This window comes from Yersinia massiliensis CCUG 53443, assembly GCF_000312485.1.
Lineage (GTDB): Bacteria > Pseudomonadota > Gammaproteobacteria > Enterobacterales > Enterobacteriaceae > Yersinia > Yersinia massiliensis.
The window spans coordinates 119,030-176,700 of the sequence record NZ_HE997649.1; the positions used below are offsets into that span (position 1 = coordinate 119,030).

The window sequence follows — 57,671 nt, forward strand, 5'->3', positions numbered from 1 at the left end:
TGGGCGAACACGCCGCTCACGCCGGAGCCGAGGAATAAAACGATGTTGGGAAAATTAACACTTGATGCGGTTCCGCTACACGAACCAATCATTATGGTTACCGTTGCTGCAATCGTTCTGGGTGGGTTAGCACTTGTCGCTGCCCTGACCTATTTCGGCAAATGGAAATGGTTATGGAGCGAATGGCTCACGTCAGTTGACCATAAAAAAATCGGTATCATGTATATTCTGGTCGCCATGGTCATGCTTTTGCGTGGTTTTGCCGACGCCATCATGATGCGTAGCCAGCAAGCACTTGCTTCTGCTGGCGAGGCTGGGTTCTTACCACCTCACCATTATGATCAGATTTTCACCGCTCACGGCGTCATCATGATTTTCTTCATGGCGATGCCTTTTGTTGTGGGCTTAATGAACGTGGTTGTACCGCTACAAATCGGTGCTCGCGACGTTGCCTTCCCGTTCCTGAACTCACTCAGTTTCTGGTTCTTCGTAGTCGGAGTGGTGTTAATTAACATATCTCTGGGAGTCGGTGAGTTTGCACAAACTGGTTGGTTAGCTTATCCGCCGCTATCGGGTATCGAGTACAACCCAGGTGTCGGGGTCGATTACTGGATCTGGAGTCTACAGATCTCCGGTTTAGGGACCTTGCTGACCGGTGTTAACTTCTTCGCTACTATTTTGAAGATGCGCGCGCCAGGTATGTCTATGATGAAGATGCCTGTCTTCACATGGGCGGCACTTTGTACCAACATTTTGATTATCGTTTCTTTCCCGATTCTGACAGTCACCGTCGCGTTACTGACACTGGATCGTTACCTTGGCACCCATTTCTTCACTAATGATATGGGTGGCAACATGATGATGTACATCAACCTGATTTGGGCCTGGGGCCATCCGGAAGTGTACATTTTGGTTCTGCCGGTGTTCGGGGTGTTCTCTGAAGTTACCGCAACCTTCTCAAGAAAACGTCTGTTTGGTTACACCTCATTAGTTTGGGCAACCATCGCGATTACCGTATTGTCGTTTATCGTTTGGCTGCACCACTTCTTTACCATGGGGTCCGGTGCTAACGTTAACGCCTTCTTCGGTATCGCCACGATGATCATTTCCATCCCGACAGGGGTGAAAATATTCAACTGGCTGTTCACTATGTACCAAGGCCGTATTCAGTTTAACTCAGCAATGCTGTGGACTGTTGGTTTCATCATCACCTTCTCTATCGGTGGGATGACTGGTGTTCTGCTTGCTGTTCCGGGTGCAAACTTTGTTCTGCATAACAGCTTGTTCCTGATTGCCCACTTCCATAACGTTATTATCGGTGGTGTGGTCTTCGGTTGCTTCGCTGGCCTGACTTACTGGTGGCCTAAGTCCTTCGGCTTTACGCTGAATGAGAAATGGGGCATCCGTGCGTTCTGGTTCTGGATCATTGGTTTCTTCGTTGCCTTCATGCCGCTGTACGTACTGGGCTTTATGGGGATGACCCGTCGTTTAAGCCAAGACATCAATCCAGAGTTCCATCCGATGTTAATGGTGGCCGCTGGTGGTGCAGCACTGATTGCGTGCGGTATTTTGTGTCAAGTTATTCAGGTCTTCGTCAGTATCCGTGACCGTGAACAGAACCGCGACCTGACCGGTGACCCATGGGGTGGCCGTACGTTGGAGTGGTCTACCTCTTCCCCACCACCGTTCTATAACTTCGCAGTAGTACCTGAAGTGACTGACCGTGATGAGTTCTGGGACATGAAAGAGAAAGGCGAAGCGTACAAACGTCCGGCGAAATATGAAGAAATCCACATGCCGAAGAATACTGGCGCAGGTGTGATTATTGCTGGCTTCAGCTTGATCTTTGGCTTTGCCATGATCTGGTATATCTGGTGGCTGGCCATTGTTGGCTTCGTCGGCATGATTGTGACCTGGATTGTGAAAAGCTTCGACGAGGATGTTGATTACTATGTGCCAGTTGCAGAAATTGAGCGCATTGAAGATCTTCATCATGAACAAATCAGCAAAGCAGGCGTGAATCATGTCAACTGAGACTCTGACTAACCATAACGTCGCCCATGTCGAGCATGGGCATCACGATGCAGGAGCCACCAAAGTATTCGGCTTCTGGATCTACCTGATGAGCGACTGTATTTTGTTTGCGACCTTGTTCGCAACCTATGCAGTACTGGTAAACGGAACAGCTGGCGGTCCTTCTGGACGGGATATCTTCGATTTAAACTTTGTTCTGGTCGAAACTTTCCTGTTGCTGTTCAGTAGTATCACTTACGGCATCGCTATGCTGGGCATGAATAAGGGCCACAAAAACCAAGTGAATACTTGGTTGGGTCTGACATTCTTGTTCGGTCTGGGCTTTGTGGCGATGGAGATCTATGAATTCCATCATCTGATTGCCGAAGGTTACGGCCCAGATCGCAGTGCGTTCTTGTCTAGTTTCTTCGCATTGGTCGCCACCCACGGTATTCACGTTACCGCAGGCTTGGTTTGGATCATCATTATGATGATCCAAGTAGCAAAACGCGGCCTGAATGAAACGAACCGTACCCGTCTGATGTGCCTAAGCTTGTTCTGGCATTTCTTGGATGTGGTCTGGATCTGCGTATTCACCGTTGTCTATCTGTTAGGAGCCATGTAATGAGCCATCCAACATCTAGCCATTCAACAACGTCTCACGGTGGAGCCAGCCACGGTAGTTTGAAGTCATATATTATTGGCTTCATCCTATCGGTCATTCTGACCGTTATTCCATTCGCTATGGTCATGAGCGGGACTGCCTCTCATACCACTATTCTGGCCACTGTTGTCGGTTTAGCCGTTGTGCAGATTATCGTGCACTTAGTGTACTTCCTGCATATGAATGGATCATCCGAAGAGCGTTGGAATCTGGTGGCGTTCCTGTTCACCGCTATGATTATTGCAATCGTTGTTGTGGGCTCACTCTGGATTATGTACAACCTCAACATCAATATGATGGTTGACTAAAGAGCTGCATGTGATGATTAAGCAATACCTGCAAGTAACTAAACCAGGAATTATCTTCGGCAATTTAATTTCTGTCGTTGGGGGATTTCTTCTTGCGTCCAAGGGCGTGATTGATTACCCCCTATTTCTCGCCACCCTGTTCGGTGTCTCGTTAGTTGTCGCCTCCGGGTGTGTGTTTAACAACTATATCGACCGTGATATCGACCGTATCATGGAGAGAACGAAGAATCGCGTCCTGGTAAAAGGGCTTATCGATCCGAAAGTGAGCCTGATTTATGCTTCAGTATTGGGTATTGCTGGCATGCTGCTGCTTTATGTCGCCGCAAATGCATTAGCGATGATGCTGGCAGTCATTGGTTTCGTTATCTATGTCGGGGTTTATAGCCTCTACATGAAACGTAAATCAGTCTACGGGACGTTGATTGGCAGTTTATCGGGTGCTGCACCGCCCGTCATTGGCTACTGCGCTGTGACGGGTCAGTTCGATATGGGTGCATTGATCCTGTTGCTGATCTTTAGCCTGTGGCAAATGCCGCATTCTTATGCCATTGCGATCTTCCGCTTTAAGGATTATCAGGCTGCCAACATTCCAGTATTGCCCGTCATAAAAGGAATATCGGTCACCAAAAACCATATCACCCTTTATATTCTGGCATTTATGGTGGCAACCCTGATGCTGACACTGAGTGGCTATGCCGGCTATAAATACCTAGTCGTTGCTGCAGCAGTCAGTGTTTGGTGGCTAGGCATGGCATTACGCGGTTATAAAGCAACCAATGACATCGTATGGGCGAGAAAACTCTTTGTATTCTCTATCATTGCCATTACGTCATTGAGCGTCATGATGTCAGTTGATTTTAATGTTCCTTCCTCGGCAGGATTACTGACTTACGTCGGATAATATTGATCCGATAAAAGAAGCATACCGAAGAACGTGAAGTGGCCTGCAGGTCTATAGCTTGCAGGCCACTTTTTTATTTCCGCCCTTCCCTATCTATCTTCATATCTTTGAACCTTTATTGGCCATTTCAGTTTTGTTGGTCCCATAACAATTACCCCTCTTTTCCTCATCATCTGTGCTTACCCAAGCCATACATCACTTATATTCTGCTTAAAATATCGCCTGTAATACATTCTATTGATCAATCGATTTACCCGTTGCCCATAACATCATTACAATGGCGCAGATTGTTTTTTTGAGGTGGTAATGAACGATAACAAAATGACCCCGTTAGAGCTTCGGGCGACTTGGGGGCTGGGAACGGTATTTTCACTGCGCATGCTCGGCATGTTTATGGTTTTACCTGTTCTAACCACCTATGGTATGGCGCTTTCCGGAGCCAGCGAGGCACTGATTGGTCTCGCTATTGGTATTTATGGCTTGGCTCAAGCAATTTTCCAGATTCCATTCGGATTAGTCTCTGATCGCATTGGCCGCAAGCCTCTCATCGTCGGTGGTTTGCTCATATTTGCCCTCGGTAGTGTTATTGCCGCGTTGAGTGATTCCATTTGGGGCATTATTCTTGGCCGGGCATTACAAGGTTCCGGTGCAATCGCAGCAGCAGTTATGGCTCTGCTGTCAGATCTGACACGAGAGCAAAACCGTACAAAAGCCATGGCATTTATCGGTGTCAGTTTTGGCGTCACTTTTGCCATCGCAATGGTGCTCGGGCCTATCGTTACCCATGCCTTTGGCCTACAGGCGCTGTTCTGGGCGATTGCACTGCTGGCGCTGTTAGGCATTGTGATTACGCTAGCTGTTGTGCCAAATGCTGATAGGCATGTGCTCAACCGTGAATCTAGTATCGTTAAGGGCAGCGTCACCAAAGTTCTTAATAACAGCCGGCTACTTAAACTTAACTTTGGCATCATGTGCTTGCATATCTTATTGATGTCGAGTTTTGTGGCATTACCCCAGATTATGGCGAGTGCAGGATTAGCACCAGCCCAGCACTGGATTGTCTATTTGGTTACCATGTTGGTTTCATTCGCCGCCGTAGTACCCTTCATTATTTATGCTGAAGTTAAACGCCGAATGAAGCAGGTCTTTATGGGCTGTGTGGCTGTGCTATTTGCCGCAGAAGTCGTGCTGTGGTCAGCGGGACAGCAATTGTGGGTGATCATCGCGGGTGTACAGCTATTCTTTATTGCATTCAATGTGATGGAAGCTATATTGCCATCACTGATTAGCAAAGAGTCCCCTGCTGGCTACAAAGGAACGGCTATGGGTATTTACTCCACCAGCCAGTTTATTGGTGTCGCTATCGGTGGCAGTTTGGGTGGTCTGGTCTTCGGAATGGGGGGGGCAAGCATGGTATTTGCCGCCGGTGCAGTCATCGCCTTGGTCTGGTTTGCTATCAGTACTACGATGCAGGAACCACCTTATGTCAGTAGCCTGCGAATCACACTGTCAGAATTAGCGGTGAAAGACTCAGCATTGGAAGAGAGGATTAAAGCTCAGCCAGGTGTGACAGAAGCCGTTGTTGTGACTGCAGAACGCAGTGCCTACGTGAAAGTGGATACCAAAAAAACCAATCGCAGCCAGCTCGAACAGTTAGTTAACGCGATATAAGCCTAAATCAGGTACATAGCTGTTGTACCTGATTTAGCTGATCATTAATCCCCGCTAAAATTAGTCGCGGAAATTATTGAACTGGAAGGGTTGACCAAGATCAGCGCCGCGAATCAGTGCCATCACACCCTGTAAATCATCACGTGCTTTACCGGTCACTCGCACCTGCTCACCTTGAATCTGAGCCTGAACTTTAAGTTTGCTGTCTTTAATCAGCTTCACGAGTTTCTTGGCCTGCGCACTCTCAATCCCTTGTTTCAGTTTTGCTTCCACGCTGTAGGTTTTGCCACTGCGATCCATCTCTTCTGGGATCTCAAGGGCTGCACCTTCAATACCACGTTTACTCAATTGAGCACGCAAAATATCTAATAGCTGTTCCACCTGAAAATCAGATTCACTGGCTACTTTGATGCTTTCGTTCTTCTCATTTAACTCAAAACTTGCTGGGACATTCCGGAAATCCCAGCGGTTCGCCAGATCACGGGTGGCGTTTTCAACAGCGTTACGCACTTCCTGCATATCAATTTCAGATACAATGTCGAAAGATGGCATATTCGCTCCTCCTGATAAGATGAATGGCGAGCATGATAACCGCTTTATCTCCCACAAACAAAGCCAAGCCGCTGACAATTGTTCTACTGACTCTCTGTAGCAACAGCTCCTGTGTTTGGTGGCTAAAAAGTCTATAATCAAAGCATAAGTTATAAAAAGAAAAACGGTATTTTCCGCTTATACCAAGGAGGCCTCATGAAAATTACTGTGCTTGGTTGCGGAGCGTTAGGGCAATTATGGCTTTCTGCGCTTTATCAGCAAGGCCATGATGTACAAGGCTGGCTTCGCGTCCCACAGCCATATTGTTCAGTCAATGTCATCACGTTAAGCGGTGAAGCATTCAATCAGAATCTACCGACGAACGACCCTGAGCATTTATCGAAAAGTGAATTACTGCTGGTGTGCTTAAAAGCATGGCAGGTGTCTAGTGCCGTCACGGCATTGCTGCCGAAGCTCAACCCTGAATGTCAGATCTTACTGTTACATAACGGGATGGGAACACAACAAGAGCTTCCCCATGATGAACATATTTTTCTGCATGGCGTGACCACTCATGCTGCGCGTCGAGATGGCAATACGATTGTCCATGTCGCCAGTGGTATTACTCATATTGGCCCGATGTCACCCATCACGATGGATATCAGCCATCTGGCCGATGTTCTGCATCAGGCGCTACCTGACGTTGCTTGGCATAATGATATTTCAGCCGCTTGTTGGCAAAAATTGGCGGTTAATTGTGTCATCAACCCCTTAACCGGCCTCTATAACTGTCGTAATGGCGATTTACAGCGCTATCCTGAGCTAATCGAGCGTTTATGCGCTGAAGTCGCCAGCGTGATGGAAATGGAGGGCTACCATACGTCAACAGAGAGCCTGCTAAGTTATGTCAATGACGTCATCCAAAACACCGCAGATAACATCTCTTCACTATTACAGGATTTGCGCTGCCAAAGGCACACTGAGATAGACTATATTACCGGCTATTTACTGCGCCGCGCGCGCAGCCATGGCATGTCACTGCCTGAAAATACTCGGCTATATGACTTAATTAAACGTAAGGAAAATGAGTATGAGCGTATCGGCGCTGGTTTGCCTGGCTCCTGGTAGTGAAGAAACTGAAGCAGTCACCACCATTGATGTTCTGGTGCGCGCTGGTATAGAAGTCACAACAGCGAGTGTTGCTAGCGATGGCGCATTAGAAATTGTCTGCTCACGCGGCGTGCGATTATTGGCCGATACGCGTTTGGTGGACGTCGCCGATCAGAAGTTTGATGTTGTCGTTCTTCCTGGAGGGATCAAAGGCGCTGAGTGTTTTCGTGATAGCCCATTATTGGTCGCTACAGTGCGCCAAACTCACAATGAGGGCCGTTTAGTCGCGGCAATTTGCGCGGCCCCTGCATTAGTGCTTGAACATCACAATTTGTTTCCCGTCGGCAACATGACAGGTTACCCAGCACTCAAAGATAAAATTGATGCCACTAAATGGATGGACCAACGCGTGGTTTATGATAGGCGTGTCAATTTAGTCACCAGCCAAGGACCAGGAACCTCTATCGATTTCGCTTTGAAAATTGTTTTCTTGCTACTCGGAAGAGAAAAAGCTGAAGAGATCGCTTGGCAGCTAGTGTTACCACCGGGGATCTATAACTATCGGGAATAATACTAGACAAGCGAGTGAAGGATCGATCGCAACTAGCAGCGGACACTGCGCAAACCCTGAATGGTGAAGCGCAGTAGCCGCAAATATCACAATCTAAGGGCGATACACTTTTACATTGGTATACCCTTGTTCACGCAGATAAAGCGCCTGCAAACGGCTCATCACACCACGATCGCAATACAACAAGTATGTTTTACTTTGATCCAGATCGGCGAATTGCGAACCTAACTTATAGAATGGCAACGTTTTTACCGTCACTTGTTCCAGTTGCAACGGTTTCTCTTCTTGCTCATCTGGTGCACGGATATCCAGCAATACATCACTTTCCGCCAACTCAGCAACTGTTTCGACTTCCACCACTTGCTCGCGGCTTTGCTCCGCAATTTCACGGATATCGACGTTTTTAGCTTCGCTGACGACGCGATCTAAAATGGCGAAATCGAAATGAGATTCTTCTTCCTCAATCTTCGCCTTAACCGCTTTCACTGTTGGGCTCTTTGAAATCACACCACAAAATTCCGGCATCGTTTTCGCGAAATCTTCAGTCCCAATTTTTCGAGCTAGGTTGATAATGTGCTCTTTATCATGAGAAATCAGCGGACGTAGAATCAGCGTATCTGAGGCATTATCAATTAAACGTAGATTGGTTAGCGTCTGACTGGATACCTGCCCCAGCGCTTCGCCAGTGACCAATGCCTGAACACCGTAACGTTCTGCAACCTGAGATGCTGCTCGCACCATCATCCGTTTCAAAACCACACCCATCTGCCCGTCTTCGACTTTTTCCAGAATCTCGCCCACTACCGGCTCGAAATCTATCGCCACAAAACGCACTCGATGGGAGCTACCAAAGCGATTCCACAGGTAGTGTGCGACTTGCTTTACCCCAATCTCATGGGCTGAGCCACCGAGATTAAAGAAGCAATAGTGTACACGGCAACCACGGCGCATCAGCATATAGCTAGACACACCAGAGTCGAAACCACCTGAAATTAAAGATAAAACATCTTCCTGCGTACCAATAGGGAAACCGCCCAAACCTTCATGACGCGCTTTGATCAGCGTCAATTTGTCTTGATCGATTTCTAAATGTACCGTGACTTGAGGATGAGTCAGTTTTACTTTTGCGCTTTCAATATGTTGATTTAAACCACCACCAACATATCGCTCTGCATCACCAGACGTAAACTCATGTTTGCCACGACGTTTCACTCGCACACAGAAGGTTTTCCCGATCAGAGTCTCACGATAGGCTTCTAGCGTTTGCTCAAAAATATCGTGCATATCGGTGTAGCTACGATCTTCAACTTCGAGGATATGGTGAATCCCCGGTACGCGAGTCAGTGCATCACAGATTTGCGGACCCAGTTGATCATCTTTAGTGCGAATTTCAATATGATCCCAATGACGAACAACCGCTAGGCTATCATCCTCAAGATTTTTCAGTACGTTGCGGATATTTGTGGTGAGAATTTTAATGAAGCGCAATCGCACCGATTGACTCTTGATGGTAATTTCTGGGAACAATTTAATGATAAACTTCATGGCGGTTTTAGTTGTCTGGTTATGGAGTGATGGCGTTGCTATTGGTAGCAACAGTCGATAGACGTTAGCAAAAACATGCAAGCCGTGGAGTATATCACTATATGATGGGTCACTGCGTACTAAAAACCAGACTTAAACGCCACGATTTCCCCCGCATTATCCGCTAGAATAGCCAGTAATCCGTTTTTCGCCTGATAGCGCTCCTCAGCCAGCAGGAAAACGTTACGTGCCTTCAAGGCTACGTTTCATAAAAATATTGAGTTGAATAAAAACTATGCCGAAAAAAGCCATCGCACCAGAAACCAAAGCAGCCAGTTTTGAAACCTCACTCAGCGAACTGGAACAAATTGTGACTCGTTTGGAGTCCGGGGAGCTTCCACTAGAAGAGGCTCTCAATGAATTTGAACGGGGTGTGCAGTTGGCTCGTCTTGGGCAACAGACCTTATTGCAAGCCGAACAGCGCGTACAAGTGCTGCTCAGCGATGACGTCGATGCACCATTAACACCTTTCACACCCGATGCTGAGTAAGCCTTATGTCTAACATCCAATCATCCGTTGATTTTAGCCAGCAACTTGCCGTTCATCAGCAGCGAGTCAATCAGGCATTACTCAATTTTATCGCCCCTCTCCCTTTTAGCGATAGCGACTTGGTCGAGGCGATGCGTTACGGTGCCGTGCTTGGTGGTAAACGTCTGCGTCCTTATTTAGTCTATGCCACAGGCCAAATGTTTGGTCTATCGCTCACCAATCTTGATGCCCCCGCAGCGGCGATTGAATGCATCCACGCCTACTCATTAATTCATGATGATTTGCCCGCGATGGATGACGATGATTTACGCCGTGGGCAACCGACTTGTCACGTAAAGTTTGGCGAGGCCAACGCTATTTTGGCGGGTGATGCATTGCAAACACTGGCCTTTTCAATTTTGGCTGAAGCGCCAATGCCCGATGTGACAGATAAAGATCGCCTCGCGATGATTGCTGAACTCGCTCGAGCCAGTGGTGTTGCAGGGATGTGTGGTGGTCAGGCGCTGGATTTGGAAGCAGAAGCTCGCCAGATTTCACTGGAAGATCTTGAGCAAATTCACCGCCATAAAACAGGGGCATTGATCCGAGCAGCCGTTCGTCTTGGCGCACATGCTGCGGGTGCTCGTGGGCGTGCTGCACTGCCATTACTTGATCGTTACGCCGAAGCGATTGGCTTAGCCTTCCAAGTTCAAGACGATATTTTAGATGTTATCGGTGATACAGCTACAATTGGTAAACGTCAGGGTTCAGATCAGCAGCTTGGGAAAAGTACTTATCCCGCCCTTTTGGGGCTAGAATGTGCCAGAACCAAAGCCATGGATCTTTATCAGGAAGCGGTCAGCGCCCTGAATGCCCTTTCAGCACAATCCTATAACATAGCGCCCTTGCAAGCATTAGCCTGCTTCATTATCCAGCGCGATAACTAGAAATAAACCGGCAGTGCGTGAATGCCAACTTAACTTTTGATATGAGCATCGAATGAGCCTTGATATAGCCAAATACCCGACATTGGCACTTGCGCAGAACCCAGAAGAACTGCGCATGTTGCCAAAAGATAGTCTGCCGAAGTTGTGTGATGAACTACGGCAATATTTGCTCGCATCTGTCAGCCGTTCCAGTGGGCATTTTGCTTCTGGGCTGGGAGTAGTGGAGCTTACTGTCGCGTTACATTACGTCTACCACACACCATTTGATCATTTGGTGTGGGACGTCGGCCATCAGGCTTATCCCCATAAAATATTGACGGGTCGCCGTGAACAGATAGGGACAATTCGCCAGAAAGATGGATTGCATCCGTTCCCTTGGCGCGGTGAAAGTGAATATGACGTGCTTTCTGTTGGCCATTCGTCAACCTCAATCAGCGCTGGCTTAGGCATGGCAGTTGCCGCAGAGCGAGAAGGTAAAGGGCGTCGTACCGTATGTGTTATTGGCGATGGTGCGATTACTGCCGGTATGGCTTTTGAAGCCATGAATCATGCGGGTGATATTCACTCAGATATGCTGGTTATTCTCAACGATAACGAAATGTCTATCTCAGAGAACGTGGGTGGCCTGAACAACCATTTAGCCCAGCTATTGTCTGGGAAACTTTACGCCAGTCTGCGCGAAGGGGGTAAAAAAGCATTCTCTGGCTTGCCACCCATTAAAGATCTCCTAAAGCGTACCGAAGAACATCTGAAAGGCATGGTCGTCCCAAGTACCTTATTTGAAGAACTGGGTTTTAATTATATTGGCCCAGTAGATGGCCATGATGTACAAGCGCTGACGCAGACGCTAAAGAATATGCGTGATCTGAAAGGCCCGCAGCTTCTTCATATCATGACCAAAAAAGGCAAAGGCTACGCACCGGCAGAAAAAGATCCAATTGGCTGGCATGCGGTACCCAAATTTGATCCCGCCTCGGGGACATTACCCAAAAGTCAGGGCGTTCTACCAACTTATTCCAAAATATTTGGTGAATGGCTATGCGAAACTGCAGCCAAAGATAGTCAGTTAATGGCCGTGACCCCCGCAATGCGCGAAGGCTCTGGCATGGTCCGTTTTTCTCGTGAATACCCGCAGCAATATTTTGATGTGGCGATAGCTGAACAGCATGCCGTGACCTTCGCTGCAGGTCTGGCGATTGGCGGCTACAAGCCTATTGTCGCTATCTATTCGACATTCCTTCAGCGGGCATATGATCAATTGATTCATGATGTTGCCATTCAGAACCTTCCTGTTCTGTTTGCTATTGACCGTGGCGGTTTAGTGGGCGCTGATGGGCAAACCCATCAAGGCGCATTTGATCTCTCCTTTATGCGCTGCATACCGAACATGGTTATCATGGCACCAAGTGATGAAAACGAATGTCGCCAAATGCTGCACACGGGCTATCACCACAATGGCCCCGCCGCAGTACGCTACCCGCGCGGGAACGGGACAGGAGCGACACTCGAACCATTAGCCATTCTGCCAATTGGTAAAGGTATCGTTCGACGTGAAGGAGAGAGAATTGCGCTTCTGTGCTTCGGTACTCTACTGGATCAAGCGCAACGTGTGGCCGATAACTTGAATGCTACCTTAGTGGATATGCGTTTTGTAAAACCGCTGGATGAAGAGTTAGTACTAGAGATGGCTGCCAGCCATGAATGTTTGGTAACGATAGAAGAGAACGCCATTATGGGCGGTGCAGGCAGTGGCGTAAACGAGCTGTTGATGGCGAAACGGCAGTTGGTGCCTGTTCTGAATATCGGTTTACCCGATCACTTCATTCCGCAAGGCGAACAAGATGAAATGCGCGCCGAATTTGGTCTGGATGCCGCAGGTATAGAGCGCCAAATTGATCTTTGGCTCGCCTGATTAATATTTAAGGCATAGCCCGCAGGTTATGCCTTTATCCGCTATTTATCTGAACCTTAGCCATCAGCCATCAGCCATCAGCCATTGAACTTACAGCTATTCGACTATCAGCCATTCAAAATAAGTTTATTGGCCAGTAATGTCCGATGACAAAAATAATCGCGGCAGCAATTACCCCGGCAATAATGTCATCAATCATTATCCCCATACCGCCATGAACATTGCGATCAAACCAGCGAATCGGCCAAGGCTTCCAAATATCAAAAATGCGGAATGCGATAAAACCGGCAGCAACCCATTGCCAATCATTCACTGGCAGTGCCATCAAGGTAATCCACATGCCGACAAATTCATCCCAGACAATACTGCCGTGGTCATGAACTTTCATGTCTTTGGCGGTGCGATGACAGATATAAACGCCAATACAGATACTGAACATCACCAACAAGGAGTAAAGCTGCCAAGGTAGCTGAATCAGTAACAGCCAGAATGGGATGGCCGCAATAGACCCCATAGTACCCGGTGCCCATGGCGACAAACCACTGCCAAAGCCAGTTGCCAACAAGTGCCAAGGGTTAGATAGCCGCAAGCGGCCTTTGGCTTCATCCATGGGATTTGCCCGTTGAGAAGTGATCAAAACCGCGAAAATCCAGATCAACCACTTTTCCTTCACGGAAGAACTTCACCCCTTCCGCCTGCGGCCCGATCTGACCAATGCAAGTATAGCTTGCCCCCGTATTACTGAGTGCAACATCTAATGCACCACGGTTTATTTCGGGCACGGTAAAGCACAGTTCATAATCCTCACCACCACTTAATGCCCAGCGTAGCGCCTGTTCAGCATCGACGTGGTTTTTTAGCGCTTCAGAATATGGCAAAGCATCAAGTTCAATGCGTGCGCCACAATGACTCGCCTTCAAGACATGTTGTAAGTCAGAAATTAAACCATCAGAAATGTCGATCGCAGAGCTAGCCAGTGACCTTAACGCTTGCCCTTGTAATACACGAGGTTGTGGGCGTAAATGACGGTGAATTAACGCCTCCCGATCGCTTTCATCGTCGACACGTAATGTATTTTGTAAGATAGCCAGACCTGCCGCACTATCACCCAAAGTACCCGTCACGTAAATCCAATCACCAATTCGCGCACCTGCGCGAGTCAACGCCCGCCCTTCCGGTATCAAGCCCTGAATAGTCAGCGTCAAGCTCAGTGGTCCACGAGTGGTATCGCCCCCGATCAATTGCATACCGTAATAATTGAGCTGATCAAATAGGCTATCACTGAATGCCTGTAACCAGTCTTCGTTGACATTAGGAAGCGTTAGAGCAAGGGATAACCAGGCAGGATCGGCACCCATTGCAGCTAAATCGCTCAGGTTTACCGCTAGAGATTTATAACCCAAATCGGCGGGATCGATATCCGCAAGAAAGTGAACGCCAGACACCAGTGTATCCGTACTGATGGCTAACAACTGTTTTTCTGCCACCGTAAGAAGTGCGCAGTCGTCTCCAATACCCAACTCTACATCCCGGCGATTACTTCTAAACCGGTCAAAGTAGCGGGCAATGAGATCAAATTCACCACATGCCATAATACAATTCCAAAAATGTTAACCGATATATGATTAAGGCCGGAACCCGGCCTTAATCATACCCTTCATCATTGGACCTGTGGCGACACCGATACCCGAAACACCGGTCGATATCAGCTTATCGGGGTTAACTCAATAGCTGCCTAGCTAAGACTCCAATGACTGTGGGTAGGTAATGATGATGAGATTACTTTTTGTTGCGTACTGTCGGAGCAACCTTATCTAGCACGCCATTGACGAATTTGTGACTATCTTCCGCACCGAAAGTTTTCGCTAATTCGATCGCTTCATTGATTGCCACTTTATAAGGGACATCATGACGTTTGCTCAGTTCAAACAGTGCAATACGCAGAACCGCTCTTTCAACCTGGCCTAATTCTTCGAGTTGGCGGGAAAGGACAGGTGCCATCAGCGCATCCAGAGAGGCGGCGTTAACAGCAACCCCAGACAGCAATTCGCGAAAATAGGCGATGTCTACATCTTTGACATCCTGCTCAGACAGGAACTGTAATTCAACATCAGCGATGTCGTTTTTAGACAACTGCCAAGAGTAAAGCGCTTGAACAGCGCACTCACGAGCGCGGCGACGAGCAGCAGGTTTCACGGAATTCCCCTTAAACTTAACTAAATTCAGCCTTTAATAGCTTTGATTACATTAATCATTTCAAGCGCGGTCAGGGCAGCTTCTGCACCTTTATTACCCGCTTTAGTACCAGCACGCTCAATTGCCTGCTCAATACTTTCAGTAGTCAGCACACCAAATGCGATTGGAATGTCGGTGTTCAAGGCCACGGTAGACAAACCTGAACTTGCGCCACCAGCCACATACTCAAAGTGCGCAGTGCCCCCACGGATAACCGTACCCAAACCAATAACAGCATCGTAACGATTTGTTTTCGCTAACACATTGGCAACCAGCGGCAACTCATAAGCACCCGGTACCCAAACAACAGTGATGTTGTCATCAGAGACTTGACCAATGCGTTTCAGGGCATCAATTGCTCCGTCCAACAGGCTGTCGTTGATAAAGTTGTTAAAACGCGCAATCGCAATCGCCACGCGGGCAGTAGGAGTAGCAACAACACCTTCGATAACGTTCATAGCTTTCCTCAATATGGGTTCGTACCCCGCAGGGGGGCGGATTCTATCATATTCTTTCACGCCCCGCCCCTGCGCATTTGTAAAACGCGGGCAAGAGAGTAATTAGCAGAGGGATGCTCTGCTAGAAAATTCAATTAATACTTCGGTTTCAAGCGCAAACGCAGATCTGGCCCCACCTGCCTCACATCGCTAAATACAAACTCAGGTGCTTGCGCTAGATTCGTTAACCCTGCGAGTTCGCATAAGCCTCGGGCATCACTGCCGAGCAGTTTAGGCGCGATATACACAATCAATTCATCAACCACACCAGCTTGTAGCAAAGCTCCCGCCAGCTGTGGTCCGGCCTCGACCCAAACTGAATTAATTTGGCGCTTGCCTAGTTGCATCATCAACAAAACTAAATCTACACCGTTACCATGGCGAGGGAGTAACAATTGCTCGACATTAGTAGGCCATAGCTGCTCATCATCCTCAACACGGGCCAGCCAGCATGGGCCTTCTTGCTGTATCACTTTATGCTGCGGCGTCACACGGTTTTGACTATCGAGTATTATACGTACGGGTTGGCGCAACGTATCTCGAGGATACAAATCTTGGGTTTCAATATCCAACTCATCCCAGCGTACCGTGAGGGATGGGTCATCTGCCAAGACAGTGGCGCTCGTACTCAGAATCGCCGCGCTCTCAGCCCGAAACCGCTGAACATCCTGACGGGCCTGTGGCGATGTAATCCACTGACTTTCGCCAGAGGCCATCGCCGTTCGACCATCCAAGGAGGCAGCCATTTTTAATTGCAAATAGGGAAAACCGGTACGCATCCGTTTGAGAAAGCCAAGATTAACGGCCTCAGCCTGCGCCAACATGAGGCCATGATCGACAGCAATACCCGCTTGTTTCAATTTATATAACCCACGCCCAGCAACCTGTGGATTGGGGTCCTGCATGGCGGCAACGACACGTACAATGCCAGCGTTAATCAATGCATCGGCACAAGGTGGCGTGCGGCCTTGGTGACTACAGGGTTCAAGCGTGACATAGGCGGTGGCACCTCGCGCTTTTTCACCCGCCATACGTAATGCATGCACCTCAGCATGAGGTTCTCCGGCCCGTAAATGATAGCCTTCACCGACGATCTCACCATCACGAACCAGCACACAGCCGACATTAGGGTTAGGGTGCGTCGTAAACCGCCCCTTTCGCGCCAATTCGAAGGCGCGAGCCATATAGAACTCATCAGGCTGCATGACTTTCCTTATTTTCGCCGCAAGGGCGCTATTTCGTTGTATTGAAAAGTTCGTACGTTGTAATACAAAACTCGGATAACGTGTTGGTTAATCTTGCAAACGGGCGATTTCTTCGCCAAATTCACGAATATCTTCAAAACTACGATACACCGAAGCAAAGCGGATATAAGCCACTTTATCCAATCGCTTCAGTGCTTCCATCACCAGATTACCGACCATCTTAGTGGGGACTTCACGTTCGCCGGTCGCACGTAACTGAGATTTGATATGGCTTATCGCGGTTTCAACATCATCAGCACTGACAGGCCGCTTTTCTAACGCTTTTAGCATGCCACGCCGTAATTTATCTTCATTAAATGGCTCACGGACATCGTCACTTTTAATGACGCGCGGCAAAACCAGCTCGGCGACTTCGAAAGTGGTAAAGCGTTCATTACAATCTAAACACTGGCGGCGACGGCGCACTTGCGAACCATCACTCACCAGACGGGAGTCAATGACTTTGGTATCCACAGCGGCACAAAACGGGCAATGCATAGTGCTTCCTGATGAGTGAACTTAAATATAGCGACAGTTTACCGCGAACTGCCGTGACAACAAAGGGTGGATCAGTCAGTGTTGCGTATCAATGTCGTTGTTTGCGCTTCGGCAAGTTTTTTGGCAGGCATCACAGGCTGAGACCACCAACGTTTTATTGCCCCTTTGCGATATTTCCACGCTTCCATCCAACCCACATCATGGCTATCTAAATGGAAATCTCGTTGATAAACCAAATTATCCATAGCAGCAGTCAATTGTTTGCTCATATCGCTCTTTTCTAACTTAGGTTTGCATTTAGTGATGAGGTAGTAGATTCCGAGGCTGCATATGACAATCGCAAGAACGGGAGCGAGTGGCGCTAAGACGGTACTGACTCCCCCCGCAATTAACACACCAATTGACAGCGCGGCAACTATGGGGACAACAACTTTAACTTTTGTTCTAAACCTATTGAAATTAAGTGATTTAGCTTGCTGTTTGAGATCAACACATTCCGATGCAATTGAATAGCAAAGGGCGAAGGTTAAGTTCTTTGCCAAATCCGCAGGGATAAGGGCGTTGCTAATTAGGTAGTTTAGTGTTTTAGCCTGATGCTCTATCCTATTAAGCCCCTCGTTAACAATTTGGTACTTAAAGCCGTTCAGAACACTTTTCTCATAATTCTGATTATTTAGATTTCTATTTAAAATCTCGCGCAGGTTTTTTATTGTGTCTATTGGCTTATCATTTTTCCCACCAAAATAAGTTTCTTTTGTCACACTCCCTATGATGTTGCCCCACTTAACTTGTATCCAACGCTTAGTTGAAATAAAGCGACCTTGAGGCTCTGTATAGCTTGAGGCATGCATATCAAAAGCTAACAATTGCTCGAAATGATAGTCCTGTAATTGCGTGAGTGAGGCCCCAGACTTTGGTTTTGTTGGGAAATGTTCTAAGGTTGAATTAATATGTTTTAAATGTGGACTCATGAAGTCCATCAATTCACTTAATTTAGTTATTTTTTCATTTATTGTCTTAACTGAATCTTGGTTAACGACAACCGCTGCATTTTTACCCCCTAAGAGAGTTTGCAGTTGCATATAAGCCCCGAGTTTAGATACTGTTAAAAACTCAGCAACTTTATGATATAGAGTACCATCGGCTTGATGCTCCTCTAGCAGGGCAGTAAGAGTCGTCGCTATTTTTTCATTGTCATCAGGAAAACTCCTGACAATGATATGGCCATTACTCTCCAACTCAATTGATGTATTATCTCTGATAGTTTTATTTTTTAAGTCTCGAGCTATTTTATTATAATGCCCGGTCTGTGACGTGCTTACTCCTTCGGTTTTATTTACATATCCATTTAACATTCTCTGAAACAACAGACCATTATTACAAATAAATTCTTTTTGCTTCGTATAGAAGTCACCTGGAACACCTTCCATTTTACCTAATAACTTTTCGACACATTCATTTTTAGAAAACTCAACCAAGAGATTATAGCGAGAGCTAGAATGAGTTTCACTAGTATCATTTTTTATCTTATTAATATCATGACATAACTCATCCAAACTGCCAATATTCTCTTTTAAGCCAATACCCTTCTTGCCATTAAATTTCTTTACGACCATCTCATTATATATAGCAATCATTTTTTCCACATCGGATGTCTGATTGGAAAATGGATTAGTTGATATTGCTGTGATAGCTGTCGACAAGTTGGTTTTAACAAGCTTAACAGGCTCTGGGGATGAGCATTTTGGCGAGATTGACTCATCGTTCAATAAGCGAACTCTTATTTCAGAAGAAAGATAGCTAATGTTATTTTCCGCTGTATGACACACCTGCTCATTTTTATCATCAATTTCCACTCTAACTAATTGATAAAAACAATCACTATTATCACGACTATGGATAATATTTGAGAAGTCATTATTGGCTAATAATTTATCAAAAGCCTTTTTAAGACCACTTCGTTTTGTTGAATTTATATAGCTATATATACGATTAATTTCATCACAAAATTCTGATACAGTAGTGATATCATCCTTTAGCTTGATATCTTTACCCCCTTTATACTCACGTGACATAACATCATTATATAAACCTATCAGCTGTGATACTTCGTCTGATTGCGTGTGAAATGGGTTATCTGAAGACAATTTAACTTCTTGTGTGTCTAAATAAAAATGGTCATTACGCACTTCAAGTCTATAATTCTCGTCTTTCAAAAAATCTTGTTCATTTTTAATTAATTCTATTAACACCTTACATTTATTTCGATTATTATTATTTCTAAAATAGTTATTTAGCCCTTCTATAATCTCAGGTACTGAGTGAGCGTCTTCCATCAAATTCATTAAGTTGGTGTAGTTGCTATCAGTTTTCTTATAACTTACCTCATGTAATAAATTAATTATTCTATCTTTTACTATTTTGTGCGATTCATTGTTTTCATTTTCATCTGAGGTGATATTAAGTCTACTTACTTGACTACAACTGATAGGGTGAATGATTACTTGTCTCACGAAAGTCTCCTTACTGGCAAAGTACCTATTGAATACTCGTATCTAAAGAAACAATAGTGAACACACCCTATCTAATCTATCAAATAAAACCAACAACCTATAAAAAAGCTAACTTAACATTTTTCACTTAATAGATTAAATCTAGCAAATATTATTATAATTCAATTTGCATATTAAAATGGCTTAAATATTCTTCGACTCGCCATTTTCAAAATAAGCCCCGACACCCGCTGTATCCTTAATCATTCTAAGGTACAACGAGTATCAGGGCTGATTTTCCAAACTAAGGCTTACACGCTATTACGGCAGGATTGAAGGCTGATCTGCACCTTCTTTCTCAACTTTCTGCTGCAACATATGCTCGCGTTTCATACCCAACTTCAGCGCCAGCGCGGACGCAACGTAAATGGATGAAACTGTGCCGATAGAAACACCGATTAACATCGTCAATGAGAAGCCTTGCAGCATCGCACCACCGAAGATAAACAGCATCAAAACCACCATCAGCGTAGTCGCTGATGTCATGATAGTACGGCTCAAGGTCTGAGTCAGAGACACGTTCATGATTTCATAAGGCGTACCACGACGGATCTTGCGGAAGTTCTCACGAATACGGTCGGATACCACGATACTGTCGTTAAGTGAGTAACCGATAACCGACATCAAAGAAGCGATGATGGTTAGGTCAATCTCAATATGGAACAACGACAAGATCCCCATGGTAATGACCACGTCATGGGCCAGAGCGATAACCGCCCCCAGCGCCAAACGCCATTCAAAACGGAAACCGACATAAACCAGAATACACAGCAACGCAACCAGCAACGCCATGCCACCTGCTTGGGCTAAATCATTGCCCACACTTGGCCCAACGAACTCAATACGTTTTACCGATGCATTCTTATCCACTGACTCATTGATAACTGATATGACTTTGTTACCCAATTCCTGCCCAGCAGTGCCGGTTGCTGGTGGCATACGGACCATTACGTCACGAGTGCTACCAAAATTTTGCAGTATGGGCGATTCAAAGCCCGCTTTTTCTAGCGTGTCACGCAGTTGATCCAGATCAGCCGGTTTTTCCAAGGTAATTTCAATCACCGTACCACCGGTGAAATCAAGACCCCAGTTAAACCCTTTGGTGGACATCACTACAATCGATGCCACCAGCAGCAGCAACGAGACGCTAAAAGCGACGTTATCCCAGCGCATAAAGTCATAGACTCTACGGCCATAGTTCAGTTGTTCAACAGTATAATCCTGTGCCACAACGTACTCCTCAAATAGACAGCTTGTTAATGCGCTTGCCGCCGTAAAGCAGGTTGACGATGGCACGAGTACCGACTATTGCGGTGAACATTGACGTTACAACACCGATGGCAGTTGTAATGGCAAAGCCTTTAATCGAACCAGTACCCACAGCATACAGAATAATCGCTGTGATAAGCGTTGTTAGGTTCGCATCGACGATACTTGAGAAGGCACCTTTGTACCCTTCATGAATCGCCTGCTGGATCGTCCGCCCGTTTCTATACTCTTCTTTTATTCGCTCGTTAATCAGTACGTTAGCATCAACTGCCACCGCCAGCGTCAATACGATCCCGGCAATACCCGGCATGGTCAATGTCGCCCCTGGTAACAAGGACATGACGCCTACGATCAACACGAGGTTAGCCAACAGTGCAGTACTGGCAATCACACCAAACTTACGGTAGTAAATCACCATAAATAAGATTGAAACCGCCAAGCCCCACAAGCAAGCTTCCAGACCTTGGGCAATATTTTGCGAACCCAACGTTGGCCCGATAGTCCGCTCTTCTACAATCTGGATTGGGGCAATCAAGGCACCCGCACGCAGCAGTAGAGAAAGCTGACGAGCTTCAGCCGGATTATCAATGCCGGTAATACGGAAGCTATTACCGAGGCGCGACTGAATAGTTGCCACGTTGATAACTTCTTCCTGTTTCACCAGAATCGCACGGCCATTAGCATCTTTTTTACCGCTGTCTTTATATTCTACGAACAAAGTCGCCATCGGTTTACCGATATTGTCTTTGGTAAAATTAGACATCAAAGAGCCGCCAGCACTATCGAGTGAAATATTAACCTGAGCTTGGTTATATTCATCAGTACTAGACGTTGAATCGGTAATATGGTCACCGGTCAGGATAACGCGCTTGTACAAGACAACAGGGCGACCTTCACGGGTATTTTTGACTTCCGAGTCACCCGGCACACGACCTGTGGCGGCAACAGAAGCATCAACATTACTGTTGACCAGACGGAATTCCAATGTTGCCGTCGCACCAAGAATCTCTTTGGCACGCGCAGTATCTTGGATGCCCGGTAATTCAACCACAATACGGTCTGCACCTTGGCGCTGAACCAACGGTTCGGCTACACCTAGTTGGTTAACCCGGTTACGCAAGATCGTAATGTTTTGCTGAACAGCATATTCACGAGCTTCCCGCAGACGGTCATCACTCATAACAGCTTTTAAGGTATTGCTGCCATTGGAGCCGATCACCAAATCTCTGTGGCGAGAAGACAGGTAGCTGATAGCGTCATCACGCGTTTTATTGTCGCGAAAACGCACTTCAACACCATAGTTATCGAGCTTACGCACCGTCGCATACGGGATATTTTTCTCACGCAAGTCAGTGCGCAAGGTATCCATTGTTTGCTCTTGTAGTTTGCCCAGCGCCGTATCCATGTCCACTTCCATGAGGAAGTGCACACCACCGCGCAGGTCAAGGCCCAGCTTCATCGGTTCTGCGCCCAACTTGGCAAGCCAAGAAGGTGTAGCCGGTGCTAGGTTTAACGCGATAACGTATTTATCACCCATCGCAGCCACTAGTGCCTCACGGGCGCGTAGCTGGACGTCAGTATCTTTAAAGCGAGCCAGAATCGCACCATTCTCTAGCGCAATAGATTTGCTCGCTATATTATCTTTTTCTAAAACATCACGGACTTGGACCAGCGTTGTTTCACTGGCGGCGATTCCTCGCGCACCAGTGATTTGAACAGCCGGATCCTCACCATAAAGGTTGGGAAGTGCATAAAGCAGACCGATGAAGATCACGACGATCAGCATCAGATACTTCCACAAAGGATAACGGTTTAACACGGCAATTCCCTTCGGGAAAATCGAAAATTACAGAGCCTTCATTGTACCTTTCGGTAAAACGGCAGCAACGAAGTCACGTTTGATCATCACTTCAGTGGTGTCGTTCAGTGCAATAACGATATAACCCGTTTCTGCAACTTTAGTAACACGACCAAGTAAGCCACCAGTGGTCAATACTTCATCACCTTTACCGATAGAGTCCATCAGTTTTTTGTGTTCTTTAGCACGTTTTTGCTGTGGACGCAGGATCATGAAATAGAAAATAAGACCAAATACCACCAGCATAATCACTAGGGAGTACGGGCTGCTCTGAGCTGGAGCCCCAGCGGATGCGACAGCATCAGAAATGAAAAGACTCATTAAAATTCCCTCATTGTTATCAATATCAGTAGTGTAAAATCGGTGCGATATAACAGCCGCGGTGAATCGTAACCGTTAGATCGACAAATACAAAAGCAATAATTTTAAAATCAAACGTTTAATGGTGGAACCGGTTTCCCTATCCGACCATAGAAATCTTCAACGAAGCTCTCTAATTTACCTTCTTCTATAGCCTGACGTAAACCGGCCATTAAGCGCTGGTAATATCGCAGGTTATGAATCGTATTGAGGCGCGCACCCAGTATTTCGTTGCAACGGTCAAGATGATGCAAGTACGCACGACTATAATTGCGACAAGTATAGCAATCACAGTGTTCGTCTAGCGTTGCAGTATCACTTTTATGCTTGGCGTTACGGATTTTCACGACACCGTCAGTCACGAACAGATGGCCGTTACGCGCATTACGAGTGGGCATCACACAGTCAAACATATCGATACCACGGCGCACACCTTCGACCAGATCCTCGGGTTTCCCCACGCCCATTAGGTAACGTGGTTTATCCGCTGGGATCTGCGGGCAAACATGCTCCAAAATGCGGTGCATATCTTCTTTTGGCTCACCAACCGCCAAGCCGCCCACAGCGTAACCATCAAAACCAATATCTACCAGCCCTTTTACGGATACGTCACGTAAATCTTCGTAAACGCCACCTTGTATAATACCGAACAATGCATTTTTATTATTCAGTTCATCAAAGCGTTGGCGGCTCCGCGCAGCCCAGCGCAAAGACATTTCCATTGAGCGTTTAGCATAGTCCCAATCCGCTGGATAGGGAGTACACTCATCGAAAATCATCACGATATCAGAACCGAGATCGTATTGGATTTCCATGGACTTTTCCGGACTAAGGAATACTTTATCGCCATTGATTGGGTTTTGGAATGTCACCCCTTCTTCTTTGATCTTACGCATTGCCCCTAGGCTGAACACCTGAAAACCACCTGAGTCTGTCAGAATTGGGCCTGGCCATTGCATGAAATCATGTAAATCGCCATGCAACTTCATGATTTCCTGCCCTGGACGTAGCCAAAGATGGAAAGTGTTACCCAGTAAAATTTGCGCACCGGTCTCTTTGACTTCTTCCGGCGTCATACCTTTTACAGTGCCATAGGTGCCAACAGGCATAAATGCCGGTGTCTCTACTACACCGCGATCAAAGATTAAACGGCCACGGCGTGCGCGCCCGTCAGTTTGTTGTAATTCGTACTTCACATAACCTCCAGCATCAGAGATACAGTCCGATGTTGTTTTAGCCTGATCACACCAGGTGTGTGACCGAAAATTTACGGGTTAACCGTCTCTTGCGGTGCCCGTGGGTTACGGCTGATGAACATGGCATCGCCATAACTGAAAAAGCGGTATTGTTCTGCAACAGCCTGTTGATATGCATTCATGGTATTTTTATAACCCGCGAATGCAGAAACCAACATTATCAATGTTGATTCAGGTAAATGGAAGTTGGTCACCAATGCATCCACCACCTGATATTGATAGCCCGGATAAATAAAGATACAGGTATCACCAAAGAAAGGAGCGATTAGGCCATTTTCTGTGGCGTTAGCCGCGCTTTCTAATGAGCGTACTGACGTCGTTCCGACAGCGACGACACGTTTCCCTCGTGCTTTACAGGCCAGAACTGCATCAACCACCTCTTGAGGTACTTCAGCATATTCAGAATGCATGATGTGATCTTCAATAGTATCGACCCGCACAGGTTGAAACGTCCCCGCCCCGACATGCAAGGTCACGAAGGCCATTTCAATGCCCTTCTCGCGCAATGCCGCCAGCATCGGCTCATCAAAATGTAACCCAGCAGTAGGTGCAGCAACTGCACCAGGGCGCTCACTGTAAACAGTTTGGTAAAGCTCGCGGTCAGCGTCTTCGTCAGGACGATCAATATAAGGAGGCAGCGGCATATGGCCGACAGCATTCAAGATAGTGAAAACATCCCGTTCATCATCAAAACGCAGCTCAAATAAGGTGTCATGTCGTGCCAGCATGGTGGCACGAATACTCTCATCATCGCCAAGTAACAGTTCTGTACCCGGTTTAGGAGATTTTGAGGCCTTAACATGAGCCAAAACGCGGTGGTCATCTAAAACACGTTCAACTAACACTTCAAGCTTGCCGCCACTGGCTTTGCGGCCAAACAGGCGGGCTGGAATCACGCGGGTATTATTAAATACCAGCAGATCACCTGCCTCCAACTTATCCAACAGATCAGTGAAAATACCGTGCGTTAACGCCCCTGTAGGGCCGTCGAGCGACAGTAAGCGACAACCGCTCCGCTGAGGTTGAGGATAATGGGCAATTAGAGATTCCGGCAGCTCAAAAGAAAAATCGGCAACGCGCATAGCTTTCCACTTCGTATTAGTACTGACCTGAACCAACAAAAATGATGGGCAGGTACACAAAAACAGGCCGCTAGTCTAGAGCCCTCAGGGGCTGGCTGCAAGAAATAAGGAAAATTGGTCGTCATTTGCGCTACGCAAGTCAGGGCATTGTAGACTGACAGAGAAGAGCATATCGCGATGAGTAAATTCACTTCAGTGATTTGGGTGAAGATGTGCTGCTGCAACTTCAAGCCAGAAAAGTATATACTTGATGCATGAACTTCCTCGCTCACCTTCATCTCGCTACACTGGCTGACAGCTCTTTATTGGGTAATCTGTTGGCAGATTTTGTCCGCGGTAATCCGCACGGTGAATATACGCCTGAAATTGTGGCGGGTATAATGATGCATCGCCGTGTTGATGTCATGACGGATACCTTACCGTTGGTCAAAGAAGCACGGACCTATTTCAGCGCCGATTACCGACGTGTTGCCCCTATTACTCTGGATGTGCTGTGGGACCATTTTCTTGCCCGAAATTGGGATAAACTGGAACCCAACTGCCAGTTGCCTGATTTTATCCAACATGCGCAAAGCCAGATTTTACCGCATTTGCCACTGACACCGACACGCTTCCAAACCCTCAATACCTATTTGTGGCCGGAGCGTTGGCTGGAGCGCTATGCTGAACTACCCTTTATAGCTGATGTGTTACAAGGTATGGCTAACCGGCGGCCAAAATTGGCCGCTCTCGCGGGTTCTTTTTATGACATAGAGCAACACTATGAGCCGTTAGAACAACTGTTTTGGGATTTTTATCCGGCGATGATGTTGCAAGCGAAACGTCAGCAGATTTAGTTAAAGACACCTATCTTGATAAGGTTATTGGCGTGATGTCACTTGCGCTTTCAATCAAAATGGGTATCTTAGCAAGACTACGAAACTAAAATCGTTGTAACAATAGGTAAAAGCTATCACAGCGATTGGTATTTATCCCTTTATTCATTGAGCTTAAATACCTATGCTGTGCCGATACTTTTAAGACAACTGGTTAATCCATCCCTATTAACAGGAGTAATTTATGGTTCTGGTCACTCGTCAAGCCCCTGATTTTACAGCAGCTGCTGTTCTTGGTAGCGGCGAAATCGTTGAAAACTTCAACCTGAAAAAACACCTGAACGGCCGCCCTGCCGTCCTGTTCTTCTGGCCAATGGACTTCACTTTTGTTTGTCCTTCAGAGTTGATCGCTTTCGACCACCGTTACGAAGAATTCCAGAAACGCGGCGTTGAAATTGTTGGTGTTTCATTCGACTCCGAGTTTGTTCATAACGCATGGCGTAAAACCCCAGTAGATAACGGCGGTATTGGTGAAGTTAAGTACCCAATGGTTGCTGATATCAAACGTGAAATTCAAAAAGCCTATGGCATTGAGCACCCAGATGCTGGTGTTGCACTGCGTGGTTCTTTCCTGATCGACAAAAACGGTGTTGTTCGTCACCAAGTGGTTAACGACCTGCCATTAGGCCGTAACATCGACGAAATGCTGCGTATGGTTGATGCACTGCAATTCCACGAAGAGCACGGCGACGTTTGCCCTGCACAGTGGGAAAAAGGCAAAGCAGGTATGGGCGCATCACCAGATGGCGTCGCTAAATATCTGTCAGAAAACGCCTCTAAGCTGTAATACAGCTTAAGCGGCCCTGATTAGCCAGTCAGTTCATGCTGACTGGCTTTTTTTATGCTCGAATTTATCATGTTAAAGCTTAATGGGTGCTTGAAAGCTGTGACCTAACAACGATAGGCGGAGATAAATCCCCGCCTGGTCGCCTTACCGTTCAGATTCGTAAGCTAAAATGGCCGCAACCTCCTTGTTCCCATTTTTTACACGTACCTCACACAGTGATTTATGCGTAATTAATGTGAATGCCAGTACTGTTATACAAACAATTAACAGGCATAGAACAAGCGTATTTTGTGGCATATTTGGCCTCCATGTCTTGCCTTTCAGCGGGTAAGAGGCTACCGTAATGTTGTTGGGCATTACAGAGAGCCTCGTATTCATTAACATTGATACGGGGCTTTTCTCTGCCTACTCTCAGCCGAACACAAGCGCTAAAAGCAGACAGCTTCAAGCACCCGCCGCAGAGTCTATATAATAATCATTCTTATTCCCAGCGTCTCGACCATAGTCCTATCTCTTTATTTTCAATCAGTTGTTTTCATTTGAATTAATCTAACCCAACAAAAAAACGACCTATCAGCTTAACCCTAGTCCACTCATTCTCCACCCTGCTGCCATTAATTAGCCGCAATAACTATTAATTCTGCTATTAATTATTGCTGGTGTGTTTTTTACGCATCTCATTAGCAGCGATTTTAGGCGGCTAAACAAAAATGACCGGGTAACCCCTGGCGGGCAGGAAAAACAGGAGACAGAATGATTTTGAAAAAATGGAATACGCCCCTGGCGGCATTGGCTTTACTGATCAGTGGCACGCTACATGCGGCTTCAACACCCGCAGTCGAAGCAAAAAATGGCATGGTCGTTACATCCCAATATCTGGCTTCACAGGTCGGGACCGATATTTTAAAAATGGGAGGAAACGCGGTTGATGCTGCCGTTGCTGTGGGGTATGCGCAAGCCGTGGTGAATCCGTGCTGCGGGAATATTGGTGGTGGCGGTTTTATGACGATACACCTCGCTGATGGAACCGATACCTTCATCAATTTCCGTGAAATCGCACCAGCTGCCGCCAGTGCTGATATGTATCTGGATAAAGACGGCAAAGTGACTAAAGATGCGAGTTTATATGGTTATCTGGCGGCTGGTGTGCCCGGCACCGTGTTAGGGATGGACAGCGCGCAAAAGAAATACGGCAAACTGACCCGCCAGCAAGTGATGGCACCCGCAATCAAACTGGCTCGTGAAGGTTTCATCTTAACCCGCGCGGATACTGATATTTTAGATACCACGGTCAAACGCTTCCGCCAGGACCCTGAAGCTGCTCGTATCTTCCTACGCAAAGATGGTGAAGCCTTGCAACCCGGAGATCGACTGGTTCAAACTGATTTGGCTGAAACATTGGCTGCCATTTCAGAGAAAGGACCGGATGCATTCTATCAAGGTAAAATCCCGCAAGCGGTAGAAGCAGCAGCTAAAAAAGGAGGAGGGATTCTAACAGCGGCTGATTTTGCCCACTATAAAATCACTGAAACGGCCCCTATCACCTGTAGCTATCGTGGTTATAAATTTGTTTCGTCCCCTCCGCCCAGTTCGGGTGGCGTGACCTTATGTGAAACATTAAATGTGCTGGAAGGCTATGACCTGAAAAGCATGGGCTTTAACTCTGCGGCTTACATTCATACACTGACCGAAGCAATGCGTCACGCCTATATGGACCGCAATACCTTCCTCGGCGACCCTGAATTTGTTAAGAATCCCATTGATCGCCTGCTGAGCAAAAACTATGCCGCCGATATCCGTAAGCAAATCGTAGCCAATCAAGCGACACCTTCGGCAAAAGTGCAGCCGGGTATGCAACCACACGAAAAGCCTGAAACAACCCATTATTCTATTGTCGATCACGAAGGCAACGCCGTGTCGACAACTTATACCGTGAATGGTCGCTTTGGCGCTGTCGTTATTGCCCCTGGGACAGGCTTCTTCCTCAATGACGAAATGGATGATTTTACCGTTAAAGTCGGTGAACAAAACATGTACGGATTAGTACAGGGAGCCACCAATGCTATCGCCCCCGGTAAGCGCCCACTATCGTCTATGAGCCCGACATTGGTAACTAAAGACGGTAAAACATTTATGGTTTTAGGCTCACCAGGGGGCTCACGAATCATCACGATTACGTTGCAAACCGCATTAAACGTCATTGATCACGGCATGGCACCTCAAGAAGCCGTTGATGCACCACGGATTCATCATCAATGGTTGCCGGACGAAGTTTATTACGAGCAACGTGGCGTCTCTGCTGACAGCCTTAATCTGCTGGAAACGATGGGCTATAAGATGGTTGAGCAAAATCCATGGGGCGCGACTGAGCTGATTTTAGTCGGCTTGGCTGGCGTTGAGGGAGTCGTACCTGCCAACTCTGGAAATGACTCAGCTGTTTCAGGAAAAGTGCGTGAAGGCTATCTGTATGGCGCAAACGATGTGCGTCGCCCTGCTGGGGCGGCGATAGGTTATTAATCACTGATAGCACTCGCTTTCGCTCGCTAAAAGGTGATCGATACACTATCCCCCATCAAAACATCGATGGGGGATCGTATTCAGTCTATCAACATCATACCGACATCCATCACCACGGCAATGAATGCCCTTGGTAATCAATGTAGCCGTGGCCACCTTTACCTGAAGCGTGCTCAATTTGGTCGACAACACCTTTGACGCTAGTGGCTATCGTCAGTGGTGCTGCATCACCACCCATGTCCGTTTTTACCCAGCCCGGATGAATAGACAGTACGGTCAGTGTTGGGTCAGCAACTTCAGCGACCAAATTGCGCGTCATCATATTCAGGGCCGCTTTACTGGCTGAATACAAAGGTTTATGACCAGAAGCATTGTGGCCTAAGCTGCCTAACTGGGACGACATGAAGGCCAACACACTGCCAGTTGGATTACGTTGTGCCAGTAAATACTGAGCAATGCGGATGGGTGAAACCGTATTGGTTTGGAACAGTTCGAGAATTTCTTCTGGAGTCGCATCAATGGCTGATTGATGTTCTGGCCCTGAAATCCCCGCATTCACGAAGATAAGATCAAATTTCTGCCCCTGAACTTGAGGGAGGAACTGCTTAATACTTTCAGGTTTGTTGATATCTAGCGTGAGCCAATGAGCCGCATGCGCACCAGTATCTTTCGCTGCACCGCGCGTCGTCGCGGTGACTGACCAGCCACGACGACTCAGTTCATCGACCAATCCCAACCCTAAACCCCGAGATGCTCCGATAATCAATGCCTGTCTTTTCATTGTGCTCATATCACTTTCCCTTTGGTGAGTTTACCGGCCTATTATTGATGCCCGTTATAAGCTAGCTTCATAAAATACCATCCTATATATAGCATCTCACCCATATAGAGTATCTCACCCAAAGAAAAAGCGGCGTTATGCCGCTCTAATAATCAATAGCACGCTCTTTTGCTAACTACGCAAGTTAGCGCTCACCAACGCCACGCCACAGTGTGACACTCTCACCAGAGAGTTGAAGGTTGATACCAACTTCAACGATATCCAGCTCCGAACTGCCCTCTAGGCGCTGCCACTTCAACACATTCAGCAAAGGTGATCTGGGCAATGATATATTGGCATCGTGATTACGCTGTAGGGCGACCATCACGCGCTCACCTTGGTAGCTGCGGATAAAGACCAAAGAATCATCATTGGCGTGAATCACCTGACAACCTCCGCGACGCAGTGCCATGCTTTTGTGGCGCAAAGCCGCCATACGTTGGCTTAGTGTCAGTAAGTCTCTATCCCACAGTGCCTCATCCCATGGGAAGGGCTTACGGCAGAAGGGATCATTGCCACCATCTAAACCAATCTCATCGCCATAAAATAAGCAAGGTACGCCAATCCAACTGAACAACCACACCAGCGCCATTTGCATGCGCGTTTTATTGCCATTCAGCATCGTGATAAAGCGAGCAGTATCATGACTATCCAACTGATTAAACAGGCGAAGTTGATGACCATGAGGTAATCCAGCGCGGTATTCATCCATCCAGTCAGCACAATCCTGTGCTTTAAGTTTTATCGGATGATATGCCACATCAATACCCGCTAAGAAACCACGCACGGGTAAAGCAAAACCCATATAATTCATGGCTGAATCTTCTACGCCTGCATGTAGCCACTGCCGTGCATCGCCAAAGTGTTCGCCCAGAATATATGCTTGCGGGTTTTCTTCTTTCGCGGCCTGATAGATGCCAGCCAGATGGCGTAAATTCCCGCGAGCACCGCCCTCTTCCCCCAGCATATGCACCACATCCAATCGCCAGCCATCGATACTGTAAGGGGGTCGTAACCAATACCGCACCACGCTATCATCACCGTGATAAATCTGATTCACTACCCCTTCATTAGCGAAGTTTAGCTTTGGCAAACTGGCGTTACCTTTCCAATCCAGCGCTCGCCCGTCAGGAAAGAAATTAAACCAACTACGGTAAAGTGAATCCTGATCGTAACAAGCACCGCTGACACCTTGCTGATGGCGATCGAACCAGTTATGGGAGTCTCCAGTGTGGTTAAACACCCCATCAAGTATCAATTTGATGCCCGCATCACGGGTAGCTGTTCGTAGCGCTAAAAAGTCACGTTCACCACCAAGATAAGGATCGATCTGATAATAATCTTGGGTATCGTATTTATGCACGCTAGGCGCAGTGAAAATGGGATTGAGATATAACGCGGTCACACCAAGCTGCTGCAAATAAGGCAGTTTTTCGGTAATCCCTGCCAGATCGCCACCATAAAATGTCGAGGCGGCATTCACATCATCCAGCGGTTGTTGCCAGTCACGACGGGAAACTGGATAACCCGCAGCATGGTGGATATAGCTGCCATTCTGTACGCCATGAGCACCTTGGCTACTGGCAAAGCGATCAGGGAATATTTGATAGAAAATTTGGTCAGCGACCCAGTCTGGGCTGTTATCTGGTATATCGAGGGCAAATTGTGCCAACTGTGCCGGAGGAATGACGGAGAATCCTAGTGGCCCAAACCATAATTGATCGTCAGTCCATAGCAACTTGAAACAATAGCGCCGCGTGGGTTGCCCTTCATTGAGGGGTAACGTTGCTCGATAACACCAAAAACCATCGCGTTGCTGACCTTTCATGGTGAGCAGCCACTCTTCGTTATCGGGTTCACAACGTAAGAAGACCTGAGCAGGCTCCTTATCGCCTTGCAACCATTCACCTTGTAACCAAAAAGTTATCTGTAATGTGTCGCCCCGTTGACGAACGAACGGCGGGACCGGTAGATGCCAACCACTAAGCATAAGAATCTCCTGCTTTAACCCAAACGATTGCTGTTAAGGCTATCTGGTGCAGGCATCAACGCCGCGACACATTCACCTGTATAAAAACATGCACCTGTATAAAAACATTCAGCTATACAGATAGACGCGTTCATCTGTACATCTGCATAAAGGTAAGCGCAATAAACAATGCCACGTTATAGGAGATATTCCCTCATCTATCCGTATAAATATCGGGGATGAGGTCGGGGGCGGAGAGAGAGATTGGCGTATCAGCGTGAATCTACGGCTGGTTAACTCAATAACATCAGGCAAAAAAAAACCGGGAAACATCATCTCCCGGTTTGATATGACAGTTAACTCAGCATCACTCGGCTAGTTTTGTCATCGCCGCCTGTTTTTTCTGATGATTAATCTTGACGTAATAGCCCACCAGCAACAAGGCTATCCACACTAGCCCGACATACAGTGAGATGCGAGTCGTGGGGAACCAGCCAATCAGACCGATGATAAACACCAAGAAAATGATAGCTATAACTGATGTGAAGGTGCCTCCACGCAGCGGGAAGTCCAACGCCTTAACCTGCTCTTTGCTCAGCGAGCGACGGAAAGCAATCTGGGAGAACAGAATCATGATCCACACCCAAACTGTCGCAAAGGTTGCAAGAGAAGCAATCACCAAGAACACATTTTCCGGCATGATGTAGTTAAGATAAACCGCCGTCAGCATGGCAAACATCATCACTAATACCGTGACCCAGGGTACACCACGCTTGGAAATCGCAGCAAAAGCCTTAGGTGCATGTCCCTGTTCTGCCATCCCGTTCAACATACGGCCAACACCAAACACATCACTGTTAATCGCGGATAACGACGCAGTGATAACGACAAAGTTGAGAATACCCGCCGCGACAGTGATCCCCATGTGCTGGAAGGTCAGAACAAACGGGCTGCCATTCGTGCCAACTTGGTTCCATGGGTAGATAGACATGATGACAAACAGTGTTCCGACGTAGAACACCAGAATACGCCACGGAACTGAGTTGATTGCTTTTGGAATGGATTTTTTCGGGTTCTCAGCTTCGCCAGCAGTAATACCGATGATCTCAATACCACCGTAAGCAAACATCACCAGTTGCAACGACAGGATCATCCCGACGAAGCCATTACTGAAGAAACCGCCATGCGTCCAGAGGTTATGGATACCCGTCGGCTGTCCGCCGTTACCGATCCCCCAAACAATGATACCGATACCGGCCAGAATCATGATGATAATCGTGGCCACCTTGAAGAAGGAGAACCAGAACTCCATCTCACCAAAGACCTTCACGCTCATCATATTGACTGCGCCAATAATCAGAACAACACTCAGCACCCATACCCAATGAGGGACATCAGGGAACCAAACGCCCATGTAGATACCAAAGGCGGTGACATCGGCAATCGCAACGATCAAGATTTCGAAACAATATGTCCAACCGGTGATATAGCCCGCCATTGGCCCAAGGTAATCTTGCGCATAACGAGAAAAAGAGCTGGCCTGTGGGTTATTCACTGACATTTCACCCAAAGCGCGCATGATGATAAATGCCACCACGCCACCAATGAGGTAGGCCAGTAATACGCTGGGTCCCGCCATCCTTATAGCATCAGCCGATCCATAGAATAAGCCCGTACCTATCGCTGACCCCAATGCCATAAAACGGATATGGCGTGTTGTTAGGCCACGTTTAAGCTTATTTTTGACTGGTAATTCCATGCATAAAACCCCGTCTTTTTTCAGCAAAAAGCCACGGGGATAAGCCGTGGCTAAAGAAAACCTATCACTATCCAGTTATTGCTTAGCAGCAACTTCCTGACGACAGCAGACGCGATCGTACAACCCTACGACGACGAATACCAGCAGCGAAGGTGATAACCATGCCAGTCCTTGCTCAGCCAGCGGCAAATGTTGCGTCCACTCAGGCAGGAAATGCGCAAAGGCAGAAGCTTTCACCGCATCAAGAATACCGAACAGTAAGCTCACTAACATCACCGGCGCCACGATACGGGAAGCGTGGTTCCACCAGCGCAGTGTGAAGCTCATCAGCACCAGCACGATACACGGCGGATAAATGGCTGTCAGTACTGGAATCGAGATCTGAATCAAATGACTCAGCCCCAAATTCGACACCATCATCGAGAAGATGCCGAGAATGAACACCAGCGCGCGATACGACAATGGCAAATATTGAGCAAAGAATTCAGCACAGGCACAGGTCAGGCCGACCGCTGTCACCATACAAGCAATAAATATCAATGCTGCCAAGAATACGCTTCCTAACCCACCGAAGGTGTGCTGAACGTACGCATGCAACACTACTGCACCATTTTGTGCCTCTGGCACCAAACTACCGCTGCTAGAACCCAGCTTAAACAGGCTTAGATAGACCAGTGTCAAACCGATACCGGCAATCAACCCTGCCCAGATGGTATAACGCGTGAGCAACTGTGCAGAAACCACGCCACGCGAACGGGCCGCATTGACGATAACAATACCGAAGACCAAAGCGCCCAAGGTGTCCATGGTCAAATAGCCATTAACAAACCCTGAGGAAAACGGTACTTGCAGATAGGCATCCGTAGCAGGAATCAGCGGACCTGCAGGCCAAAGTAACGCAGCAATCCCCAGAACCGCCAGTGCCAAAATCTTCAACGGCGCCAGAATATGGCCGACCGTGTCTAACAAACGGCCTGGGTAGAGCGAAATACCAATCACTAAAGCGAAATAAACCACGCTATAGATAAACAGTGGTAATGGGCCGTCACCAGTCAGGGGGGCAATACCGACTTCGAAGGAGACTGTTGCGGTACGCGGGGTCGCAAACAGTGGGCCAACCGCCAGATAGCAAACCGTCGCCAGTACCAGACCGGCACTGCGGCCAATTGGAGTACTGAGCGAATCAATGCCCCCACCGACTCGTGCCAGCGCAATAACCGTAATAACCGGTAATCCGACTGCCGTGATCAGGAAGCCTAGCGCAGCCATCCAAACATGTTCACCCGATTGCAAACCTACCATCGGCGGGAAAATGATATTGCCGGCCCCAACGAATAAGGCAAAGGTCATAAAACCTAATGCCATAATATCTTTAGACGATAAACGATGACTCATAGTGATGTGCGTTGCCTAGTTAAATGACAAAAAGAAAAAGTCCTAAGTTGTGGTCTTTCCGACGTGATCGAAACGATACAAAGCTCTAGTAAACGCAAACTCCGGCGGTTAATAAGCAATCTATTTCGTCAGTATGCAGTGTTTTAGAAGTTATTTGCAGGTGGAATAGGCCAACAACGGCGGTAAGTAGACCGTTTATAGCGGAGAAAGGCAAGTAGGGATCCTAAATGCAGAGTCATCATCCAGATAATTTTATCAAACCAGTTAATCGTGCCAGATTTTTATAAATACGCATCACAAGATTTGTATCATTTATATCCAATCGTTAACAATTTACCGCTAATATCACCTCACTATGCCCACCAAATGGGTGAAAATATCATCAAGCCATCGGGGAAGATTTAACGCGGAATCCCTCTGACAGAGGAAGTCAAAAATAACGATTAGCACCCGCTAATCAGCAAAACCCAAAGCTTTTCGTGTGCGAATCAATACTTCTGGCGGTAAAGGCAGATAACCATCATGGGTGACCCGCTTTTGCCCTTCTGGCGATAAAACCCGCTCAAGGAAGGCTGCAGTGAGCGGTTCGAGTGACTGACCTGGCACCTTATTAATATAGATGTACAGGTAGCGCGACAAAGGATAGCGACCATCTTCAACATTTTCAGGCGTTGGCAGGACGAAATCCTGCCCCGTTGCCGATAGGGCCAAGGGCTTAACCCCACTATTACGGAAACCAATACTGGCGTAACCAATGCCGTTTAATGACCCCGCTACCGCCTGTACCACCGATGCAGACCCCGGTAGTTCATTGATAGTATTTATAAAATCACCATCGCAGAGGACCCGATGCTTAAAGTAACCGTAGGTACCAGAAGCTGAATTTCGGCTATAGCGCTGCAAGGCACGAGCCGCCCAATCCCCCTCTAATCCCAACTCACCAAAACGCTGAATCTGGCGGGATTCACCACAACGGCGATTTTGCGAAAAAATCGCATCAAGTTGTGACAAAGTCAGTTTATTCAGTGGGTTATCTTGCTGGACAAACACCACTAATGCATCGACAGCGACAGGAACTGCAAGTGGGGGGTAACCATAGCGTTGAGTAAAAGCGGCAATCTCTGCGTTTTTCATTGGCCGACTCATGGGGCCAAGTTGCGCGGCGCCAGCGGCCAAAGCAGCAGGCGCAGTCGAAGAACCTGCCGCCTGTATCTGCAAATTAACGCCAGGATAGTGATGCGTGAAATCATCAGCCCACAGAGAAATCAAGTTAGCTAACGTATCGGAGCCAACACTGGAAAGGTTGCCAGACAGAGTAGTAGAGTCTGAAACAGGTGATAATGACGGCTGCATTGCCATTGGCGATATCACCACTTGCTGCGAGAAACCAGCCTGACTTAACCAGATCAGGGCAGTGAACAGCGCCAATTTTCCCCATTTCATCAGCTTTGTATCCAGGCAGTATTAGGATTTGACTGCATTCTCAGCTAAAACGGCAGGAACAATCAACCGGTTCGGTAAGGTAAAAATAAATCGCGTGCCGAGGCCAATTTCACTCATGACATCTAAACGCGCGTCATGATGACTCAGCGCATGCTTCACAATGGCCAGTCCCAATCCACTACCGCCAGTCTGACGCGAACGAGCTTTATCTACGCGATAAAAACGCTCGGTCAGTCGTGGCACATGTTCCGGACCTATCCCCGGCCCATTATCGCTAACCTGGAATTGTGCGCCTTGCGGTGTTTGCTGCCAGCACACCTCTATTTTGGTACCTTCAGGGGTGTGATTCACCGCGTTATACACCAAATTCGACACCGCACTGCGCAGTTGATCTTCGTTACCAAAGACTTTTAATTGATCGTTTACTCGGAAAGTAATTTCATGGCGTCCGTTACTCAACGCCTGCACTTCTTGCTGCAATACTCTGAGCATCAACGGAATGTCCACCCGCTCATTCATATCCACATTCGGGGCCGCTTCAATACGTGATAACGTTAGCAACTGTTTTACTAGCCCATCCATACGCTTAGTCTGCTCCTGCATAGTCCCGAGAGCTTTATCCCGTAATGGCCCGGCTAACTCTTGGTCATGCATCATTTCCAAATAGCCCTGCAACACCGTCAGAGGTGTACGCAACTCATGGCTGACATTAGCAAAGAAATTACGCCTCGCCCCTTCCAACTGCCGCATTTGCGTTACATCGCGGGCGACCATCAAGAGTTGCCCTTCTGAGTAAGGCATCACGCGGAACTCCACATAATAGCCATTATTCAATTGCAGAGTTAATGGGCGAGTAAACGTTTGTTGTTGCAGATATAAACTGAATTCGGGGTAACGCAATAAATTGAGAATATGCTGACCATTATCTTCGGGCCAGCGGAACCCCAATAATTGCTGGGCCAAACCGTTACACCAAAAGATATTGCCATCAACCGTTGTGATCACCACAGCATCGGGTAACGATTCGGCACCACTGCGAAAACGTTTAATGAGTAATGCTAATTCACGCCGACGCCGACGATTTCTCAGTTGCATCTGGTACAAGCCGTAAAACAACGGCTCCCAGCTCCAACGGCCAGCAGGCGGGGTCATACTGCGGTCTAGCCACAGCCAATGAGATAACTTGAGTTGGTTATAGAAATTCCAGACCAGCGCCGCCAGTACTGACACCAGCAATAGCCAAGGAAGATAGCCGATAAAGGCACCCAGCAATAAAGCTGGCAAACAAAAAAGCGCCAGCTCTAAAGCCAGCCTTTTCCATGATAAGCGTTCTAACACAACGAATTCTCCGGCACTGAAAACTCAGTAGCGCGTTGAGAAACGGTATCCAGTTCCCCGGACAGTTTGTACCATGCGGTCATGACCATCAACTTCAAGCGCCTTACGTAGCCGACGAATATGCACGTCAACCGTACGATCTTCTACATAAACGTTAGTGCCCCAGACATAATTAAGCAACTGTTCACGGCTGTAAACACGCTCAGGGTGGGTCATAAAGAAGTGTAATAGTTTGAACTCAGTGGGCCCCATATCGAGCGCTTGCTCATTGGCCATGACGCGATGCGATGAAGGATCGAGACTCAATCCTTGCATTTCAATGACTTCTTCCACTGCCATGGGGGATATTCGGCGCATAACAGCTTTGATACGTGCCACCAGCTCTTTCGGCGAGAAAGGCTTAGTAATGTAATCATCGGCCCCCACTTCTAAACCACGCACCCGATCTTCTTCTTCACCACGGGCGGTGAGCATCATCACCGGAATGTCTCTGGTTAATGCTTCACGCTTCATATGCTTGATAAACTGAATACCCGAACCGCCCGGTAACATCCAGTCCAACAGCACTAAATCAGGGAAAGGCTCCGACAGACGAGTGACTGCGCTGTCATAATCTTCGGCTTCTAACGGTTGGTAACCATTCTGCTCCAACACAAAGCACACCATCTCACGGATTGGCGCTTCATCTTCCACCACCAGTATGCGTCTTGCCATCATCAACCCTGCCAGTAAGTTAGTGGTCACTATTTGATTTCGGGAGCCATTATGCGTCAGTTTTGTGACATTTTTATGAAAAACATCACGCTTCTGCAAGCAATAAGCATAGTGATAAATTTCATCGTAATTGCAAAATGCAGCAGCCAACTTTGCGAGACGTCTCGGAGATTTGTTCTATGATGCGGTTTTAGCCGCGACAACTCGCTGCCAGCGTTTATAATCAGCGCCATTCTCTGTGACTGATAACCTGCCGTGCGGGAGATTTATGCGCATTATCCATACCTCTGATTGGCATTTAGGCCAGCATTTCTTCACCAAAAGCCGAGCTGCTGAACATCAGGCATTTCTGCACTGGCTCATTAAGCAGATCGAAGAAAATCAGGTAGATGCGCTGATTGTCGCGGGTGATATTTTTGATACTGGCTCACCACCAAGCTATGCGAGAGAGCTCTATAACCGTTTTGTGGTGGATATCCAAGTCACTGGCTGTCAACTAGTTGTGCTCGGGGGCAATCACGATTCAGTATCGACCCTCAATGAGTCTCGGGGTTTACTTTCCTATCTCAATACAACGGTGATCTCTTCTGCTAGCAGCCAGCTCGAACAGCAAGTCATCACACTGAAAAACCGCCAGCAAGAGCCAGCCGCCCTGCTGTGTGCTGTCCCCTTCTTACGCCCGCGTGACTTAGTCACCAGCCAAGCTGGCGAATCTGGTGGGCAAAAACAACTGGCCTTGCAAGAAGCCATTGCAAGTCACTATCAGGCGCTATATCAGCAAGCCGTTGAGCTGCGTAGCAAATTGGGCTTAGCGATACCGATCATTGCCACCGGGCATCTCACCACTGTGGGAGTGACGACCTCGGACTCTGTTCGTGAAATCTATATTGGTACACTGGATGCCTTTCCTGCGCAGGCGTTTCCACCGGCAGATTACATTGCATTAGGCCATATTCATCGGGCCCAACAGGTCGCAAAAACCGAGCATATTCGCTATAGCGGATCCCCCATCGCGCTAAGTTTTGATGAGTTGGGTAAAGAGAAAAGTGTCTATCTGGTTGAATTTACCCAACAAACATTGGCATCGGTCACCCCACTTATTATCCCGCAGTTTCAACCCATGCAGCTCATCAAAGGGGATTTGCAGCAAATAGAACAGCAATTGACGCAATTTGCTGACCATCAAGGCTTACCCGTATGGCTTGATATCGAAGTTGCCACTCAAGACTATCTTACTGATATCCAAAGGCGCATTCAGGCACTGGCCGCTGATCTCCCTGTTGAAGTGGTGTTATTACGCCGTAGCAAAGAGCAACGCAACAACCTGATTGAGCGCCAAGAGAAAGAAACACTTAATGAATTGAGTGTCACAGAGGTCTTCGAGCGCAGACTCGCCCTAGAGAGCGATTTAGCTGAGCCGCGCCAGCAACGAATGCGCCAGCTATTTGGCCAAGCGGTTGAAGATACTACGCAAGGTAAAGATGCCGCAGAGGAGCAGCTACTATGAAGATTTTAAGTCTGCGCCTGAAAAACATTAATTCGCTGCAAGGGGAATGGAAGATTGACTTCACTACCGAACCCTTTGCCAGCAATGGCTTATTCGCGATAACCGGCCCCACTGGTGCGGGGAAAACGACGTTATTAGACGCGATTTGTCTTGCGCTCTACCATCAAACGCCTCGTCTGAATGTCACCCCCAGCCAAAATGAGCTGATGACACGCCATACTGCAGAATCGCTGGCCGAAGTTGAATTTGAAGTGAAAGGCACACGATATCGTGCATTTTGGAGCCAACGTCGCGCCAAAAATAGCCCTGAAGGCAATCTACAAGCACCGAAAGTTGAATTAGCATTAGGCGAAAGCGGGAAAATCCTGGCTGACAAAGTGCGCGATAAGCTCGATATGATTGCCGAGATCACTGGACTGGATTTTGGTCGATTTACCAAATCCATGATGCTGTCACAGGGGCAATTTGCCGCGTTCTTAAATGCTGACGCCAATGATCGTGCGGAGTTACTGGAAGAACTAACGGGCACCGACATTTATGGGCGGATATCCGAGCGGGTGTTCGAGCAACACAAAGAGGCCAAAATCGCTCTGGACGCCTTGCACCAACGGGCAGCCGGTATTGAGCTGCTAAACGAAGAACAGCGCTCAGCTTTGGCACAACAAATAGAAGCACTTCGCCAACAAGAACAGCAGCTCACATCAGCACAATCCGTTAATCAACAGCAAATAAGCTGGTTGACTCGTTGGCAACAACAACAAAAAGAAGTGCAGGACTATCAACAACAGCAAGTCTCTATTGAACAGGACTTTGAGCAGGCTCAACCTGAATTGTTACGGCTTGCCCGCAGTGAACCGGCTGAAAAGTTGCGTCCCTTATTGCGAGAGCGTTCACGCAGCCAGCAAGAGTTACAAAAAATTCAACTACGTATCACCACACTGACCGAGCAACAGCAACAACTTCAAACTCAGTTGGTACCCTTGGCCGAAGCATTAGAGCACGCCACTTTGGCGCGTCAACAGCAAGCGGTTAAACAGCATGAACAAGAAACGCTAATTGAACAAAAAGTCATCCCACTAGACAACACGCTCACGCAACAGCAGCTCATATTGGAGCAGCTAGCAACACAACGCCAACAGTTACAGGGCAAAGAGCAGCAAGAACGACAACAGCTAGAGCTCAATGAGCAGCAGTTGCTAAAAAACCATCAACGCCTACAGCAACTGGCAGAATATGCGCAACTTTATTCCCACCATCAACACTGGGAAAAGAACTTGCCATTATGGCGTGAACAGTTCCGCCAACTGCAATTACAGCAACAGCAATCGGCTGAAAATGAACAACAACAGCAGCAACAACTTGTATTGCTCAATACATTGCAGCAGCAAATCACCAAACTAAATGAGCAAGATAAGCAGCAGCAAGTTGTTCTGACACAGGCCAGTTCGCAAACGGGCAACATCCAGCGGCAACTGGCCGAGCTTGAAAAACAACAACCCTTGGCGCAGTTACGCCAGCAATGGAGTCGCCTCCAAGAGCAGCGTTCTATACGGCAGCAATTGGCGTCACTCTCGCCGTTGGCTCAACAAATCCAGTTGCTAATTGATAAACGGCAGCAGCAACTCATTAGCCAGCAGCAACAGTTAAAGCTGCTTGAGCCGCAATTAGCCGAAAAACGTCAGTTATATAAGCAACAAAAACAACATCTGACGGACCTAGAAAGTTTGTGGGAACGAGAGAAACAGATAGTAGGATTAGAGGCAGAACGGGCGAAGCTCCAAGCTGGAAAGGCCTGCCCACTATGTGGCGCTCTGGATCACCCTGCTATTACTGAATATCAGGCGGTAAAGCCATCTGAAACCGCCACACGTGTTGAGCTACTCCGCCTACAAGTCGAACAGCTATTTACCGCCGGTACGGAGTTGCGTACTCAAGTAGAAAGTGTGCAGCAACAGCAGCAGCGTTTGGAGCAAGAGCTACAGCACCATCACCAGCAACTGGCTGATTACCAACAACGCTGGCAAGCACTCGCTAAACCTCTGGCATTGGCAATAAGCTTGGATGATTCGGAAGCATTGACCACTTGGCTGGCTCAACAAGAACAATTAGAGCAAGACTGCCAGCAAAAATTGGCTGAATATGAACGTCTAAATCAGCTACATCAACAAGCGAAAGATGTGTTGGCGCAAGCTGAACAACAACAGCAAACACATAAGCAACAAGTCGCTCTCATTACGCAACGCCAACAAGATGCCCAGCAATCCCATCAAGCGTTGTTAGCACAGCATCAGCGGCAACAGGATGAACTGGCCCTGATGCGCCAGAACTTCCATCATACGCTGGCTGAATTGTCGCTATCATTACCGGAAACAGACCAACAACAGCGTTGGCTGGCGCAACGAGAAGAAGAGAGCCAACGCTGGCAGCAGTATCAGCAAGAACAGCAGCTGTTGGCCTTGGGGAAACAAGCGCTAGAAACGCGAATTGAAGATGAGCGTCGTCACTTACAAGCCTGTGTTGAGCAATTAGCAGAGCTTACCGATAAGCATCAACAGGCTGAAACCCTCTTTCAGCAATACCATCAGCAGCGCCAAACGCTGTTTGGTGATAAACGCGTCATTGAAGCGCGTCAGATACTGCGCCAAGAGCAGCAACAGGCCGAGCTAGCACAACAAAAGGCGACAGAATCTTTGCAGTTGGCTCAATCCCAGCTCAACCGACTTTTGGGAGAGCTTGCGGGGCTAGAGCAGCAATATCAGCATAATCAACAAAGTGCGGCAACAGCTCAAGCAGAGTTACAACAAGCACTGGAAAGCAGTGAATTCGACGATGAAGCGGCATTAACGGCAGCCTTGCTTAGCGAAGAAGAAAGGCAACGTTTGCAGCAATTACAACAACAATTGAACGAGCGGCGACAGCAAATCCAAATTCGCCAACAACAAACCCAAGAAGTACTTGAGCAGCACCACCTACAGTGCCCCGCAGGTGTCGATCAAACATCTGAGTTGGCGGTATTAGAACAACAACTCGAACAGTTAATCGCACAACTTAAAACTAACACCTTACGTCAGGGTGAGTTACGCAATCAGCTAGAAAGTGACACCGTTCGTCGTCACAATCAACATGCCTTGTTTGACCAAATTGAGCAAAGCCAACAGCAATATGATGACTGGAACTATCTCAACCATTTAATTGGCTCTAAAGAAGGTGATAAATTCCGTAAATTTGCCCAAGGGCTGACCCTCGATCATTTGGTCTATCTGGCCAATAATCAGCTTAGTCGTTTGCATGGTCGTTATTTGTTACAGCGTAAAACCAGTGATGCATTGGAACTGCAAGTGGTGGATACGTGGCAAGCGGATGCAATACGCGATACACGAACATTATCTGGCGGTGAAAGTTTTCTGGTCAGTTTAGCGTTGGCGTTGGCGCTGTCGGATTTGGTGAGCCACAAAACCAGTATTGATTCGCTGTTCCTTGACGAAGGTTTCGGTACGCTAGATGCCGAAACGCTGGATACCGCATTGGATGCTCTCGATAGCCTGAATGCGTCGGGTAAGACGATCGGGGTGATCAGTCACGTTGAGGCAATGAAGGAAAGAATTCCAGTACAAATCAAAGTGAAGAAGGTCAACGGACTCGGGGTTAGCCGTTTAGATAATATCTTCCGCGTTGATCAAGACTGACCCGACCCGAATCCATGATTCGGGTAAGTGATGGCTGCCCCACCGACGAAGGCCATGCCCAAAGTCATTGGCGTGACAGCTAGGCGGCAAACGAGCGCATCCCGATGAGCTGACTCAAGTCAGTGATTCGGGTAAGTGAGTGCCGCTAACAACGCTGCGACCTCACCGGCGAAGGGCATGCCCAAAGTCATTGGCGTGACAGCTAGGCAGCAAACGAGCGCATCCCGATGAGCTGACTCAAGTCAGTGATTCGGGTAAGTGAGTGCCGCTAACAACGCTGCCACGTCAAGGACGAAGGGCATTTGGCCACAGCCAAGCAGCGCCACGCACCCCACTCGAATCACCATGCACCGCCCGACGAATTGGCGTCTCACATTCACCGCCAAACACCCATGGGCGGATTAATGCGGGTAGTGTTTTATAGAGGCGGTCTACGTTACTCATTCCACCGCCTAGAACGACCACGTCGGGGTCGAACAGGTTAATCACCTGAGCCAAGGATTTGGCAAAACGTTGCTCATAATTATGCATAGCCTGCTCAGCTATCGCATCACCTTGTTCGGCCAACGTAATGATTTCATGGCCTTTAAGGGGTTTTCCACTCAAACGAAAATAGTCTGTGGCGAAGCCGGTGCCAGAGACAAATGTTTCGATACAGCCTTTTTTGCCACAATAGCAAGCGACCTCCTGCTGATATAGCCACTCTTCATCATCTTGCCACGGCAAAGGATTATGGCCCCACTCACCGGCAATACCATTGCCACCAGCATGTACTCGCCCATCAATCGCAATTCCAGATCCGCAACCGGTGCCGATGATGGCAGCAAAAACCAAATGTTTACCCGCCCCCGCACCATCGGTTGCTTCAGAAACGGCCAGACAATTAGCATCATTCGCCAAGCGTACTGGGCGAGAAAGTAGATCAGACAGGTCTTTATCGACAAATTGACCATTCAGCCAGACTGAATTGGCATTTTTCACTTTACCCGTAAAAGGAGAGAGTGTTCCTGGTATCCCTACACCGACACTGCCTCGCTCCCCCGTCGCCAGCTCAGCGTCAGCCACTAAATCAGCAATCGCCTGCAATGTTTTTTGATAATCATGTCGTGGGGTATCAACCCGCTTACGAAAAAGTTCCTGTCCATCATTGCTCAGCGCAATGACTTCTATTTTGGTGCCACCCAGATCGATACCAATGCGCATAGCGCTCCACCTCGTTGATAGGGTTGTTCATTGTGTTGCGAGCGATTAACAGGCTTCAATAGACTGCGAATATAGAAATAATAAAAATCTTATCATTTCAGTGTGGACAATGCGCGGCGGTGACACAATCTTTGTTGCCCTTAATTTTACATTCTGGGTATTTAAATCCCATTCGGTTAAAAAGGTATGGAACAAATTATTGGCTAGCACTCTTTTTTCTGATTCTTTACTAGGGGTCAAGGCGCCAATTCGTTATCATGCCGCCCTGCGTTTGATTAACTCGCGCGCTCAAAGCGCGCCCGAGCCAGGGAAAACACTATGCTGTGGTTTAAGAATTTAATGGTTTACCGTTTAAGCTGGGAAGTTTCGCTGTCTGCGGATGAAATGGAGAAACAGTTAAGCGCCCTCAGTTTCACCCCTTGCGGTAGCCAAGATATGGTCAAAACCGGTTGGGTATCACCGATGGGTTCACACAGCGATGCATTAACACATACGGTTAATGGTCAGATCGTGATTTGTGCGCGCAAAGAAGAGAAAATCCTGCCATCACCGGTAATTAAGCAAGAGCTGCAAGCCAAAATCGAACGGCTGGAAGGTGAACAACACCGCAAACTGAAAAAAACTGAAAAAGACTCGCTAAAAGATGAAGTTTTGCACAGTTTACTGCCACGCGCATTCAGTCGGTTTAACCAAACCTTCTTGTGGATAGATACCGTCAATGACCTGATTATGGTCGATGCAGCCAGTGCTAAGCGAGCAGAAGATACCTTGGCATTACTGCGAAAAAGCTTAGGCTCCCTGCCCGTTGTCCCTCTGACATTAGAAAACCCGATTGAGTTAACGCTAACAGAGTGGGTACGTAGCAAAGAGTTACCTGCTGGCTTTACGCTGATGGATGAAGCTGAACTAAAAGCTATTCTGGAAGATGGCGGCGTGATCCGCTGTAAAAAACAGGATCTGTTTAGCGATGAAATCGCGGTACATATCGAAGCTGGCAAGTTAGTGACCAAACTGGCACTGGATTGGCAGGAGCGCGTTCAGTTAGTGCTATCTGATGACGGTTCACTAAAGCGCCTGAAATTCTCTGACACTTTGCGTGAACAGAACGATGATATTGATCGAGAAGATTTTGCTCAGCGTTTCGATGCCGATTTTATTCTGATGACCAGTGAGCTGGCCGCGTTGATTAAAAATATGGTTGAAGCATTGGGTGGTGAAGCTGAGCGTTAATACTGCGGCTAGCGAGTAATGAAAGACCGCTGCCCTTTCTGGCATGGAGAGGGCAGAAATGAAAGTTAATCTAAAAACTAGCTCAAATATTTACACAAATACGATGATGCTTCAGCAACTTGCAGGTTAAATTCACTTTCCCCAGGGATATAGAATGTCTCACCTGGTTTGAACACTTCCCAACCTGACGACCCAGGGATCAGCACTTTTAAGCTGCCCGTAATCACGGTCATTTCTTCAGGTTTAGCCGTACTGAAGGTGTATTCACCCTTTTCCATCACCCCAACACTCGCTGGCCCAATACTGTCACTGTCAAAACCAATAGATTTCACTTTCCCGGTAAAATACTCATTAAATTTCAGCATAGTTTTGCACCCGCATCTTAATCAGAATTGAGCTTTCATATTAGAGTCTCTCTAAACACTCTGTCACTGAATATTATGGCGAAATGGGATCATTACCGGTTTCACTCATCTGGTTGCGGATAAAACACACGAATTGGCGCTGAATCTCATCAGTATGCTCAAAGAATCGCGGCTATTTAGCGAATAACAAAACCACTGCATTGAATCTTGCAGCAAAAGTGAATAGCGCTTATCAGAAAGGAAGTATCACATTAGAGGTTTCGTAGAATGTACAACGCCAATGAGGTTTCGAAGACCACAATCAATATTGACCAAAATGCAGGCATAAAATTGGTATGTTGATGGATATACAGCTTGAGGGTTTTCATCGGCCCGCCTTGATTGGCCTTGCCTAGGTGGCATTAAGCAACGCAAATGGTTTACGTTGAAATGATTACGTAGGTGATGATTGTACTCTTCGTATAATTATCAGGCAATCAGATGGGTTGCTATCGACGTAATAAAAACATGCGTCTTACAAATACCTTTATAGTGCAAATCTGTTCATCTCATCGATCGGGCTCAATCTCGCCACTATTTTACTGTTTCATCAGCTAAAATCTGCAAAATACGTTCAACGACCTCATGCGGTGTTTGAGTGGCGTCAAGCACATGATGAGCGACCGATTGATAGAGTGCTTCACGGCTAGCGAGAACGTCCAGCATTTCCTCAACGATAGGTTTACCGGTTAGACTTGGCCGCTGAGCATCTTCTGGGTCTTCCGTTAGCCTTTCTGCAAGTACATTGGCCGATGCGCGCAAGTAAATCACCACACCGTGATGACGCATAAATGTACGATTGCTCGGGGTTAAAACCGCCCCACCACCAGTAGCAACGACCGTTTTAGGCGCAGTGACTGTCTCTAATGCCATGCTTTCACGCAAACGAAAACCATCCCACCCTTCACGGGCAACAACATCGGCAACAGTGAGCTGTAAAGTTTGCTGCATAAACAGGTCTGTATCAATAAATCGATACCCCAACGCCTCTGCCAACGCCTTCCCCACCGTGGTTTTACCTGCGCCACGCGCACCAACCATGAAGATAGTTTGTGTCATTACTTGAAAGTCCTTTCGTATCAACTTCTGAGAATGAATTCTCGGTATCAAAAACGGGTCATTACGTTTAACTGACTCAGTGTTAATCAGCTTGATTTGATTAACACTCAGCCATTTGCTGTAGATGCAAATCATACCGATAATTGAGAGTAGTGCAAACTTTACAGGCGCGTAAATTTAATGATACAGATAATCCAATGTGATAATTTGATATTGTGCAACAATTCCAATGTATCACACCTAAACAGCCATCATTTTCACGCTAAATTTGCTCAGTGAATGACTCCATTCACTTGATAGTCTCCCTATAGAATAGAGACAACGGCGCAATGAATGGGGAAAGTTAATGATAGAACGCTAACGAGGCTGACAGATATAAACTAATGCAGGGGGGAAATTACGGACGACGCGTATTTTTTTCCACATAAAGTAGCGGGATAACAAGGGTTCAGACAGGTGGCTGTATTGAAACAGAACGAGTACCCCATTATTTACCCGTAAACGTTGTTGAGTCTGCTGCAAGATTTTGATACTTATTTTTGTGGGTATCGAGAGCAATGGTAAGCAACAAAATACCACATCGTAGTTCTGATCCAACAGTTCAGCTGAACGATCGGCAACTTGCAGACGTGGGTCATTTATCTGGTGCAAGGCATGCACAAAATGGGGTTGGATTTCGTAAGCTTGTAAGCGAGAGTTGACGGACATATGCGACAAAATTCGCTTTGTTAGCACGCCATCTGCCGCACCTAACTCTGCAATATTCAGATGTTGTTGCCAATCCACCTGATTCAACATCGCCTGACATAACCAAGGCGACGAAGGGGCTAACGTGCCAACGGTGCGTGGTGAAGCAATAAAACGCTGTAAATAGGAAAATTGGCTTTTAAAATTACGCCGAACAGTGTTTAACATAGCCTCTCCTCAGAGCCCAAGATATACCACAATAACACCTTATATTTCTTACGCTATCATTAAGATTACTCTAATAATTAATTATTTTGAGTCTGCGGCTATAAAGACCATCAGAAAGAATATGATGAATAAAAATAAGTCAGCCCAAGGTAACAAGAGTCATTCATTGTTACCTTGGGCTGACCGGCAAACGAAAATGTTATTACCGTACTGACAGAATCTATTACTCGTTCCTTCATTAGGATTTATTGCGAAGTATTAGCGATAAATCTCAGCAGTGGCACTGTAATTGCTTGAATCACCCGGATTGCTCATACCGATGATGCGATAGTGGCTAGCACCATCAGCGGTTGCTTTTGCATTTAAGGCTGATTCAACATCCATTGGCGATCCACTGACGTTTGAAAGTGAAATCACCCCGATACTTTGCAATTTAGTCGCTTGTTCCTGACTGACTTCTTGTGCTGCCATGGTAGCAAATGAAGTGGTGGCGATGAATGCAGCGACGATAACAGGTAATAGTTTCATAAACTTCTCCAACAAGCAGGTAATGGATAACGTCTTTGTAAGATTAATTATGAGCGCTGCACTGCAAGGAGACGTAATAGAGTGTAAAGAACATCAATCATTGTGAGGGAAATAAGGAGGAAATAACTTTATTTGTGTCTCTGGCGGAAATGAACGTCAATATAAGTGAAAATAATTTAATCTTTTAATCTTCCACATATTTATACCCTATAGATTTCAAGCGGCAGGAAGGAGGCAACACACCTGCAGCTTGAAAGATGACGGGTATTAGGATTGGGCAACAACCATCATAATATCACTACTAAACGAACCATCAGATTGAATCTGATAATGATTAATGACGCTATCGGATGCTGATTTTTGTAGCTCACGGATGGCTGTTGCGAAATGTTCAGGCGTACGCATTCTGGCTATCCAGCTACTGAATTCCAAATACAATCGATCGGATGTCACTTCACTAATCAGTAACCCAGCATCGGTAAACAGTGCCAACCATTCGCCTGGTGAGTAATTTCGGACATGTGAGGTATCACGTAGCACTTCCACGGTTTGCAGATAAATATCCAGTACTGGATGACCCGGTGAAACCACATCCATAAAGATCACCCGACCACCGGGGCGCAGTACCCGCTTCACTTCACGCAACGCTTGGCCGACATCGTGCCAGTGATGGGCAGAGTAACGGCTGATGACGATATCGAAACGGTGGTCATCAAAGGGTAATGATTCCGCTAGCCCTTGTTGTACGACAATATTCGTTAAATTTTTATCTGCTGCCGCCTGACTGACCACCTGTAACATCTGCGCAGAGAGGTCATAGGAAACAACTGATTTAACGACAGCAGCGGCGGCAAAACTGGCATGTCCCGCCCCACAGCCAAGATCGAGCAAGTGAGCATCACCATGGGGTTGCAGTAGCATAGCCAAGCGCTGTAAATCTTTACCCTGAGCATGAACCGCACTCGTCAGATAGGCATTAGCCTGATCACCAAACTGCCGTTCAACAGTATCTGTATGGCTATTTTGTTTTGTCATTACATCCCCACTGATGGTTTAACCTGCTGATTTATTTTATCTATCTTCTTTCCTGCTACGCGTAAACATGCTTTTTTCACAACAAATCCACTATAGTGGCAGGATTGAAACGTCACAATAGGATGGGGAAATATTATGGTCACGCTAAGAGCAATGCGTAATGAGGAACTTTGCGGCTATAGGAATTTATTTATTACCGAGTATGCGCAAGATTTATCATCTAATAGCGATTATAGCGCTGAGCAAGCATTAGCTTATGCGACACATAGCTTTGATAGCTACTTACCGAACGGCGTTAATAGTCCAAACGATCACCTTTTTTGTATCGAAAATAACGACAATCTTGGCGATGAAAATCAGTTGGTCGGTTATTTATGGTATGGATTGGGGAAAGAGGATAGCGCTGCCTTTATTAAGGATTTTTATGTGCTGCCACAATACCAGCGTAAGGGTTATGGCTCTGCCAGTTTGGAGGCGCTCGAAAAACGGTTGATCGACCAAGGGGTATTCGAGATAAAACTGCGGGTCGCCGCTGATAATCCGCACGCAAAAAGATTGTATGAGCAAATGGCGTTTGTCGTCACTGGGTTTAATATGTCTAAATCGCTGAAATAAAAAGATAGGCTATAACAACATTGGAGACAATAACAAAAATGGAGGCAATAACTTAAGCGCGCTTGCAGGGCTGCAAACGAAAATCTCACACTGATAATCGGATGAACAGTGCATCAGGCATAAATACCTGCTGTTCTTCTGATCAATCAGTAAAAGGTCGGTTTTCTCTAGACTGTTTTATCTTCACCCAACTGTTGTAGCTGATTTCTATACGATTTTACTTTTTGGCGTTTCTTCATCCAAGTCGAGAATGAGACAATAAAAATACCGCCAGCCAGCGCTAATACACCCAATTCATGCTGATAAAACAGCATAATAACAAAATAGACCGCTGAAATGATGGCGACCCATTTAGCCGAATGACCAATCGAACTTTTCTCATCAGTCAAACGGCGGATACTCTCTTCTTCGCTAATCCCCATGCTGATTCCTCCTTGTTGACCAGCTTATAATATTGGGCCAGCAGCATGATAATTCAACACATTTCTTAGATTTTATTTGATAAAGTCGAGATAGCGCCGATTGACTATCTCGACTGAGTTAATAATCATGACAAAATAATAATTAATTCATATTCGCCGCCATCTAATGCCACATGTAATCCATCATGAATGGCTGGAAACGGCTCACAAAATCCAGTTGCCACACCCAACACGGAGTCTATATGCAGACCGCAGGCCATTTCGCTGTGAACTCAAAAACTAAATCCCCTCCTGAAATTTTCGCGCCTTAGCGGTTTGTTGTTTTTCCAACTCAAAAATAGCGCGTTGCAACCCTTTTTCTTGAATCGGGCTTAAACGAGGGAATTTAAAACTTAGGCGCTGCATCGTCAGCGTTTCGCCCTTGTTATTGACGACTTGCTTATCAATGGACCGAATAAATTGCAGGTCCAATTTAAAAAGACCAAAACCACATAAATCAACCGAAACATCCCGCAGAACACCACATCCTTGCAGCGGGAACTCACTGCCTTTCAGGGCATATACCCCCATTCCACCCAAAGAAATGTCCGCAAGAGCGTAAGAAAACTGACTGCCATCAGAGAATTTCCCAGTGCAGTAATAAGCAGGCCACTGAGGAATATTGATGCGGAAATATTCCCGTCGTTGGATAAAATAGAGCTGCTCCGGCAGTGGTGAGCTAAAAGCAGGTAATGACAAATATTTTATTTCTTGCAATTTATGACAGGCGAATTCAATTTTGGCGCCAGTAGGTTCCGCGATGATGGTTATTTGGTTCGAGGCAAGCGCGAGAATGTTCTCATGCTCCACGCTGCCAAAATCAAAAATAAACTGATTCGTCTCAGGCATAACATCTAAAATGCGGCTAATAAACTGCCCGCGAGCATGCGTCACCATGACGGCTGTATCATTCTTCTGTAGGTCTCGAAGCACTGCACAGATCGCTAATTTATTCGTTTTGACAAAGTTTTCTTTAGACGTTTCGCTCACCTGCCATTCCCCATCTTTAATGTTTCGCTCTGGCTCACCAGATAATTTGAAGCCTACAAATATCAGGGGGGTTATCGGCAGAAAATAGATTAACTTTAATGATGATTTGTTAATTTCTTTGCGATGAGGGGGATGAGATAAAAATAAAGCGACATTGGCGCAGGCCGAATATCGCTTTTATGATCGACTTACCGCAATTTGCGGCCAATTAGCTACGGACTAAATCATCACCGTAGCCAATCCACTTATAGGTGGTTAGTGCATCTAGCCCCATAGGGCCACGCGCATGGAGTTTTTGGGTGCTGACCGCCACCTCTGCGCCTAAACCAAACTGCCCCCCATCGGTGAATCGTGTGCTGGCGTTGACGTACACGGCAGATGAATCCACTGCGCGGACAAAATGTTCAGCGCTACTGAGTGAGCGAGTTAAAATCGCATCGGAGTGGCTGGTGCCATGCTCACGGATGTGTGCAATAGCGCTATCAATATCAGCCACAATATCCACATTCAGATCCAGTGATAACCATTCATCATCGTAATCAACGGCCTCCACAGCAACAACATTCGCCTTACCTTCTGCGAGATAGGGCATGGCTTGTGGGCTGGCATGAAGTGTGACACCAAAAGCATGCATTCTGTCACTCAATACAGGCAGAAATTCTTTGGCGATAGCCTGATGAACCAGCAGTGTCTCTAACGAGTTACAGGCACTTGGACGCTGAACTTTTGCGTTTTCAACGACTAATAATGCTTTCTCAAAATCTGCACTTTCATCGACAAAAGTATGACAGACGCCAATACCGCCAGTAATCACTGGAATGGTGGATTGTTCACGGCACAGCTTATGTAACCCGGCCCCCCCGCGCGGAATCAACATATCGACATAACGATCCATCCGCAGCAGTTCATTGACCAATTCACGATCTGGGCTTTCAATCGCCTGCACAGCGGCGGCAGGTAGGCCGCACTGCTCCAAGGCTTGCTGGATCACTTTTACCGTTGCCTGATTGGTGTGATGCGTCTCTTTGCCACCACGTAAAATGACCGCATTACCGGTCTTCAGACATAAACTCGCCACATCAATGGTGACATTAGGGCGGGCTTCATAAATCACGCCAATCACCCCCAGTGGGACACGGCGGCGTTCTAATTTTAAACCGCTGTCGAGCAAACTCCCGTCGATGACTCTCCCCACAGGGTCATTGAGGCGGCATACCTGACGTACATCATTAGCAATGGCCGATAAACGAGCGGGGGATAATAATAACCGGTCTAATAATGCCTCACTCATACCACTATTGCGGGCGGCTATCATGTCTTGTTCATTAGCCTGCAAAATGGTTTGGCTTTCAGACTCCAGCAGGTTGGCAATCACCGCAAGTGCCTGATTCTTTTTTGCTGTGCTCAGCATCGCTAATTGCCAAGACGCCTGTTTGGCGGCTTTCCCCATCTGTTCCAGCATGCTCATGCTTGCTCCTTAACTGACAATCATATCGTCACGGTGAACAGCCACTGGGCCGTATTCATATCCGAGAATATCGCTAATTTGTTGTGAGTGATGGCCCGCTAACATGCGCAAGGCGTCACTGTTATAACGCGAGACACCGTGAGCTAAATCTCGCCCACTAAGATTGAGGATACGAATGACTTCGCCGCGAGAGAAATCCCCTTTGACGCTACGGATCCCTTTTGGCAGCAGTGAACTCCCCCGCTCCATAATCGCTGCGACGGCACCATCATCAACGGTGATTTCACCCGCAGGTGGCGCACCAAAAATCCAGCGTTTACGATTTTCCAGCGGTGTTTCCAACGCATGAAACCGTGTCCCGACGGGGGTGCCATCTATCACATCAGCAATGACGCCAGCTTGGCTGCCCGCGGCAATCACCACGTCGATACCCGCACGGCATGCGACATCAGCGGCTTGCAGTTTGGTCGCCATACCACCGGTACCAAGACCCGAGACACTGTCGCCCGCAATTTCACGCAGTGCATCATCAATCCCATGTATTTCGCGAATGAGTTCAGCTTCCGGATTATTACGGGGATCTGCTGTGTATAAACCGGCTTGGTCCGTCAGTAACAACAGCTTATCTGCACCCGCGAGGATCGCCGCCAGCGCAGAGAGATTATCATTATCGCCCACTTTTATTTCAGCGGTCGCGACCGCATCGTTCTCATTGATTACCGGTACGATACGGTTATCCAGTAAAGCATTCATGGTGTCGCGTGCGTTCAAGAAACGCTCGCGATCTTCCAAATCAGCCCGAGTCAGCAACATCTGGCCCACATGGATGCCATAGATGGAAAATAGCTGTTCCCAGAGCTGAATCAACCGGCTTTGCCCGACAGCAGCTAATAGTTGCTTTGACGCAATGGTGGCGGGTAATTCTGGATAACCCAAGTGTTCACGCCCAGCAGCAATCGCCCCTGAGGTGACAATAACGATACGATGACCTTTTGCATGTTGCTGGGCACATTGACGCACCAATTCAACAATATGGGCACGGTTAAGACGACGGGAACCGCCTGTCAGCACACTCGTCCCCAATTTCACAACCAATGTCTGGCTGCCACTCATAATTTTTCTGCCGTTGGGATAAATAAAAGAAACAATATATACCTAAAGTCACTGGCGTTGCAGCTAGACGTCTGTCTCATTGAGGCGGACACCATCGATGAACCTAAGAGCGAACATCGTTGATTAACGGCCTGGTGACTTCAAATACGAAAGGTGTAGGTCTTTGTAGCAGGCGCAACGCATTATGCCAACAGGCATGATAATAAATTCCCCTTTTTATTGTGCTTAAAGGGGAATTTATTGATTTGGGTAGAACAACACTATTCTTACGCGAACAACTTAACGTCTTACGCGGACAACTTAACGGGTTGCTCGCTAAAATCTTGTGCAGGGACCAATTTCATTTCAATAGAGGTGAGCATTTCAGCTAAACGCTGATGGAAACTCCGCAGAGTGGTCTCCAGCTTCTCTTGTACTTCAGGATCTTTAATGTTTTCTGCTTTCCAAGTGCCTTCTTTATTGAACAGGCCAAACTGGTAAACATAAGTAAAATGGTCTTGCGCAGGCTCCAACTCTATCCACCAACCCCAGAACTCACGCTTTTCGGGAGCAAGCTTTACATTGACGCAAACAGCTAAACAGTCAAAGAAAAAACGGTCATTCTGGCACTGCCCTTCACGTAGGTATGGCCCCAAAGCGGCGAAACGTTTCATAAGCTTACTTTTAGGATGAGCACTGGTTGACGTCATTCTTAAATCTCCTTATGTAGACGCACCTTTTTAGCAAACTGTTAAAAATTAGCAACTCATTAACGCATTTTATCTTCTAACCATTGGCTGGTTTGCAATAATGCACGATGGAAATTGTCATAGAGCGGTGTAGATGATATAGCCAATAATTTGCCGTCAGCGGAAGAAGAGCATATGAGCTTAGATTCTTCTTTCGGGCTGAAAGGATCGTTTTCCCAGAATCCTGCCAGCATTGGCGTTTGGCAACGCCGACCCAGTAAACCTTGTATTTTCAATGAGTAGCTATTCATTTCTGTTTTCAGTGTTTCATCGGAAGCATCAGCCATACCTAAACGGCTGGCCATTACATCCATGTACATATCCGGTACTTTGCGCTGGCTATCGCTGTTGCACAAAAGGTGATGAACAATCGGCCCAAGGCATGCCACTGCACGCACTCGTTGAGGTTCCAGATAACCTAAACGGACCGCGACATTGGCACCAAAACGGAAACCGAAAACACTGACGCGCTGATGATCAACCCAAGGGATATTGGGCAAAGCATGTAATACCTGTTGATGCAGATAACTGGTATCTTGCGTCAACTTCCAACGGGATGAAGCCCCGACAGATGGCATGTCGATGGTCAACATGGCGATGCCTTTCGGCGCAAGATAGTCGCGGAATAAACGATGATAGTCACCTTGCAGGGTGTCCAACCCACCGCAGATCAGCACCGTTGGGAATGGCGCACTGCCCACGGTTGGCATATGCAAGAAACCGCAAAGTGTGCCCCCATCAGCAATAGAAAACTCTAATTCTTTCAGGGTATAAGGCAAATGTTCAGCGGCAGCTTCATACGCGCGGTTAGATAAAACCTCGACTTGTTCAGCGAGTTCATCACCTTTCAGATGCGGATAACTGGCGATGCTGTAGAGGTTGGATGCGTTTAACCAATATTGGCCCGCGCTCTCAGGATCGGTCTCTTCCATCGCTTTTTGCTGCCATTTCATCGCCTGCTGTGCCCATTCATAAATCCAGTTACCGTTACGATAACCGACGACGGTGTCCAGCAGTTCGTTATCGCTGTGTTCAGCTTTTGAACAGGCAATACGCGATAAGACTTCTTCTATCTCAAGAGGGTCAACACCACGCCAAGTCCAAATGAGGCGGTTGATCATTCGATACCAATGACAAGTCGTATCGCCATCCAAAGCAGAATGAACGCTCATTGGATGATTGCAATGGGCATGCCGCACTAAGGTCGACGTTTCAGGATGTTTAAATTTAGGTTTGAACAAAATTTCAGAAAGGTTGGCTTGTGCCATAGTAACAATAGCCTCCATAAGCCGTGATGCAGGCCCGATAAGGGCTGCTCAGATGGAGCCAAGTTTACTCATACTGCGGGAAAAATGAAACGCCCGGTCAACACCGAGCGCTTAAAGTTGGGTAAATTACTTGCTACTCAAAGGGGCAACAAAGGTTACCGCCATATCCCAAGGCTGCTCAATCCATGTGTCCTGAGGAATATCAACCACATAGTCATCAACCAATGGACGACCCGCGGGTTTAGCGAACACCGTCACAAAATGAGCTTTCGGGTACATATCGCGAATGGCTTTTGCCGTGCCGCCAGTATC

At 47.1% G+C, this 57,671-nt stretch carries 53 protein-coding genes (2 of these 53 running past the window's edge); 18 read left to right on the top strand and 35 right to left on the bottom strand.

Annotated features, from left to right (window positions below; genetic code table 11):
- The 6 genes from cyoA to BN68_RS19695 form a co-directional block, all read left to right on the top strand.
- Positions 1-38, top strand: partial view of a cytochrome o ubiquinol oxidase subunit II gene (cyoA, locus tag BN68_RS19670; RefSeq protein ID WP_019212905.1) — the final stretch only. Its footprint begins 919 nt before the window's first position; only the last 38 of its 957 coding nucleotides appear in the window; its start codon lies beyond the left edge, outside the window; it ends in the stop codon at positions 36-38.
- Between the two features lie 4 nt (positions 39-42).
- The gene (gene cyoB / locus BN68_RS19675) at positions 43-2,034 is read left to right on the top strand and encodes a cytochrome o ubiquinol oxidase subunit I (RefSeq protein WP_019212906.1); all 1,992 of its coding nucleotides are present in this window, start codon (positions 43-45) and stop codon (positions 2,032-2,034) included.
- The gene (locus BN68_RS19680; RefSeq protein WP_019212907.1) at positions 2,024-2,638 is read left to right on the top strand and encodes a cytochrome o ubiquinol oxidase subunit III; all 615 of its coding nucleotides are present in this window, start codon (positions 2,024-2,026) and stop codon (positions 2,636-2,638) included. Before cyoB ends, BN68_RS19680 begins: the two co-directional genes overlap by 11 nt.
- Positions 2,638-2,985: a cytochrome o ubiquinol oxidase subunit IV gene (locus BN68_RS19685; protein ID WP_019212908.1), complete on the top strand. Its 348-nt coding sequence runs from the start codon at positions 2,638-2,640 to the stop codon at positions 2,983-2,985. Before BN68_RS19680 ends, BN68_RS19685 begins: the two co-directional genes overlap by 1 nt.
- A 13-nt stretch (positions 2,986-2,998) precedes the next feature.
- Positions 2,999-3,886: a heme o synthase gene (cyoE, locus tag BN68_RS19690; RefSeq protein ID WP_019212909.1), complete on the top strand. Its 888-nt coding sequence runs from the start codon at positions 2,999-3,001 to the stop codon at positions 3,884-3,886.
- Positions 3,887-4,192: 306 nt separating this feature from the next.
- Entirely contained in the window at positions 4,193-5,557 is a 1,365-nt protein-coding gene (locus BN68_RS19695; protein WP_019212910.1) for an MFS transporter, read from the top strand.
- Between the two features lie 60 nt (positions 5,558-5,617).
- Here the strand turns inward: BN68_RS19695 and BN68_RS19700 are convergent, their stop codons facing one another.
- Positions 5,618-6,109: a YajQ family cyclic di-GMP-binding protein gene (locus BN68_RS19700; protein ID WP_019212911.1), complete on the bottom strand. Its 492-nt coding sequence runs from the start codon at positions 6,107-6,109 to the stop codon at positions 5,618-5,620.
- 195 nt (positions 6,110-6,304) lie between these two features.
- Between BN68_RS19700 and panE the strand changes: the two genes are divergently transcribed.
- Together panE and yajL are read left to right on the top strand one after the other, a co-directional pair.
- Positions 6,305-7,216 (top strand): 2-dehydropantoate 2-reductase, encoded by a 912-nt coding sequence (gene panE / locus BN68_RS19705; RefSeq protein ID WP_019212912.1) that lies wholly within the window; start codon positions 6,305-6,307, stop codon positions 7,214-7,216.
- Positions 7,179-7,769 carry a protein deglycase YajL gene (gene yajL / locus BN68_RS19710; RefSeq protein WP_019212913.1) on the top strand — a complete coding sequence of 197 codons (591 nt, stop codon included), beginning with the start codon at positions 7,179-7,181 and terminating at the stop codon, positions 7,767-7,769. The genes panE and yajL overlap by 38 nt, the downstream gene beginning before the upstream one ends.
- A gap of 93 nt (positions 7,770-7,862) precedes the next feature.
- Here yajL and thiI read toward each other — a convergent pair whose 3' ends face one another.
- Complete coding sequence (gene thiI / locus BN68_RS19715; RefSeq protein ID WP_019212914.1) at positions 7,863-9,314, bottom strand: tRNA uracil 4-sulfurtransferase ThiI; 1,452 nt, start codon at positions 9,312-9,314, stop codon at positions 7,863-7,865.
- 274 nt (positions 9,315-9,588) lie between these two features.
- Between thiI and xseB the strand changes: the two genes are divergently transcribed.
- The 3 genes from xseB to dxs are packed head-to-tail and all read left to right on the top strand — an operon-like array spanning position 9,589 to position 12,681.
- Entirely contained in the window at positions 9,589-9,843 is a 255-nt protein-coding gene (gene xseB / locus BN68_RS19720; protein WP_019212916.1) for an exodeoxyribonuclease VII small subunit, read from the top strand.
- A 5-nt stretch (positions 9,844-9,848) separates the two neighbouring features.
- Entirely contained in the window at positions 9,849-10,769 is a 921-nt protein-coding gene (ispA, locus tag BN68_RS19725) for a (2E,6E)-farnesyl diphosphate synthase (RefSeq protein ID WP_019212917.1), read from the top strand.
- A 52-nt stretch (positions 10,770-10,821) separates the two neighbouring features.
- Positions 10,822-12,681, top strand: coding sequence for a 1-deoxy-D-xylulose-5-phosphate synthase (gene dxs / locus BN68_RS19730; RefSeq protein ID WP_019212918.1), 1,860 nt, complete (start codon positions 10,822-10,824; stop codon positions 12,679-12,681).
- Between the two features lie 115 nt (positions 12,682-12,796).
- On the opposite strand, the gene pgpA is transcribed toward dxs, so the two are convergent.
- The 12 genes from pgpA to queA all read right to left on the bottom strand — a co-directional run bounded on the left by pgpA (position 12,797) and on the right by queA (position 25,532).
- Complete coding sequence (pgpA, locus tag BN68_RS19735) at positions 12,797-13,291, bottom strand: phosphatidylglycerophosphatase A (RefSeq protein ID WP_019212919.1); 495 nt, start codon at positions 13,289-13,291, stop codon at positions 12,797-12,799.
- Positions 13,284-14,273: a thiamine-phosphate kinase gene (thiL, locus tag BN68_RS19740; RefSeq protein WP_019212920.1), complete on the bottom strand. Its 990-nt coding sequence runs from the start codon at positions 14,271-14,273 to the stop codon at positions 13,284-13,286. Before thiL ends, pgpA begins: the two co-directional genes overlap by 8 nt.
- Positions 14,274-14,460: 187 nt before the next feature.
- Entirely contained in the window at positions 14,461-14,877 is a 417-nt protein-coding gene (gene nusB, locus BN68_RS19745; protein WP_019212921.1) for a transcription antitermination factor NusB, read from the bottom strand.
- A gap of 26 nt (positions 14,878-14,903) precedes the next feature.
- Positions 14,904-15,374, bottom strand: coding sequence for a 6,7-dimethyl-8-ribityllumazine synthase (gene ribH / locus BN68_RS19750; protein ID WP_019212922.1), 471 nt, complete (start codon positions 15,372-15,374; stop codon positions 14,904-14,906).
- 134 nt (positions 15,375-15,508) lie between these two features.
- Positions 15,509-16,618 carry a bifunctional diaminohydroxyphosphoribosylaminopyrimidine deaminase/5-amino-6-(5-phosphoribosylamino)uracil reductase RibD gene (gene ribD, locus BN68_RS19755; protein ID WP_019212923.1) on the bottom strand — a complete coding sequence of 370 codons (1,110 nt, stop codon included), beginning with the start codon at positions 16,616-16,618 and terminating at the stop codon, positions 15,509-15,511.
- Positions 16,619-16,705: 87 nt separating this feature from the next.
- A complete protein-coding gene (gene nrdR / locus BN68_RS19760; protein WP_019212924.1) occupies positions 16,706-17,155 on the bottom strand; it encodes a transcriptional regulator NrdR in 450 nt (149 codons plus the stop codon).
- Between the two features lie 71 nt (positions 17,156-17,226).
- Positions 17,227-19,668, bottom strand: coding sequence for a hypothetical protein (locus tag BN68_RS19765; protein ID WP_019212925.1), 2,442 nt, complete (start codon positions 19,666-19,668; stop codon positions 17,227-17,229).
- 300 nt (positions 19,669-19,968) lie between these two features.
- Positions 19,969-20,937 (bottom strand): protein translocase subunit SecF, encoded by a 969-nt coding sequence (secF, locus tag BN68_RS19770; RefSeq protein ID WP_019212926.1) that lies wholly within the window; start codon positions 20,935-20,937, stop codon positions 19,969-19,971.
- Between the two features lie 10 nt (positions 20,938-20,947).
- Complete coding sequence (gene secD, locus BN68_RS19775) at positions 20,948-22,795, bottom strand: protein translocase subunit SecD (RefSeq protein WP_071822494.1); 1,848 nt, start codon at positions 22,793-22,795, stop codon at positions 20,948-20,950.
- A gap of 27 nt (positions 22,796-22,822) precedes the next feature.
- Entirely contained in the window at positions 22,823-23,155 is a 333-nt protein-coding gene (gene yajC / locus BN68_RS19780) for a preprotein translocase subunit YajC (RefSeq protein WP_005166605.1), read from the bottom strand.
- Positions 23,156-23,265: 110 nt separating this feature from the next.
- Positions 23,266-24,390 carry a tRNA guanosine(34) transglycosylase Tgt gene (tgt, locus tag BN68_RS19785; RefSeq protein ID WP_019212928.1) on the bottom strand — a complete coding sequence of 375 codons (1,125 nt, stop codon included), beginning with the start codon at positions 24,388-24,390 and terminating at the stop codon, positions 23,266-23,268.
- A 71-nt stretch (positions 24,391-24,461) separates the two neighbouring features.
- On the bottom strand, positions 24,462-25,532 hold the full coding sequence (gene queA / locus BN68_RS19790; protein ID WP_019212929.1) for a tRNA preQ1(34) S-adenosylmethionine ribosyltransferase-isomerase QueA: 1,071 nt from the start codon (positions 25,530-25,532) through the stop codon (positions 24,462-24,464).
- Between the two features lie 254 nt (positions 25,533-25,786).
- Between queA and BN68_RS19795 the strand changes: the two genes are divergently transcribed.
- Both BN68_RS19795 and BN68_RS19800 read left to right on the top strand, forming a co-directional pair.
- Complete coding sequence (locus BN68_RS19795; protein WP_019212930.1) at positions 25,787-26,368, top strand: acyl carrier protein phosphodiesterase; 582 nt, start codon at positions 25,787-25,789, stop codon at positions 26,366-26,368.
- Between the two features lie 223 nt (positions 26,369-26,591).
- Positions 26,592-27,194 carry a peroxiredoxin C gene (locus BN68_RS19800; protein ID WP_019212931.1) on the top strand — a complete coding sequence of 201 codons (603 nt, stop codon included), beginning with the start codon at positions 26,592-26,594 and terminating at the stop codon, positions 27,192-27,194.
- 144 nt (positions 27,195-27,338) lie between these two features.
- Here the strand turns inward: BN68_RS19800 and BN68_RS23515 are convergent, their stop codons facing one another.
- Complete coding sequence (locus BN68_RS23515) at positions 27,339-27,491, bottom strand: type I toxin-antitoxin system Hok family toxin (RefSeq protein WP_020699595.1); 153 nt, start codon at positions 27,489-27,491, stop codon at positions 27,339-27,341.
- Positions 27,492-27,947: 456 nt separating this feature from the next.
- Between BN68_RS23515 and ggt the strand changes: the two genes are divergently transcribed.
- Positions 27,948-29,711 carry a gamma-glutamyltransferase gene (gene ggt / locus BN68_RS19805; RefSeq protein ID WP_019212933.1) on the top strand — a complete coding sequence of 588 codons (1,764 nt, stop codon included), beginning with the start codon at positions 27,948-27,950 and terminating at the stop codon, positions 29,709-29,711.
- Positions 29,712-29,820: 109 nt separating this feature from the next.
- Here the strand turns inward: ggt and BN68_RS19810 are convergent, their stop codons facing one another.
- The 7 genes from BN68_RS19810 to phoB all read right to left on the bottom strand — a co-directional run bounded on the left by BN68_RS19810 (position 29,821) and on the right by phoB (position 39,149).
- Positions 29,821-30,501 (bottom strand): SDR family oxidoreductase, encoded by a 681-nt coding sequence (locus tag BN68_RS19810; protein WP_019212934.1) that lies wholly within the window; start codon positions 30,499-30,501, stop codon positions 29,821-29,823.
- Positions 30,502-30,676: 175 nt separating this feature from the next.
- The gene (gene malZ, locus BN68_RS19815) at positions 30,677-32,521 is read right to left on the bottom strand and encodes a maltodextrin glucosidase (RefSeq protein WP_019212935.1); all 1,845 of its coding nucleotides are present in this window, start codon (positions 32,519-32,521) and stop codon (positions 30,677-30,679) included.
- Between the two features lie 346 nt (positions 32,522-32,867).
- Positions 32,868-34,259 (bottom strand): proline-specific permease ProY, encoded by a 1,392-nt coding sequence (proY, locus tag BN68_RS19820; RefSeq protein ID WP_019212936.1) that lies wholly within the window; start codon positions 34,257-34,259, stop codon positions 32,868-32,870.
- A 75-nt stretch (positions 34,260-34,334) separates the two neighbouring features.
- On the bottom strand, positions 34,335-35,654 hold the full coding sequence (brnQ, locus tag BN68_RS19825; protein WP_019212937.1) for a branched-chain amino acid transport system II carrier protein: 1,320 nt from the start codon (positions 35,652-35,654) through the stop codon (positions 34,335-34,337).
- 453 nt (positions 35,655-36,107) lie between these two features.
- Complete coding sequence (locus tag BN68_RS19830; protein WP_019212938.1) at positions 36,108-37,097, bottom strand: PstS family phosphate ABC transporter substrate-binding protein; 990 nt, start codon at positions 37,095-37,097, stop codon at positions 36,108-36,110.
- 21 nt (positions 37,098-37,118) lie between these two features.
- Entirely contained in the window at positions 37,119-38,435 is a 1,317-nt protein-coding gene (gene phoR / locus BN68_RS19835) for a phosphate regulon sensor histidine kinase PhoR (protein WP_019212939.1), read from the bottom strand.
- Between the two features lie 24 nt (positions 38,436-38,459).
- A complete protein-coding gene (gene phoB, locus BN68_RS19840) occupies positions 38,460-39,149 on the bottom strand; it encodes a phosphate response regulator transcription factor PhoB (RefSeq protein ID WP_032899207.1) in 690 nt (229 codons plus the stop codon).
- Positions 39,150-39,417: 268 nt separating this feature from the next.
- Here phoB and sbcD point away from each other — a divergent pair, with 268 nt between their 5' ends.
- Positions 39,418-40,656, top strand: a complete 1,239-nt coding sequence (gene sbcD / locus BN68_RS19845; protein WP_019212941.1) for an exonuclease subunit SbcD — start codon at positions 39,418-39,420, stop codon at positions 40,654-40,656.
- Entirely contained in the window at positions 40,653-44,342 is a 3,690-nt protein-coding gene (locus BN68_RS19850; RefSeq protein WP_019212942.1) for an AAA family ATPase, read from the top strand. The genes sbcD and BN68_RS19850 overlap by 4 nt, the downstream gene beginning before the upstream one ends.
- 285 nt (positions 44,343-44,627) lie before the next feature.
- Here BN68_RS19850 and mak read toward each other — a convergent pair whose 3' ends face one another.
- Positions 44,628-45,545, bottom strand: coding sequence for a fructokinase (gene mak / locus BN68_RS19855; RefSeq protein ID WP_019212943.1), 918 nt, complete (start codon positions 45,543-45,545; stop codon positions 44,628-44,630).
- A 318-nt stretch (positions 45,546-45,863) separates the two neighbouring features.
- Between mak and rdgC the strand changes: the two genes are divergently transcribed.
- A complete protein-coding gene (gene rdgC, locus BN68_RS19860) occupies positions 45,864-46,775 on the top strand; it encodes a recombination-associated protein RdgC (protein ID WP_019212944.1) in 912 nt (303 codons plus the stop codon).
- Between the two features lie 77 nt (positions 46,776-46,852).
- Here rdgC and ppnP read toward each other — a convergent pair whose 3' ends face one another.
- The 5 genes from ppnP to BN68_RS19885 all read right to left on the bottom strand — a co-directional run bounded on the left by ppnP (position 46,853) and on the right by BN68_RS19885 (position 50,716).
- The gene (ppnP, locus tag BN68_RS19865) at positions 46,853-47,140 is read right to left on the bottom strand and encodes a pyrimidine/purine nucleoside phosphorylase (RefSeq protein WP_004873495.1); all 288 of its coding nucleotides are present in this window, start codon (positions 47,138-47,140) and stop codon (positions 46,853-46,855) included.
- A 573-nt stretch (positions 47,141-47,713) separates the two neighbouring features.
- On the bottom strand, positions 47,714-48,238 hold the full coding sequence (aroL, locus tag BN68_RS19870; RefSeq protein ID WP_019212946.1) for a shikimate kinase AroL: 525 nt from the start codon (positions 48,236-48,238) through the stop codon (positions 47,714-47,716).
- Between the two features lie 357 nt (positions 48,239-48,595).
- Entirely contained in the window at positions 48,596-49,153 is a 558-nt protein-coding gene (locus tag BN68_RS19875; RefSeq protein ID WP_019212947.1) for a class I SAM-dependent methyltransferase, read from the bottom strand.
- A 258-nt stretch (positions 49,154-49,411) separates the two neighbouring features.
- Positions 49,412-49,681, bottom strand: a complete 270-nt coding sequence (locus BN68_RS19880; protein WP_019212948.1) for a YdgH/BhsA/McbA-like domain containing protein — start codon at positions 49,679-49,681, stop codon at positions 49,412-49,414.
- 267 nt (positions 49,682-49,948) lie between these two features.
- Positions 49,949-50,716, bottom strand: coding sequence for a class I SAM-dependent methyltransferase (locus tag BN68_RS19885; RefSeq protein ID WP_019212949.1), 768 nt, complete (start codon positions 50,714-50,716; stop codon positions 49,949-49,951).
- Between the two features lie 135 nt (positions 50,717-50,851).
- Here BN68_RS19885 and BN68_RS19890 point away from each other — a divergent pair, with 135 nt between their 5' ends.
- Positions 50,852-51,331, top strand: a complete 480-nt coding sequence (locus BN68_RS19890) for a GNAT family N-acetyltransferase (protein ID WP_019212950.1) — start codon at positions 50,852-50,854, stop codon at positions 51,329-51,331.
- A 167-nt stretch (positions 51,332-51,498) separates the two neighbouring features.
- Here BN68_RS19890 and BN68_RS19895 read toward each other — a convergent pair whose 3' ends face one another.
- From BN68_RS19895 to gpt, 7 genes are all read right to left on the bottom strand, one after another.
- Entirely contained in the window at positions 51,499-51,753 is a 255-nt protein-coding gene (locus BN68_RS19895) for a hypothetical protein (protein ID WP_019212951.1), read from the bottom strand.
- A 279-nt stretch (positions 51,754-52,032) separates the two neighbouring features.
- The gene (locus BN68_RS19900; protein WP_019212953.1) at positions 52,033-52,782 is read right to left on the bottom strand and encodes a flagellar brake protein; all 750 of its coding nucleotides are present in this window, start codon (positions 52,780-52,782) and stop codon (positions 52,033-52,035) included.
- Between the two features lie 208 nt (positions 52,783-52,990).
- A complete protein-coding gene (gene proA, locus BN68_RS19905) occupies positions 52,991-54,244 on the bottom strand; it encodes a glutamate-5-semialdehyde dehydrogenase (protein ID WP_042807029.1) in 1,254 nt (417 codons plus the stop codon).
- A gap of 15 nt (positions 54,245-54,259) precedes the next feature.
- Positions 54,260-55,363: a glutamate 5-kinase gene (proB, locus tag BN68_RS19910; RefSeq protein ID WP_019212955.1), complete on the bottom strand. Its 1,104-nt coding sequence runs from the start codon at positions 55,361-55,363 to the stop codon at positions 54,260-54,262.
- 287 nt (positions 55,364-55,650) lie between these two features.
- Entirely contained in the window at positions 55,651-56,052 is a 402-nt protein-coding gene (crl, locus tag BN68_RS19915; protein ID WP_019212956.1) for a sigma factor-binding protein Crl, read from the bottom strand.
- Positions 56,053-56,111: 59 nt separating this feature from the next.
- Positions 56,112-57,359: an esterase FrsA gene (gene frsA, locus BN68_RS19920; RefSeq protein ID WP_019212957.1), complete on the bottom strand. Its 1,248-nt coding sequence runs from the start codon at positions 57,357-57,359 to the stop codon at positions 56,112-56,114.
- A gap of 126 nt (positions 57,360-57,485) precedes the next feature.
- Positions 57,486-57,671: the 3' portion of a xanthine phosphoribosyltransferase gene (gpt, locus tag BN68_RS19925; protein WP_019212958.1), read on the bottom strand. 273 nt of this gene lie beyond the right edge of the window; the window shows 186 of its 459 coding nt (coding positions 274-459); its start codon lies beyond the right edge, outside the window; it ends in the stop codon at positions 57,486-57,488.

Bases quoted from the DNA above. Each gene is read 5' to 3' on its own strand.
- cyoB (WP_019212906.1), top strand. From the start codon at position 43: ATGTTGGGAAAATTAACACTTGATGCGGTTCCGCTACACGAACCAATC.
- BN68_RS19680 (WP_019212907.1), top strand. From the start codon at position 2,024: ATGTCAACTGAGACTCTGACTAACCATAACGTCGCCCATGTCGAGCAT.
- BN68_RS19685 (WP_019212908.1), top strand. From the start codon at position 2,638: ATGAGCCATCCAACATCTAGCCATTCAACAACGTCTCACGGTGGAGCC.
- cyoE (WP_019212909.1), top strand. From the start codon at position 2,999: ATGATTAAGCAATACCTGCAAGTAACTAAACCAGGAATTATCTTCGGC.
- BN68_RS19695 (WP_019212910.1), top strand. From the start codon at position 4,193: ATGAACGATAACAAAATGACCCCGTTAGAGCTTCGGGCGACTTGGGGG.
- BN68_RS19700 (WP_019212911.1), bottom strand. From the start codon at position 6,109: ATGCCATCTTTCGACATTGTATCTGAAATTGATATGCAGGAAGTGCGT.
- panE (WP_019212912.1), top strand. From the start codon at position 6,305: ATGAAAATTACTGTGCTTGGTTGCGGAGCGTTAGGGCAATTATGGCTT.
- yajL (WP_019212913.1), top strand. From the start codon at position 7,179: ATGAGCGTATCGGCGCTGGTTTGCCTGGCTCCTGGTAGTGAAGAAACT.
- thiI (WP_019212914.1), bottom strand. From the start codon at position 9,314: ATGAAGTTTATCATTAAATTGTTCCCAGAAATTACCATCAAGAGTCAA.
- xseB (WP_019212916.1), top strand. From the start codon at position 9,589: ATGCCGAAAAAAGCCATCGCACCAGAAACCAAAGCAGCCAGTTTTGAA.
- ispA (WP_019212917.1), top strand. From the start codon at position 9,849: ATGTCTAACATCCAATCATCCGTTGATTTTAGCCAGCAACTTGCCGTT.
- dxs (WP_019212918.1), top strand. From the start codon at position 10,822: ATGAGCCTTGATATAGCCAAATACCCGACATTGGCACTTGCGCAGAAC.
- pgpA (WP_019212919.1), bottom strand. From the start codon at position 13,291: ATGGATGAAGCCAAAGGCCGCTTGCGGCTATCTAACCCTTGGCACTTG.
- thiL (WP_019212920.1), bottom strand. From the start codon at position 14,273: ATGGCATGTGGTGAATTTGATCTCATTGCCCGCTACTTTGACCGGTTT.
- ribH (WP_019212922.1), bottom strand. From the start codon at position 15,374: ATGAACGTTATCGAAGGTGTTGTTGCTACTCCTACTGCCCGCGTGGCG.
- ribD (WP_019212923.1), bottom strand. From the start codon at position 16,618: ATGCAGCCTGATGAGTTCTATATGGCTCGCGCCTTCGAATTGGCGCGA.
- nrdR (WP_019212924.1), bottom strand. From the start codon at position 17,155: ATGCATTGCCCGTTTTGTGCCGCTGTGGATACCAAAGTCATTGACTCC.
- yajC (WP_005166605.1), bottom strand. From the start codon at position 23,155: ATGAGTCTTTTCATTTCTGATGCTGTCGCATCCGCTGGGGCTCCAGCT.
- queA (WP_019212929.1), bottom strand. From the start codon at position 25,532: ATGCGCGTTGCCGATTTTTCTTTTGAGCTGCCGGAATCTCTAATTGCC.
- BN68_RS19795 (WP_019212930.1), top strand. From the start codon at position 25,787: ATGAACTTCCTCGCTCACCTTCATCTCGCTACACTGGCTGACAGCTCT.
- BN68_RS19800 (WP_019212931.1), top strand. From the start codon at position 26,592: ATGGTTCTGGTCACTCGTCAAGCCCCTGATTTTACAGCAGCTGCTGTT.
- BN68_RS23515 (WP_020699595.1), bottom strand. From the start codon at position 27,491: ATGCCACAAAATACGCTTGTTCTATGCCTGTTAATTGTTTGTATAACA.
- ggt (WP_019212933.1), top strand. From the start codon at position 27,948: ATGATTTTGAAAAAATGGAATACGCCCCTGGCGGCATTGGCTTTACTG.
- BN68_RS19810 (WP_019212934.1), bottom strand. From the start codon at position 30,501: ATGAGCACAATGAAAAGACAGGCATTGATTATCGGAGCATCTCGGGGT.
- malZ (WP_019212935.1), bottom strand. From the start codon at position 32,521: ATGCTTAGTGGTTGGCATCTACCGGTCCCGCCGTTCGTTCGTCAACGG.
- proY (WP_019212936.1), bottom strand. From the start codon at position 34,259: ATGGAATTACCAGTCAAAAATAAGCTTAAACGTGGCCTAACAACACGC.
- brnQ (WP_019212937.1), bottom strand. From the start codon at position 35,654: ATGAGTCATCGTTTATCGTCTAAAGATATTATGGCATTAGGTTTTATG.
- BN68_RS19830 (WP_019212938.1), bottom strand. From the start codon at position 37,097: ATGAAATGGGGAAAATTGGCGCTGTTCACTGCCCTGATCTGGTTAAGT.
- phoB (WP_032899207.1), bottom strand. From the start codon at position 39,149: ATGGCAAGACGCATACTGGTGGTGGAAGATGAAGCGCCAATCCGTGAG.
- sbcD (WP_019212941.1), top strand. From the start codon at position 39,418: ATGCGCATTATCCATACCTCTGATTGGCATTTAGGCCAGCATTTCTTC.
- BN68_RS19850 (WP_019212942.1), top strand. From the start codon at position 40,653: ATGAAGATTTTAAGTCTGCGCCTGAAAAACATTAATTCGCTGCAAGGG.
- mak (WP_019212943.1), bottom strand. From the start codon at position 45,545: ATGCGCATTGGTATCGATCTGGGTGGCACCAAAATAGAAGTCATTGCG.
- rdgC (WP_019212944.1), top strand. From the start codon at position 45,864: ATGCTGTGGTTTAAGAATTTAATGGTTTACCGTTTAAGCTGGGAAGTT.
- ppnP (WP_004873495.1), bottom strand. From the start codon at position 47,140: ATGCTGAAATTTAATGAGTATTTTACCGGGAAAGTGAAATCTATTGGT.
- aroL (WP_019212946.1), bottom strand. From the start codon at position 48,238: ATGACACAAACTATCTTCATGGTTGGTGCGCGTGGCGCAGGTAAAACC.
- BN68_RS19875 (WP_019212947.1), bottom strand. From the start codon at position 49,153: ATGTTAAACACTGTTCGGCGTAATTTTAAAAGCCAATTTTCCTATTTA.
- BN68_RS19880 (WP_019212948.1), bottom strand. From the start codon at position 49,681: ATGAAACTATTACCTGTTATCGTCGCTGCATTCATCGCCACCACTTCA.
- BN68_RS19885 (WP_019212949.1), bottom strand. From the start codon at position 50,716: ATGACAAAACAAAATAGCCATACAGATACTGTTGAACGGCAGTTTGGT.
- BN68_RS19890 (WP_019212950.1), top strand. From the start codon at position 50,852: ATGGTCACGCTAAGAGCAATGCGTAATGAGGAACTTTGCGGCTATAGG.
- BN68_RS19895 (WP_019212951.1), bottom strand. From the start codon at position 51,753: ATGGGGATTAGCGAAGAAGAGAGTATCCGCCGTTTGACTGATGAGAAA.
- proA (WP_042807029.1), bottom strand. From the start codon at position 54,244: ATGCTGGAACAGATGGGGAAAGCCGCCAAACAGGCGTCTTGGCAATTA.
- proB (WP_019212955.1), bottom strand. From the start codon at position 55,363: ATGAGTGGCAGCCAGACATTGGTTGTGAAATTGGGGACGAGTGTGCTG.
- crl (WP_019212956.1), bottom strand. From the start codon at position 56,052: ATGACGTCAACCAGTGCTCATCCTAAAAGTAAGCTTATGAAACGTTTC.
- frsA (WP_019212957.1), bottom strand. From the start codon at position 57,359: ATGGCACAAGCCAACCTTTCTGAAATTTTGTTCAAACCTAAATTTAAA.